56 protein-coding genes, 1 tRNA gene and 1 pseudogene (1 of these 58 running past the window's edge) are annotated in these 55991 nt (G+C 69.9%); 42 read left to right on the top strand and 16 right to left on the bottom strand.

Features of this window, described 5'->3' with window-relative positions; all coding sequences use genetic code 11:
* Both N1028_RS08225 and N1028_RS08220 read left to right on the top strand, forming a co-directional pair.
* Positions 1 to 242, top strand: the end of a protein-coding gene (locus N1028_RS08225) for an FAD binding domain-containing protein (RefSeq protein WP_259526471.1). It extends 886 nt beyond the left edge of the window; the window shows 242 of its 1128 coding nt (coding positions 887–1128); its start codon lies off the left edge, out of view; the stop codon is at positions 240 to 242.
* Positions 239 to 1432 carry an MFS transporter gene (locus tag N1028_RS08220; protein WP_259526470.1) on the top strand — a complete coding sequence of 398 codons (1194 nt, stop codon included), beginning with the start codon at positions 239 to 241 and terminating at the stop codon, positions 1430 to 1432. The genes N1028_RS08225 and N1028_RS08220 overlap by 4 nt, the downstream gene beginning before the upstream one ends.
* Before the next feature lie 49 nt (positions 1433 to 1481).
* On the opposite strand, the gene N1028_RS08215 is transcribed toward N1028_RS08220, so the two are convergent.
* On the bottom strand, positions 1482 to 1760 hold the full coding sequence (locus tag N1028_RS08215; RefSeq protein ID WP_259526469.1) for a hypothetical protein: 279 nt from the start codon (positions 1758 to 1760) through the stop codon (positions 1482 to 1484).
* 179 nt (positions 1761 to 1939) lie between these two features.
* Between N1028_RS08215 and N1028_RS08210 the strand changes: the two genes are divergently transcribed.
* Complete coding sequence (locus N1028_RS08210; protein WP_259526467.1) at positions 1940 to 3661, top strand: FAD-dependent oxidoreductase; 1722 nt, start codon at positions 1940 to 1942, stop codon at positions 3659 to 3661.
* Between the two features lie 2 nt (positions 3662 to 3663).
* On the opposite strand, the gene N1028_RS08205 is transcribed toward N1028_RS08210, so the two are convergent.
* Positions 3664 to 5358 (bottom strand): helix-turn-helix domain-containing protein, encoded by a 1695-nt coding sequence (locus tag N1028_RS08205; protein WP_259526466.1) that lies wholly within the window; start codon positions 5356 to 5358, stop codon positions 3664 to 3666.
* 155 nt (positions 5359 to 5513) lie between these two features.
* On the opposite strand from N1028_RS08205, the gene N1028_RS08200 reads away from it, so the two are divergent.
* The 7 genes and pseudogenes from N1028_RS08200 to N1028_RS19750 form a co-directional block, all read left to right on the top strand.
* On the top strand, positions 5514 to 6998 hold the full coding sequence (locus N1028_RS08200) for an aldehyde dehydrogenase (protein ID WP_259526465.1): 1485 nt from the start codon (positions 5514 to 5516) through the stop codon (positions 6996 to 6998).
* A gap of 35 nt (positions 6999 to 7033) precedes the next feature.
* Complete coding sequence (locus N1028_RS08195) at positions 7034 to 8455, top strand: MFS transporter (RefSeq protein ID WP_259526464.1); 1422 nt, start codon at positions 7034 to 7036, stop codon at positions 8453 to 8455.
* A gap of 2 nt (positions 8456 to 8457) precedes the next feature.
* Positions 8458 to 9711, top strand: a complete 1254-nt coding sequence (locus N1028_RS08190) for an FAD binding domain-containing protein (RefSeq protein ID WP_259526463.1) — start codon at positions 8458 to 8460, stop codon at positions 9709 to 9711.
* Positions 9712 to 9740: 29 nt separating this feature from the next.
* Positions 9741 to 10193, top strand: coding sequence for a cupin domain-containing protein (locus tag N1028_RS08185; RefSeq protein WP_259526461.1), 453 nt, complete (start codon positions 9741 to 9743; stop codon positions 10191 to 10193).
* Positions 10190 to 11197: an amidohydrolase family protein gene (locus tag N1028_RS08180; RefSeq protein ID WP_259526460.1), complete on the top strand. Its 1008-nt coding sequence runs from the start codon at positions 10190 to 10192 to the stop codon at positions 11195 to 11197. Before N1028_RS08185 ends, N1028_RS08180 begins: the two co-directional genes overlap by 4 nt.
* 36 nt (positions 11198 to 11233) lie before the next feature.
* Positions 11234 to 12088: a helix-turn-helix transcriptional regulator gene (locus N1028_RS08175; protein ID WP_259526459.1), complete on the top strand. Its 855-nt coding sequence runs from the start codon at positions 11234 to 11236 to the stop codon at positions 12086 to 12088.
* Between the two features lie 106 nt (positions 12089 to 12194).
* Positions 12195 to 13307, top strand: a pseudogene (locus N1028_RS19750) (helix-turn-helix domain-containing protein); the annotation flags it as partial.
* Between the two features lie 43 nt (positions 13308 to 13350).
* On the opposite strand, the gene N1028_RS08165 reads toward N1028_RS19750, so the two are convergent.
* The gene (locus N1028_RS08165) at positions 13351 to 13887 is read right to left on the bottom strand and encodes an MmyB family transcriptional regulator (protein ID WP_259526458.1); all 537 of its coding nucleotides are present in this window, start codon (positions 13885 to 13887) and stop codon (positions 13351 to 13353) included.
* Between the two features lie 110 nt (positions 13888 to 13997).
* On the opposite strand from N1028_RS08165, the gene N1028_RS08160 reads away from it, so the two are divergent.
* From N1028_RS08160 to N1028_RS08075, 18 genes are all read left to right on the top strand, one after another.
* On the top strand, positions 13998 to 14483 hold the full coding sequence (locus tag N1028_RS08160; RefSeq protein ID WP_259526457.1) for a PPOX class F420-dependent oxidoreductase: 486 nt from the start codon (positions 13998 to 14000) through the stop codon (positions 14481 to 14483).
* 9 nt (positions 14484 to 14492) lie between these two features.
* Complete coding sequence (locus tag N1028_RS08155) at positions 14493 to 14936, top strand: nitroreductase family deazaflavin-dependent oxidoreductase (RefSeq protein ID WP_259526456.1); 444 nt, start codon at positions 14493 to 14495, stop codon at positions 14934 to 14936.
* Positions 14936 to 15289 (top strand): nuclear transport factor 2 family protein, encoded by a 354-nt coding sequence (locus N1028_RS08150; RefSeq protein ID WP_259526455.1) that lies wholly within the window; start codon positions 14936 to 14938, stop codon positions 15287 to 15289. The genes N1028_RS08155 and N1028_RS08150 overlap by 1 nt, the downstream gene beginning before the upstream one ends.
* A gap of 61 nt (positions 15290 to 15350) precedes the next feature.
* Entirely contained in the window at positions 15351 to 15959 is a 609-nt protein-coding gene (locus N1028_RS08145; RefSeq protein WP_259526454.1) for a cupin domain-containing protein, read from the top strand.
* 152 nt (positions 15960 to 16111) lie between these two features.
* On the top strand, positions 16112 to 17713 hold the full coding sequence (locus N1028_RS08140) for an ABC transporter substrate-binding protein (RefSeq protein WP_259526453.1): 1602 nt from the start codon (positions 16112 to 16114) through the stop codon (positions 17711 to 17713).
* Between the two features lie 117 nt (positions 17714 to 17830).
* Positions 17831 to 18841, top strand: a complete 1011-nt coding sequence (locus N1028_RS08135; protein WP_259526452.1) for an ABC transporter permease — start codon at positions 17831 to 17833, stop codon at positions 18839 to 18841.
* Positions 18841 to 19722, top strand: a complete 882-nt coding sequence (locus tag N1028_RS08130) for an ABC transporter permease (protein WP_259526451.1) — start codon at positions 18841 to 18843, stop codon at positions 19720 to 19722. Before N1028_RS08135 ends, N1028_RS08130 begins: the two co-directional genes overlap by 1 nt.
* Positions 19719 to 21341, top strand: a complete 1623-nt coding sequence (locus N1028_RS08125; protein ID WP_259526450.1) for a dipeptide ABC transporter ATP-binding protein — start codon at positions 19719 to 19721, stop codon at positions 21339 to 21341. The genes N1028_RS08130 and N1028_RS08125 overlap by 4 nt, the downstream gene beginning before the upstream one ends.
* Before the next feature lie 14 nt (positions 21342 to 21355).
* Positions 21356 to 23407, top strand: a complete 2052-nt coding sequence (locus tag N1028_RS08120; protein WP_259526449.1) for a hydantoinase/oxoprolinase family protein — start codon at positions 21356 to 21358, stop codon at positions 23405 to 23407.
* Positions 23404 to 25089: a hydantoinase B/oxoprolinase family protein gene (locus tag N1028_RS08115; RefSeq protein WP_259526448.1), complete on the top strand. Its 1686-nt coding sequence runs from the start codon at positions 23404 to 23406 to the stop codon at positions 25087 to 25089. The genes N1028_RS08120 and N1028_RS08115 overlap by 4 nt, the downstream gene beginning before the upstream one ends.
* On the top strand, positions 25082 to 26767 hold the full coding sequence (locus tag N1028_RS08110; protein WP_259526447.1) for a hydantoinase B/oxoprolinase family protein: 1686 nt from the start codon (positions 25082 to 25084) through the stop codon (positions 26765 to 26767). Before N1028_RS08115 ends, N1028_RS08110 begins: the two co-directional genes overlap by 8 nt.
* Entirely contained in the window at positions 26757 to 28046 is a 1290-nt protein-coding gene (locus N1028_RS08105) for a metal-dependent hydrolase family protein (RefSeq protein ID WP_259526446.1), read from the top strand. Before N1028_RS08110 ends, N1028_RS08105 begins: the two co-directional genes overlap by 11 nt.
* Entirely contained in the window at positions 28043 to 28510 is a 468-nt protein-coding gene (locus N1028_RS08100) for a YybH family protein (protein ID WP_259526445.1), read from the top strand. Before N1028_RS08105 ends, N1028_RS08100 begins: the two co-directional genes overlap by 4 nt.
* Positions 28507 to 29541, top strand: a complete 1035-nt coding sequence (locus N1028_RS08095) for a zinc-binding dehydrogenase (RefSeq protein ID WP_259526444.1) — start codon at positions 28507 to 28509, stop codon at positions 29539 to 29541. Before N1028_RS08100 ends, N1028_RS08095 begins: the two co-directional genes overlap by 4 nt.
* Positions 29531 to 29887 (top strand): TIGR04076 family protein, encoded by a 357-nt coding sequence (locus N1028_RS08090; protein WP_259526443.1) that lies wholly within the window; start codon positions 29531 to 29533, stop codon positions 29885 to 29887. Before N1028_RS08095 ends, N1028_RS08090 begins: the two co-directional genes overlap by 11 nt.
* Positions 29884 to 30891 (top strand): LLM class flavin-dependent oxidoreductase, encoded by a 1008-nt coding sequence (locus N1028_RS08085; protein WP_259526442.1) that lies wholly within the window; start codon positions 29884 to 29886, stop codon positions 30889 to 30891. Before N1028_RS08090 ends, N1028_RS08085 begins: the two co-directional genes overlap by 4 nt.
* Positions 30888 to 32009, top strand: coding sequence for an alpha/beta hydrolase family protein (locus N1028_RS08080; protein ID WP_259526440.1), 1122 nt, complete (start codon positions 30888 to 30890; stop codon positions 32007 to 32009). The genes N1028_RS08085 and N1028_RS08080 overlap by 4 nt, the downstream gene beginning before the upstream one ends.
* 112 nt (positions 32010 to 32121) lie before the next feature.
* Positions 32122 to 32511, top strand: coding sequence for a hypothetical protein (locus tag N1028_RS08075; protein WP_259526439.1), 390 nt, complete (start codon positions 32122 to 32124; stop codon positions 32509 to 32511).
* An 11-nt stretch (positions 32512 to 32522) separates the two neighbouring features.
* Here the strand turns inward: N1028_RS08075 and N1028_RS08070 are convergent, their stop codons facing one another.
* From N1028_RS08070 to N1028_RS08060, 3 genes are all read right to left on the bottom strand, one after another.
* On the bottom strand, positions 32523 to 32933 hold the full coding sequence (locus tag N1028_RS08070; protein ID WP_259526578.1) for a type II toxin-antitoxin system VapC family toxin: 411 nt from the start codon (positions 32931 to 32933) through the stop codon (positions 32523 to 32525).
* Positions 32933 to 33169, bottom strand: coding sequence for a type II toxin-antitoxin system Phd/YefM family antitoxin (locus N1028_RS08065; RefSeq protein ID WP_259526438.1), 237 nt, complete (start codon positions 33167 to 33169; stop codon positions 32933 to 32935). The genes N1028_RS08070 and N1028_RS08065 overlap by 1 nt, the downstream gene beginning before the upstream one ends.
* A 167-nt stretch (positions 33170 to 33336) precedes the next feature.
* Positions 33337 to 34011, bottom strand: coding sequence for a DUF4304 domain-containing protein (locus N1028_RS08060; protein ID WP_259526437.1), 675 nt, complete (start codon positions 34009 to 34011; stop codon positions 33337 to 33339).
* Positions 34012 to 34740: 729 nt separating this feature from the next.
* Here N1028_RS08060 and N1028_RS08055 point away from each other — a divergent pair.
* The 3 genes from N1028_RS08055 (at position 34741) to N1028_RS08045 (ending at position 37446) form a co-directional block, all read left to right on the top strand.
* Complete coding sequence (locus N1028_RS08055) at positions 34741 to 35313, top strand: hypothetical protein (protein ID WP_259526435.1); 573 nt, start codon at positions 34741 to 34743, stop codon at positions 35311 to 35313.
* A gap of 486 nt (positions 35314 to 35799) precedes the next feature.
* Positions 35800 to 36303 carry a hypothetical protein gene (locus N1028_RS08050; protein WP_259526433.1) on the top strand — a complete coding sequence of 168 codons (504 nt, stop codon included), beginning with the start codon at positions 35800 to 35802 and terminating at the stop codon, positions 36301 to 36303.
* A gap of 765 nt (positions 36304 to 37068) precedes the next feature.
* Positions 37069 to 37446 carry a hypothetical protein gene (locus N1028_RS08045; RefSeq protein ID WP_259526432.1) on the top strand — a complete coding sequence of 126 codons (378 nt, stop codon included), beginning with the start codon at positions 37069 to 37071 and terminating at the stop codon, positions 37444 to 37446.
* Positions 37447 to 37584: 138 nt separating this feature from the next.
* Here N1028_RS08045 and N1028_RS08040 read toward each other — a convergent pair whose 3' ends face one another.
* The 4 genes from N1028_RS08040 to N1028_RS08025 all read right to left on the bottom strand — a co-directional run bounded on the left by N1028_RS08040 (position 37585) and on the right by N1028_RS08025 (position 40318).
* Positions 37585 to 38589, bottom strand: coding sequence for a hypothetical protein (locus N1028_RS08040; protein WP_259526431.1), 1005 nt, complete (start codon positions 38587 to 38589; stop codon positions 37585 to 37587).
* A gap of 388 nt (positions 38590 to 38977) precedes the next feature.
* A tRNA-Gln gene (locus tag N1028_RS08035) sits at positions 38978 to 39049 on the bottom strand.
* A gap of 102 nt (positions 39050 to 39151) precedes the next feature.
* Positions 39152 to 39691, bottom strand: a complete 540-nt coding sequence (locus N1028_RS08030; RefSeq protein WP_259526429.1) for an SRPBCC domain-containing protein — start codon at positions 39689 to 39691, stop codon at positions 39152 to 39154.
* Positions 39692 to 39799: 108 nt separating this feature from the next.
* Positions 39800 to 40318, bottom strand: coding sequence for an Lrp/AsnC family transcriptional regulator (locus N1028_RS08025; protein ID WP_259526428.1), 519 nt, complete (start codon positions 40316 to 40318; stop codon positions 39800 to 39802).
* A gap of 11 nt (positions 40319 to 40329) precedes the next feature.
* Between N1028_RS08025 and N1028_RS08020 the strand changes: the two genes are divergently transcribed.
* Positions 40330 to 40827 (top strand): DUF2000 domain-containing protein, encoded by a 498-nt coding sequence (locus N1028_RS08020; protein WP_259526427.1) that lies wholly within the window; start codon positions 40330 to 40332, stop codon positions 40825 to 40827.
* A gap of 7 nt (positions 40828 to 40834) precedes the next feature.
* Here the strand turns inward: N1028_RS08020 and N1028_RS08015 are convergent, their stop codons facing one another.
* Entirely contained in the window at positions 40835 to 41488 is a 654-nt protein-coding gene (locus tag N1028_RS08015) for a DedA family protein (RefSeq protein ID WP_259526426.1), read from the bottom strand.
* A gap of 61 nt (positions 41489 to 41549) precedes the next feature.
* On the opposite strand from N1028_RS08015, the gene N1028_RS08010 reads away from it, so the two are divergent.
* Entirely contained in the window at positions 41550 to 41777 is a 228-nt protein-coding gene (locus N1028_RS08010; protein ID WP_259526425.1) for a PLDc N-terminal domain-containing protein, read from the top strand.
* Here N1028_RS08010 and N1028_RS08005 read toward each other — a convergent pair.
* Complete coding sequence (locus N1028_RS08005; RefSeq protein ID WP_259526424.1) at positions 41774 to 42346, bottom strand: GrpB family protein; 573 nt, start codon at positions 42344 to 42346, stop codon at positions 41774 to 41776. The genes N1028_RS08010 and N1028_RS08005 overlap by 4 nt on opposite strands.
* A 76-nt stretch (positions 42347 to 42422) precedes the next feature.
* Between N1028_RS08005 and N1028_RS08000 the strand changes: the two genes are divergently transcribed.
* Positions 42423 to 43034, top strand: coding sequence for a hypothetical protein (locus N1028_RS08000; RefSeq protein ID WP_259526423.1), 612 nt, complete (start codon positions 42423 to 42425; stop codon positions 43032 to 43034).
* 48 nt (positions 43035 to 43082) lie between these two features.
* Here N1028_RS08000 and N1028_RS07995 read toward each other — a convergent pair whose 3' ends face one another.
* Positions 43083 to 44051: an NAD(P)/FAD-dependent oxidoreductase gene (locus N1028_RS07995; protein WP_259526422.1), complete on the bottom strand. Its 969-nt coding sequence runs from the start codon at positions 44049 to 44051 to the stop codon at positions 43083 to 43085.
* Positions 44048 to 45574 (bottom strand): glutamate--tRNA ligase, encoded by a 1527-nt coding sequence (gltX, locus tag N1028_RS07990; protein ID WP_259526421.1) that lies wholly within the window; start codon positions 45572 to 45574, stop codon positions 44048 to 44050. Before gltX ends, N1028_RS07995 begins: the two co-directional genes overlap by 4 nt.
* A gap of 38 nt (positions 45575 to 45612) precedes the next feature.
* Between gltX and N1028_RS07985 the strand changes: the two genes are divergently transcribed.
* Together N1028_RS07985 and N1028_RS07980 are read left to right on the top strand one after the other, a co-directional pair.
* Positions 45613 to 46440 (top strand): DUF1206 domain-containing protein, encoded by an 828-nt coding sequence (locus N1028_RS07985; protein WP_259526420.1) that lies wholly within the window; start codon positions 45613 to 45615, stop codon positions 46438 to 46440.
* Positions 46437 to 46811 (top strand): DUF1801 domain-containing protein, encoded by a 375-nt coding sequence (locus N1028_RS07980; RefSeq protein ID WP_259526419.1) that lies wholly within the window; start codon positions 46437 to 46439, stop codon positions 46809 to 46811. The genes N1028_RS07985 and N1028_RS07980 overlap by 4 nt, the downstream gene beginning before the upstream one ends.
* 18 nt (positions 46812 to 46829) lie before the next feature.
* Here the strand turns inward: N1028_RS07980 and N1028_RS07975 are convergent, their stop codons facing one another.
* Positions 46830 to 48407 (bottom strand): transporter, encoded by a 1578-nt coding sequence (locus N1028_RS07975; protein ID WP_259526418.1) that lies wholly within the window; start codon positions 48405 to 48407, stop codon positions 46830 to 46832.
* Positions 48389 to 49231 (bottom strand): ABC transporter ATP-binding protein, encoded by an 843-nt coding sequence (locus N1028_RS07970; RefSeq protein ID WP_375163442.1) that lies wholly within the window; start codon positions 49229 to 49231, stop codon positions 48389 to 48391. Before N1028_RS07970 ends, N1028_RS07975 begins: the two co-directional genes overlap by 19 nt.
* A gap of 142 nt (positions 49232 to 49373) precedes the next feature.
* Between N1028_RS07970 and N1028_RS07965 the strand changes: the two genes are divergently transcribed.
* From N1028_RS07965 to N1028_RS07940, 6 genes are all read left to right on the top strand, one after another.
* Complete coding sequence (locus tag N1028_RS07965) at positions 49374 to 49799, top strand: hypothetical protein (RefSeq protein ID WP_259526417.1); 426 nt, start codon at positions 49374 to 49376, stop codon at positions 49797 to 49799.
* 136 nt (positions 49800 to 49935) lie between these two features.
* Positions 49936 to 50604, top strand: coding sequence for a GntR family transcriptional regulator (locus N1028_RS07960; protein ID WP_259526416.1), 669 nt, complete (start codon positions 49936 to 49938; stop codon positions 50602 to 50604).
* 97 nt (positions 50605 to 50701) lie between these two features.
* A complete protein-coding gene (locus tag N1028_RS07955) occupies positions 50702 to 52093 on the top strand; it encodes an MFS transporter (protein WP_259526415.1) in 1392 nt (463 codons plus the stop codon).
* Positions 52090 to 53025 carry a dihydrodipicolinate synthase family protein gene (locus N1028_RS07950; protein ID WP_259526414.1) on the top strand — a complete coding sequence of 312 codons (936 nt, stop codon included), beginning with the start codon at positions 52090 to 52092 and terminating at the stop codon, positions 53023 to 53025. Before N1028_RS07955 ends, N1028_RS07950 begins: the two co-directional genes overlap by 4 nt.
* Positions 53022 to 54170: a mandelate racemase/muconate lactonizing enzyme family protein gene (locus tag N1028_RS07945; RefSeq protein ID WP_259526413.1), complete on the top strand. Its 1149-nt coding sequence runs from the start codon at positions 53022 to 53024 to the stop codon at positions 54168 to 54170. The genes N1028_RS07950 and N1028_RS07945 overlap by 4 nt, the downstream gene beginning before the upstream one ends.
* A gap of 70 nt (positions 54171 to 54240) precedes the next feature.
* Positions 54241 to 55746, top strand: coding sequence for an aldehyde dehydrogenase family protein (locus N1028_RS07940; protein WP_259526412.1), 1506 nt, complete (start codon positions 54241 to 54243; stop codon positions 55744 to 55746).
* Positions 55747 to 55991 lie beyond the last annotated feature (245 nt).

The raw sequence follows: 55991 nt of genomic DNA, 5'->3' as shown, positions 1-55991 counted from the left end.
TGCCGCCGCGGATGACCAGGGGGCGGCTCGCCCTGCTCGGCGACGCCGCGGTGATGGTGCGACCGCACACGGCCATGGGAGCCGCGAAGGCGGCGGGTGACGCCCTCCTCCTCGCCGACCTGCTCGACGAGTCGACGCTCGACGAGGCGCTGCGCCGCTACGACGCCGAACGGCTCCCGGTGGGCAGGGCCATCTCCGACTACGGCCGGCGCCTCGCGGCCTCGCTCCCCTTCGCCCGATGAGCGCGCCTCGCGTGCGGCACGCCGCCGGCTTCTGGATCATCGCGGTCACCTTCCTCCTGGTGATGGCGTACTCCACGGTGCCCACACCCCTCTACCCGCTCTACCAGCAGCGCGACGGCTTCCCCGCCTTCACCATCACGATCGTCTTCGCGGCCTACGCGATCGGCGTGATGATCAGCCTCTACCTCTTCGGGCACGTCAGCGACTGGGTGGGCCGGCGCCGGGTGCTGCTCGTGGCCGTGCTGCTCTCGGCCCTCAGCGCGCTGATGTTCGTGTTCTGGTCGGACGTGCCGGGGCTCATCGTGGCGCGCCTCGTGAACGGTGCGAGCATCGGCATCCTCACCGCCACGGCCACCGCGCACCTCGGCGAGCTCCGCTCGGTGGCCAGGCCCACGGAGAACAGCATCGTGGCCGCCTCGGTCTCGGGCGCCGCCAACCTCGGCGGGCTCGCTCTGGGCCCGCTCATCGGGGGCGTCTTCGCCGATCTCCTCCCTGATCCGCTCATGCTGCCGCACGTGGTGTTCCTCGTGATCCTCCTGCTCGCCGCCGTCACGCTGCAGCTCGTCCCCGAGACCGTCGACATCCCGGCCGACCCTCCCCGCTGGCGCCCGCAGCGCATCTCGATCCCGCCGCGATCGCGCCGCCGATTCGTGATCGCCGCCTTCGGGGCGTTCTCCGGCTTCGCCGTGTTCGGCCTCTTCACCTCGCTCGCGCCGACCTTCCTCGTGACCACCTTCCAGCAGGGCGATCACCTGCTGGCCGGCGCCACGACCTTCTCCGTGTTCGCGGCGGCCGCGCTCGGCCAGATCGTGCTGGCCGGGGTGCGGCTGCGCATCCAGCTGACCGTGGCGGTGATCGGATGCGCCGTGGGCCTCGTCGGGGTCGCGATCGGTGCGGTCACGCCCGCGCTCGCGCTCTTCCTCGTGGGCGGCGTGGTCGCGGGTCTCGGTGTGGGACTGCTGTTCAAGGGTGCGATCGGGACAGCGGTGGCGGTGGCCGATCCGGCGCGGAAGGGCGAGAGTCTCGCCCTCATGTTCCTCATCGCCTACGCCGGGCTGGCGCTTCCCGCACTCGTGATCGGGGCGGTGCTCCTGATCGAGCCACCGACACCCGTGCTGCTGTCGTTCGTGGCGGTCGTGCTGGCCACCACGGTGTCGGCGGGCCTGCTCATGCGGCGCGCGGCGCGCTGAGCGGCGCGCGGCGCGCTGAGCGGCGCATGCCGATCAGCGCTTCTGCCGGTCACTCCTTCTGCAGATAGCCCGCCTCGGTGAACAGGCGGCGGAGGTCGAGCACCATCTGCTCGTCGACGTCCTTGTGGCGCGGCTTCGTCAGCACGATGCGCTGCTCGCCGAGCTTCACCACGAACTTGCCGTCGTGCTCCTCGCGCACCTCCGCGACCTCCTCGAGCAGGGCGATCACGTCGTGCCACTCGAGGTTGTGCGTCGTGGGGTGCGTGGCGATGTGCTCGAGCGTCGTGCGGTGGTGCTGGCCCAGGTGCCCGTGGATCGATTCGGTCATGGCGAGTGGTCCTTCCGTCGCGAGCGGCCGGCCGAGTGCGAGGCCCGCTCGGGGCGAGGCTAGCGCTGCGGGCCGCCGCCCTCAAGGGACGGCCGTCGGAAGAACGCCCGTCCCGGTGTCGGACGACAGGGCGACAGCGGACGGATGAGCCATGAGTGCACCGTGGCTAGTATCGGCGCATGAGCGACGACCGACTGGACGACGACCGGCTCGCTGCGGCAGCCCATCCGGTGCTCGCCGACGACCTGCTCGAACGGCTGGCCGGCTACGGTTCGCCGAGGGACGTCGCTGCGGGAGAACTGGTGTTCGAGGCCGGAGACACCGCCCCCGACCTGATCGTGCTGCTCACCGCCACGGTCGACCTCGTGCGGGCCGCGACCCTCGACGCCGACTCCGAGGTGCTCGCCCGCTACGGCCGAGGCGAGTTCATCGGCGAGCTGAACCTCCTCACGGGTGAGCGCACCTTCGTCTCCGGCCGCGTCGCCGATGCCGGGCGGGTGGTGCACGTGTCGCCGGAGGCGTTCCGGCGGGTGATGTCGGACGAGCCCGACCTCTCCGACGCCCTGCTCCGCGCGTTCATGGCCAGGCGCAACCGGCTGCAGCTGCTCGGCGGGGCGCGGTCGATCCAGATCGTCGGCTCGCCGTTCTCCTCCACATCCCTCGCCCTTCGCACCTTCGCGGCGCGGCAGCAGCTCGCCCACACCTGGTTCGACGCCGACGACGTCGACGGTCGCTCGCTCCTGCGCGGAGCCGGGGTGAGCACCGGGGAGCTGCCCGCGGTCATCCTGCCCGATGCGGTGCTCCGACACGCGACACCAGCGCTGCTGGCCGAGCACGTCGGGCTCTCCGTGCCCCACGGATCCGACACGGTCGTCGATCTCGCGGTGATCGGCGCCGGGCCCGCGGGCCTCGCCGCGGCGATGTACGGCGCCTCCGAGGGGCTCGACACGGTGCTGCTCGAGGCGGTCGCCACCGGAGGGCAGGCCGCGTCGAGCTCGCGCATCGAGAACTACCTCGGATTCCCCTCGGGCCTCAGCGGCGCCGATCTCACCACCCGCGCCACCGTGCAGGCCGAGAAGTTCGGCGCCCGCGTCTACAGCCCGAGCCGGGTCGTGCGGCTCGACACCGGCTCGGCACCCCTCGGGCTGGTGCTCGACGACGGCACGGTCGTGCACAGCCGAGCCGTCATCGTCGCGTCGGGAGCGCACTACCGCACCCTGCCGCTGCCCGAGTGGGACCGGTTCGAGGGCGCCGGCATCTTCTACGCGGCCACCGACATCGAGGCCCGTTCGTGCGGCACCGAGCCGGTCGTGGTGATCGGCGGTGCGAACTCCTCCGGCCAGGCGGCCCTCTTCCTGGCCGAGCGGAACGCGACGGTCACGATCGCGGCCCGCCGCTCCGACCTCGCGTCGACCATGTCGTCCTACCTCCTCGACCGGCTGCGCGCGCACCCCCGGGTCACCATCCGCACCGGCACCGAGGTGACAGCGCTCCACGGCGACGCGTCCCTCCGGGCCGTCACGCTCACCGATCGCGTCGGCGGCGACTCGGTCGAGACACCGTGCAGCGGCCTGTTCTGCTTCATCGGGGCCGAGCCGGCCACCTCGTGGCTCCGGCCCGCGGCCGACGGGTCGGCGGCGTCCGCATCCGCACCCGCATCCGGTGACGTGCTCACCGATCGCGACGGCTTCATCCTGACCGACGTCTCGCTCGGCACCGATGCAGCCCTCGAGGGCCACCGGCTGCTCGGCCGCGCTCCCCTGCCGTTCGAGACGAGCGTTCCCGGGGTCTTCGCGGCGGGCGACGTGCGGCACGGCTCCATGAAGCGGGTGGCCGCCGCCGTCGGCGAAGGCGCGAGCGCGGTGCACAGCGTGCACGTGGCCCTCCGCGCGCACGGCTGAGCTCAGAGCGAGGCGACCTGCCACGCGGCGATCGCCGAGGCGAACGCCATGAGCTCCGACGGATGCCGCAGCTCGGCGCCGGTGAGCGACTCGATCCGGCGCAGTCGCTGCTGCACGGTGTTGGGGTGCACGTGCAGCGCGGTCGCGGTCGCGGTCCGGTCGGCGCCGCTGTCGAGGAACACGCGCAGCGTCTGCAGCAGGTCACTGCCGCGGCGGCGGTCGTAGTCGAGCACGGGGCCGAGGGTGCGCCGCGCGAACTCCAGGAGCGCACCCGGCCGGTCGACCTGGAGGAGCACGCCGAGGATGCCCGAGGCCGCCGGGGTGATCACGCCGTCGGATCGCCCCGACGCCCTGGCGAGCCCCAGGGCGCCCGCGGCCACCCGGTGGGCGTCGCCGAGATCCGATCGGCCGGTTCCGGACGATGCCACCAGCACCGGTTCTCCGGGGAACGCCGCGCGGAGGGCCGCGTGCACGCGAGTCGCCGCCAGCTCCTCCGCTCGCGAAGCGTCGCCCTCGCTCGCATCGACGGGCCACAGCGCCACGAGCAGCCCCTGATGCTCGGCGACGAGCGGCTTCACCCCGCGCCCCGAGCCCGCCGGAGCACGCACGGCCGACAGCGCCGACAGGCCGGCGAGCGCGCGCCGGTGCTCGGCACCCGGATCGCCCCCCGGCACCTCGGCGACGACCGCGAGCCGCAGAGCAGCCAGATCGTGACCGAGCGCCCGCGCGCGCCGCTCCGCCTGCTCGCTCACGCCGAACAGCAGCACGTCGCCGAGCAGCTCGCCCTGGATGCGGTACTCCGTCTCGAGCGCGGCGCGCAGTCGCAGCAGCTCCAGGGCGATCACCACGGCGGCGTGATCGACCGCTCTGGCGTCGATCGGATCGAGCGGCGCGAGACCGCCGATCGCGAGGCGACCGGCCACCTCGGCGCCCAGCCTGACCTCCCGGCCCGCGTCCTCCTGCTCGGGGCGCCCGATCTCGCGCGCGGCGGCCAGCACCTCACCGCGCGGGTCGAGCATCGTGACGGGCCGGTCGATGAGTTCGCTGAGCGTGTCGACCACGCCGTCGATCCCCCCGGACTCCAGGGACACCCGGAGCAGACGGCGGTGGATCTCCTCCGAGCGGGTCAGCAGGTCGCGCTGCACGACGAGCGAATCGTTCGCCTCGCGCAGCTCGTCGAGGAGGGAGGCGGAGTGCAGGGCCGAGGCGGCGTAGCCGGCCAGCAGGCTGAGCCGTTCCGTCTCGGCAGCCGAGTACTCCCGCGTCGCCGTGTGGTAGCCGTTCAGGGTGCCGAGCACCCGGCCCGCGGCCCGCAGGGGAACGCTGATCATCGAGTGATAACCCTGCTCGAGGGCCACTCCGCCCCACGGCTCGAAGCCGCTCTCGGTCTCGATGTCGGCGACCGCCACCGGCTCCCCGCTGAAGAAGGCCCTGCTGGAGGGCGCCGTGCCGCCGAGCACGACCGGACTCGAGGTGTTCACGCTGTCGACGTAGCTGCGCGACAGCCCGCTCCAGCCCGCGATCACGAGCGCTGTGGCATCGGCATCCGGGATGAGCACGCCGCAGAAGTCGAAGCCGAGCAGCTCCCGCGCAGTGCCGGCGACCAGTCGCAGAGACTCCTCGAGCGGCAGTCCGGCACCCGCGATCGAGCTCAACTCCCGCAGCCTGCCCAGCCACACCACGAGTTCGCTCTGCATGAAGTGATGTCACCATACACATCCTCTCGGCACAAGTGTGTCGCATGAAACATTGTCCGGGTCGACCGTGCTCGTCACACTGATCAGCACCGAGTGAGGCGACGAAGCCGCGTGATCCGACGGCACCTCATCATCCGATCCACGAGGAGAACCGCATGACGATCACCGACACCCGCGCTCCCGAGGCCCCTTCCGGCGCCGGCACCCGCGACATCGTGAACCCCTCCACCGGTCAGGTCATCCGCACCGTGCCCGAGCACGGTGCCGCGGAGGTCGACAGCGCCGTGGCCGCCGCGAAGCAGGCGTTCGAGAGCGCACCGTGGGCGAGCCTGCACCCGAGCGAGCGCTCGCGCATCCTGCTGAGGATCGCCGACGAGATCGAGGCGTCGACCGAGGAGCTCTACCGGCTCGAGGCCCTCAACAACGGGCGCCCCGTGACCGAGACCCGCGCCCAGCTCTCCCGGGTGCCCGAGTGGTTCCGCTACAACGCCGGTCTCCTCGCCGCCCAGCGCACCGCCGTGCTGCCGAGCGACGGCCCGTACCTCACCTACCAGCGCCGCGCACCGCTCGGCGTGTGCGGCATCATCACGCCGTTCAACCACCCCATGCTCATCCTCGCCCGCAGCCTCTCGGCCGCTCTGGCGAACGGCAACACCGTGGTCGTGAAGCCCTCGGAGCTCACACCGCTCACCACCCTGGCGCTCCTGCCGATCCTCGAGCGGGCGGGTGTGCCGGACGGCGTCGTGCAGGTCGTCACGGGTGCGGCGGAGGCGGGACGCCGACTCACCGAGCATCCCGACATCGCCAAGATCACGCTCACCGGCGGCACCGAGACCGGTCGGTCGGCCGCCGTCGCCACCGCTCGCCGGTTCGCCCGCATGACCGCCGAGCTCGGCGGCAAGACCCCCGTGATCGTGTTCGACGACGTCGACCCGCGGGAGGCCGCCGAGGGCGCCGCGTTCTCGGCCTTCGTGGCTGCGGGCCAGTCCTGCGTCGCCGGCTCCCGGTTCCTCGTGCAGCGCGACGTCTACGCCGCCTTCGTGGAGCACCTCACCGCCAGGGCCCTCGCGATCCGCGTCGGCGACCCCACAGATCCCGGCACGCAGATGGGTCCGCTCATCAGTGCGCGCCAGCGCGGCAAGGTGGCGGATCTCGTCGACTCCGGCCGGGCGGAGGGCGCCAGGATCACCGCGGGCGGATCGGTGCCCGACCTCGACGGCGACCTCGCCGAGGGGTTCTTCTACTCCCCCACCGTCATCGCCGACGCGACGATGCGGATGGGCGTGGCCCGCGAGGAGATCTTCGGCCCGGTGGCCGTCGTCATCCCCTTCGACACCGAGGAGGAGGCCGTCGCGATGGCGAACGACAACCCGTACGGCCTCGGCGCAGGCGTCTGGACCCATCGGCTCGACCGCGGCCACCGCGTCGCCGACAGCATCAGGGCCGGCATGGTGTGGATCAACGACCACCACCGGCTCGAGCCATCGCTGCCCTGGGGCGGCATCAAGGAGTCGGGCATCGGCAAGGACGCCGGGATCGAGTCGTTCGACGAGTTCTCCTGGCTGAAGACCGTGGTCGCCCGGATCGCCCCCGACTCCGTCGACTGGTACGGCGGCGCCGGCACCGAGCGACTCAACTGAGCACCCCTCCCCCGATTCAGAAAGAGAGAACGTCGATGGTGACCGGAACTCGCAACACGAAGAACGCCCTGCGCTCGGGCTGGCGGCAGGAGATCACGAAGGCCCAATGGCTCGTGCTCACCGGCACCATGCTCGGCTGGGGTCTGGACGGCTTCGCGGGCAGCCTCTACACGCTCGTGCTCGGTCCCGCGATGGCCGAGCTGCTTCCGCACAGCGGCATCGAGGTGGCCCCGGCCACGATCGGGCTCTACGGCGGCCTCACGATCGCCCTCTTCCTGGCCGGCTGGGCACTCGGCGGCATCGTCTTCGGCGTGCTGGCCGACTACTTCGGCCGCACCCGCATCCTCACCATCGGCATCCTCACCTACGCGGTCTTCACCGCGGCGGCGGCCTTCGCCGACACCTGGTGGCAGCTCGGCATCCTCCGCTTCATCGCGGGTCTCGGCTCCGGGGTGGAGGCTCCGGTGGGCGCCGCGCTCATCGCCGAGAGCTGGAAGAACCGCTATCGGGCCCGCGCCGGGGGCGTGATGATGTCCGGCTACGCCGCCGGCTTCTTCATCGCGGCCATCGTCTTCGCCCTCGCCGGCGGCATGGGTTGGCGGTTCATGATGGCGCTGGCCGTCATCCCCGCGATCCTCGTCTGGTTCATCCGCCGCTTCGTGAAAGAGCCGCCGGAGTCGGCCGACGCCATCCGAGAGCGGCGCGAGCGCAAGCACGCGGGCAAGCGGCTCGCGAAAGACGACTTCGTGCTGCGGCGGCTGTTCCGCCGGCCGCTGCTTCGCCCCACCCTCACCTGCACCGCCATCGCCACCGGGGCCCTCATCGCCTTCTGGAGCGTGAGCACCTGGTATCCGCAGATCATCCGCGAGATGGGGGCGGCGAAGGCGTGGTCACCGGACGAGATCGCCTCGCAGGTCGCCCTGGCCTCGATCCTCTTCAACGCGGGAGGCATCGTGGGCTACGCCGCCTGGGGCTTCATCGCCGACCGGATCGGCCGTCGGCCCACCTTCCTTCTCACCTTCGGCCTCGGCGCGATCGCGATCTTCTTCCTGTTCCCGTTCCAGCGCGACATCACGACCTACCTCGTCGTCATGCCGGTCCTCGGCTTCGCGCTCTTCGGATCGCTGTCGGGCGCGTTCATCTACAGCCCCGAGGTGTTCCCCACGAGCGTGCGGGCGTCGGCCATCGCGTTCTGCAACAGTGTGGGCCGGTTCTTCACGGCTGCGGGCCCCCTCGTGGCCGGCGTCATCGCAGGCTCCTGGTTCGGCGGCGACCTCGGCACCGCCACCGCCGTCATCGCCTCGATCGGCATCATCGGGCTCGTCGGCGTGCTCTTCGCGCGGGAGACCAGGGGCCACGCCCTCCCCTCCGAAGACGGCTCACCGCACCCCGAGAGCTCCCCCGCACCCGGGGTTCCCACCGCACCCGGCGCCGTCGCCGACACCCGAAAGGCCTGATCATGACCAGCGACACACTCTCCTCCGATCAGCCCTACCTCGCGCGGCGCGCCCTCGTCGTAGGCGGCTCCATCGGCGGGCTCACGACGGCCCTGCTGCTGAAGGACATCGGATTCGACGTCGACGTCTACGAGCGCACGGCCACTCCCCTGCACGGCCGAGGCAGCGGCATCGTGCTGCAGCCCGACACACTGCGCTGGTTCGAGGAGCGCAGCAGCATCGACTCCGCAGCCCTCAAGACCTCCACGGGCCGCGTGCAGTACCTCGACCGGGAGAACCGCGTCATCACCGACGAGGAGCGGCGCTGGGAGTACACCTCCTGGGGCACCTTCTACCGGGCCCTCCTCGCCGACTTCGGCACCGATCACTACCACCTCGGTGCCTACGCCTCCGGATTCGACGACGACGGCGACTCGGTCACGGTGCGCTTCGCCGACGGCCGGGTCGAGACGGCCGATCTCGTGGTGTTCGCCGACGGGATCAACTCGCCGGCCAGAGCCCACTTCGACGCGGATGCCGAGCCGACCTACTCGGGCTACGTCGGGTGGCGGGGCACCGTCCCGCTCCGCGAGCTGAGCGAGGCCACCCGCGTGCTCATGGGCGACGCCATCACCTACTCCGTGGTGCCGAACTCCCACATCACCCTCTACCCGATCCCGGGTGAGGACGGTGTGGCGGCCGAGGAGCAGCTGATGAACTACGTCTGGTACCGCAACGTACCGGCGGGCCCCGAGCTCACCGAGCTGCTCACAGGGATCAACGGCTTCGTGGGCGCGGTGTCGCTGCACCCCGGGCAGGTGCAGGAGCGGTTCGTGCGGGAGCTGCGCGAGACGGCGGCGGCTGTGCTGGCGCCCGCCGCCGCCGAGGTGGTGCTCGCCACGGCGGAGCCGTACCTGCAGGTCGTGCTCGATGTGCGGTCACGCCGCATGGCGCTCGGTCGCACCGCTCTCCTCGGCGACGCGGCCTGCAGCGCCCGCCCGCACGCCGCGGCGGGCACGGCGAAGGCCGCGGCCGATGCCTGGGCATTGCGCGACGCGCTGCTGGCGAGCGACGGCGACGTCGCGGGAGCTCTCGCCGCCTGGGAGCCGGCCCAGCTCGAGCTGAGCCGCGCGCTGCTGGACCGGGTCACCGAGATGGGAGACCGCTCGCAGTTCCACAACACCTGGATCCCCGGCGATCCGTCGTTGCGCTTCGGCCTCTACGGCCCCGGCGTGCTGCACCCCATCGACCGGCAGCCGCAGGCCGCGGCTTCCTGAGAACCCCCATCTGAGAACGGAGAACCATCATGTCGAGCTTCCTGGCCGACCTGCCCCTCGCGGGCACCCTCATCGCCACCGACTTCGAGGGCTGGAGCGACGAGCTCCGTGCCGAGTTCGCCGAGCGGGCCTTCGACGGCGAGGTCGGATCGCGCCTGCTGAGTGAGAACGACCGCGTGCGGGTCTGGGAGATCCGCCTCGAGCCCGGTGAGCGCTGGCACGCGCACCGGCACGTGCTGGACTACTTCTGGACCGCGGTGAACGCCGGCACGAGCCGCCAGCACACCTTCGACGGCACCACCCGCGACGTCGCGTACGACGCCGGGGAGACCCGGCACTTCCACTTCGCCGAGGGTGAGTACCTGCTGCACGACATCGAGAACGTCGGCCGCAGCACGCTCGTGTTCACGACCGTCGAGCACCTCGACTCCGACAACGCCGCGCTGCCGCTGCCCGCCCGCAACGGCGAGGGTCCGCGATGAGCTTCGCGCTCCGGCCCGGCCCGGTCGACGTGCACGCGCACTGGCTGCCGCGCGAGCTGTTCGGCCTGGCGCCCGGAGCCCCGTTCGGGGGCATCACCGACCGCGACGGCCGACTGTTCCTCGGCGAGGTGCCGCTCTCGATCGAGACCCGGTCGATGAGCGACGTGGGCCGGGTGCGCGCCGACATGGAGCGGGCCGGCGTGGGTTCGCGCGTGCTCTCGGCACCTCCCTTCGCCTTCGCCCTGGGCACCGATCGCGGAACGGACGAGTACGTCGAGGCGTTCAACGACGGCCTGGCGCGGGTCGTGGTCGACGGGGAGGGATGGTTCGCCGGTTTCGGCTGCGTCAGCCTCGCCGACACCGCGGCCTCCACACGTCAGCTCCGAGCCCTCGCGCGGATCCCGGGCATGCTCGGAGTCGCGCTCCCGCCCCTCGTGCACGGCTCGTCGCTCGACTCGGAACCGCTCGAGGGCGTGCTGCGCGAAGCCGCCGACCTCGGCCTCGCGGTGCTCGTGCACCCCATGCAGCTGCCGTCGCCGTCGCTGTCGAGGCACTACCTGGCCAACCTCATCGGCAACCCCGTGGAGACGGCCACCGCGATCGCTTCGCTCCTGCTCGGCGGCGTGCAGGAGCGGGTGCCGGCCTTGCGGATCTGCTTCGTGCACGGCGGCGGGTGCGCTCCGGATCTGCTCGGGCGGTGGACCCACGCGTGGCATGCCCGCCCCGACGTCCGGGCCTCGTCGTCCCGGCCGCCCGAGGAGGGGTTCCGCGCGCTGTTCCTCGACACCGTGACGCACGACGACGACGCCTTCGCCCTGCTCACCGCGAAAGCGGGCGACGGGAAGGTGCTCCTCGGCAGCGACTACCCGTTCGACATGGCCGATGGCGACCCGGTGCGGCACGCGGTGGCCCGTGGACTGACCGCCCACCAGCTGGAGCACGACGGCCGCGCCTTCCTCGGGCTGCCCGGTCCAGGAGACGATCCCGACCCCCTGGTGCGATAGCGTTCTCCCGATCACCCGGACGACGATGGGCAACCCGTGACCTCCCGAACACCGCTCCTCGCGCAGTTCCTCCGCAGTCGGCGGGCCCGGCTGGACCCCGCCTCGTTCGGATTCCCGCCCGATGACAGGCGCGTGCCGGGCCTGCGCCGCGAGGAGGTCGCAGAGCTCGCGGGCATCAGCCGCGACTACTACACCCGGCTCGAACAGGGCCAGGGGCACCAGATGTCCGATCAGGTGCTCAACAGCCTCGCCGACGCCCTGCGGCTCGACGGATCGGAGCGCATCTACCTCAACCGGATCGCTCGCGCGGCGACGACCACGCCGGGAAGGCCCTCGGAACCGGTTCCGGTCAGCGATCAGGTGCTGACCCTGCTGAAGAACTGGTCGCACGTTCCCGCCTACATCTTCGACAGCAACCAGGACGTCCTCGCCATCAACGAGATGGCCGACATCCTGAGTCCGGGCTACGCGACCTACGGGGACAACATCCTGCTGGGGGCCTTCGCCGTGCTGCGGGACTATCCCGACGTGGAGATCTACCCGGAGAGCGCGAGGAGCACCGTCGCGGCGCTCAGGTTCCACGGCGACCCCGCCAACCCGCGCTTCCGGGAGATCGTCGGCCAGCTCTCGGTGAGCGATCCGCTGTTCAGGCGGTTCTGGTCCGAGCACGATGCCCGGCCCCTCACCGAGGGAACGACGATGATCAGCGTCGAGGGAAGCGAGATGGTCGAGTTCCCGTGGCAGATCCTCGAGGTGCCCGGAGGATTCTTCATGGCGCTGTGGCCGGTGGAGGAGGGCACCAGGGCAGATGAGCTGCTGAGCCATCTGCGACACAACAGGCTGACGGGGCGCGGCATCCGGGGGCCCCTTCGGGGCTGGCCCGCCGTCTAGTCCCCGGCTCGCGGCGGAGTGATGCTCTGGGTGCGGATCGAGTGGGCTGGGTGGCAACGAGAGGGCCACGCGGCCCGGCGAACACGGACCTATCGTGGGCGTCGTGATGAACCTCCAGGACATCGTCGACGAGCTCGCCCTCGCTCTCGGCCGGGCGGTGCTCGTCAACGACCTCGAGCACCGCCCTCTCGCTGCGAGCGCCCAGGGCGACATCGTCGACCGCATCCGGGCCACGAGCCTGCTGCAGCGGCGCACCCCGCCGGAGGCTCGTGCCCTCGTGGAACGCCTCCGGATCGCCGAGGCACGCCAGCCCGTGCACGTCGACATGAGCGAGCTCGAGGCGCTCGACCGCCTGGCGATCCCCATCCGGGACGACAGCGGAGCCCTCGGCATCCTGTGGTTGATCACGGGCGGGCATCCGCCGCTCACCCCTGCGCACTACAGCGCGGTCGACGCGGCGGTGCTGCTGGTGCGGGAGGTGCTCTCCGGGCAGGCCGAGCCCGCGGGCGGCACGGCGCGCAGCGCGGTGATCCGCCGTCTCCTCGCCGACGACGGCGCCGTCGCCCGCAGAGCGTTCAGCGACGCGGTCGCGAACCTGTGGCTCGAGCGCGGGGCGGGCACGCTCGTGATCGCCGTCGCCTTCGGCTCCGAGGCGGGCGTGATCGAGCGCGTGGCCTTCAGCCGGCAGCTCGACGCGCGTCGCGCCCACGGCATCCTGTATCTCGGCGAGCGAGGCGGCCAAGAGCTCTTCGCGGTGCGGGCACCGGAGGCGCAGCCGGTGATAGAGCGGATCACGGCGGAGGCCGCCGACCGGTCGCTCGACATCCGCGCCATCGGCACGGCGCGGCACGACCGGCACGCCGACGACCTCCGCACCGCCGCCGACCACGCGGTCACCGCGGCCGGGACCGTGCTCCGGCTCCCCCACCTCACCGGTGTCGCCGACATCAGCGAGCTCGGCACCTGGCTGATGCTCGCCGCCATTCCCGAGGACCTGTCGCAGATCGCTCTGTTCTCGCCCGCCGCGCACGCCCTGTGCCAGGACGGCGACCCCGTGCAGCGCTCCACGGTCGAGACCTACCTCGACATGCGCTCGCAGGTGAAGGAGGCGTGCCAGCTGCTCCACATCCACCGCACCACGCTCTACTACCGGCTCGAGAACATGCCCCCCGTGGTGAAGGCGGCGCTCGACGACGGCGTGGCCCGCAGCACCCTGCACCTGTGCCTGAAGCTCGTGCGGCTGTGGGAGTCCCGGGCCGAGATCAGTCTGCGCTCAAGCGGAGCAGTCGCTCCAGGGATCGGGCCGAGCGCTGATCGGCCGCACCCCACACCAGGAGCGAGTCGTCCTCGTTCCCGGGTACCCGCAGCACCTGGTACCCCATCCGGATGAGGCCGACGGGGGTGTCGTGGAAGTCGATCACCCCGTTGGCCTTCGCCGACAGGCTGTCGTCGGCCCAGGCCCCTGCGAAGTCGATGCTCGTCACCGACAGGTCGCCCACGATGCCGCGGAACTGCGCGTCGCCCTCGTGCTGCTCGAGCGACTCCCTGAGCAGCGCGGCGACCTGGTGCGCCGCCGCGTCGTAGGCAGGGTGATCCCGGTCGATGTCGGCCTCCGCGAACGTGAAGCGGGCCAGGTTCACCCCGTCGGCGAACGCGGGCGAGAGGGCCCGCGCGGCGTCGTTGGCGCCCACGACCGTGAAGTGGCGATCGCAGAGCACGGCAGGGATCGCCGCCCAGGACGAGATCATGGCCTGGATCGGGCCGCGGGAGGCAGCGGCTTCAGCGTCATCGGTGCTCATGCGACCACGCTATTCGGGCCGCACCGCTCTCGTCCCTGCAGATCGTCGCAACCCGACTCGACAGCGGTCCAGGGTGTGCGGACGCACGCGACACGCCCTAGCGTGGAGGCATGCCCAGGACGATCTCGACCAACACCGCCGTCGACCGCGAGGGGATGCTGGCCTTCGTGCGGCCGCGGCACAGGATGCTCGTGGCCACGACGCGCGCCGACGGCCGCCCCCAGATGTCGCCCGTGAGCGGCGGCGTCGACCAGGAGGGGCGGATCGTGGTGTCCACCTACCCGGGCCGGGCCAAGACGCGGAACGCCGAGCGCCGGCCGGCCGCGTCGGTGCTCGTGCTCTCGGACGACTGGAACGACGCCTGGATCCAGGTCGACGGCGAGGCGGAGGTGCTGCACATGCCCGAGGCCGCCGACGGGCTCGTCGACTACTACCGCTCGATCGCCGGCGAGCACCCCGACTGGGAGGAGTACCGCGAGGCGATGGTGCTGCAGGACAAGTCGCTGCTGCGGATCACGCCGACTCGCTGGAGCCCCGTCTCGACGGGCGGCTTCCCGCCGGACGTGGCGGAGCGGCTCGACGCTCGCTCGCGCTAGCATCGACGCATGCCATTGATCGGGGAGTACGAGCCGGGAACCAGCGACTGGGCGCGCAAGCAGCTCGAGGTCTACGAGTCGTCGGGAGGCACGAAGGGCACCGAGCTGAACGGCATGCCCGTCGTCATCCTCACCACCGTCGGCGCCAAGTCCGGCAAGCTGCGCAAGACGCCGCTGATGCGGGTCGAGCACGACGGGGAGTACGCCGTCGTGGCGTCGCTGGGCGGTGCGCCGAAGCATCCGGTCTGGTACTTCAACATCGTCAAGGAGCCGCACGTCGAGCTCCAGGACCGCACCGAGAAGCACGACTACACGGCTCGCGAGGTCTTCGGCGCCGAGAAGGACGCCTGGTGGGAGCGAGCAGTCGCCGCCTACCCTCCCTACGCCGACTACCAGACCAAGACCGACCGCGAGATCCCGGTCTTCGTGCTCACCCGCCTCGAGGAGGACTGATGGCCACGGTCGCCGAGCTGCTCGCTTCGAACCTGCACGACGTCTTCGGCAACCGCGACCCCGGATCGCGCCGCACGGCGATCGAGGCGCTGTTCGCACCCGACGTGACCTTCATCGATCCCGAAGAGACCGTGACGGGGTGGGATGCGCTCGAGGCGAAGGCCGCGGGCCTCGTCGACGGCGCGCCCGCCGACTTCGTGTTCGCCGACGACGGTCTCGGCTACGTGAGTGCCGACACCGGCGTGCAGGCGTGGACCTTCGGCCCTGCGGGCTCGCCTGCCGCCCGGGGCGTCGACATCATCACGGTGCGGGGCGGCCGCATCACGGAGCTCCGCACCCTGCTGCACGAGTAGAGTCCCGATAGGGTGAGTTGTTTAGTGCGGGTAAACGCGCTGACCGAAGGGATGTCTCGCCGTGCACGCAGGAATCGGGGACCGGGAACACGACCTCACCAACGACGTCGATGTCGTCGGGCAGCGCATCCGCAGCTTCCGTGAGGAGCAGGGGTTGTCGCTGCGAAAGCTCGCCACGGGCAGCGGCCTGACCGTCGGGTTCCTCTCGCAGGTCGAGCGGGGACTGAGCTCTATCGCTCTGTCGAGCCTGAGGTCCGTTGCGGCCGCTCTCGGGCATCCGATGGCCGACTTCTTCGTGCAGCCGAGTTCCACCGTGGCAGAGCCGGAGGGAGTCGTGTTCACGCTCAACCGGGCGGCGGAGCACGTCGAGCGCGTCGTCTCCGGGGGCCGGCACTACGAGATGCTCTCCGCCAGGGTGCCGGGACTCGTGCTCGAGCCGATGCTCGTCTACATCGAGCCGGGCGGTGAGAAGGAGGAGTCGTCGCACCACGCGGGTGAGGAGTTCGCCTACGTCATCCAGGGCGAGCTCACCTACGAGGTGGCCGGCGTCACACACCGCCTCGGGGTGGGCGACAGCCTGCACTTGCGGTCGAACACGCCGCACTCTCTGCACAACGACACCGACGAGCTCACCATCGTCGTCTCGGTGGTCACTCCGCGCCTGTTCTGAGGCACGCGTTTTACGATCATGTTAAATGCTGGCGCCATGAGTGTTTAGTGCGGTAAAACATCTGAAGGCCCTACTCCGTCGCGAGGCCTGTTTCATCAGACGTTTACCGTGCATCAGGACACCGTGGAGGACCCGTGGATTTCCCATCGCAAGTGACATCGAAGTCGTTCCGCAGACTCGTCGTGGCGGGGGCCGTCCTCACCACGACGATCGTCGGCCTCACCGGCTGCGTGGCCGGCCAGACCGCACCGGACGAGTCGGCGACATCCGAGCTCCGCATCGCGGTGCCCTCCTACCCCGGGAGCTGGGACCAGGACTTCGTGGCGTTCGATCCGGTCGCGCTCGCGCTGTTCAAGAACGTCTACCCCTACCTCACCGACTACGGCGTGACCGACGTCGCCGGCGGCCAGATCCTCGACACCGAGAACATCCTGCCGGCGTGGGCCGAGTCGTTCACCTCGGAGGACGGCAAGCTCTGGACCCTCACCCTGCGCGAGGACGCGACGTTCCCGAGCGGCAACCCCATCACCGCCGACGACGTCAAGTGGTCGAAGGACAGGGCGTTCGCCGCCCAGGCCAACGTGGCGGGGGTCTACTCGCTGATCGGCCTCACCGACCCCGAGCAGATCCAGGTCGTCGACGAGCGCACCGTGACCTTCGACCAGGCGTACCCGAGCGCTCTGACCCCTCAGATCCAGGCCATCAGCCTCTTCGTCTACGACTCGGTGCTGATGAAGGAGCACGCCACGGCCGATGACCCGTGGGCGCAGGACTGGGCGGCGCAGAACCCCAGCGACGGTGGTCTCTACAACGTCGAGGAGTTCACCCCCGGCCAGGAGATCGTGCTCAAGGCGAACAAGGACTACCCGGCCGAAGACGGCCCCCTGACCGACACCATCAGGCTCACGGTCGTCTCCGACCCCGCCGCCGAGAGCGTGCTGCTGCAGAACGGCGACGTCGACATCGCTCTCGGCCTCGGCCGTCAGCAGATCGCCGACCTCGAGGGCACGGCGGGAGTGGAGATCATCTCCGCCCCCTCCAACGAGATGATCTACATCCCCCTCGACACGGCGGTCGCACCGTTCGACGACCCGCTCGTGCGCCAGGCGGTCGCGTACGCGATGCCCTACGACGAGATCATCTCGACCGTCTACGGCGGCGACGCCCGTCGGCCGCTCAGCATCGTGCCGATCGACATGCCGGGCTACAGCGAGGACGGCTTCCCCTACGACCAGGACGTCGACCAGGCGAAGGCGCTGCTCGCGCAGGCCGGAGTGAGCGACCTCTCGGTGGACCTCGCCTACCAGGCCGAGAGCGACGAGCAGGAGCAGATCGCGATCCTCGTGCAGGACGCCCTCGCCGAGGTGGGGATCACGGTCACCCCCACCCCGCTCGACCCCGCTGCGCTCGGCGCACGCCGCGACGCGAAGGATCTTGCCATGCAGATCGCCTCCGGCCAGCAGTGGGTCAACGACGTCGAGTACCTCATGAACGGCTGGACGACGGGCGCGTACCTCAATTACGCGAACTACTCCAACGCCACGGTCGATGCCGATGTCGAGGCCTCGCACACCCTCACCGACCCCGCCGAGCGCGAGGCGCTGTGGGCCGAGGTGCAGAAGCAGTTCGCCACCGACGTGCCGGTGATCCCGTTGGCGCAGCCGAACTACAACCTCCCGGTGCGCGACACCGTGTCGGGCTTCGTGCAGCCGGTCGACGGCCTGCTGCGCATGAAGTACCTCACGATCGACTGATCACGCGCCGGGCGGCCCTCCTCCGCGGCCGCCCGGCGCCCAGCCGCCCGGCATCGGCCGCCCGGCGCCCAGCCGCCCGCGCCCGAAGCCCCGCCCGCTCCACACCGAGAGAGAAGCATGCGAATCGCCCGGTACATCGCCATCAGGATCGCGCTCGTCGTGCCGGTGCTGCTCGGCGTGATCGTGCTGACCTTCCTCCTCGTGCGCGTGCTGCCCGGCGATCCGGTGCAGGCCTTCGTGGGGCCGAACACCACGGCGGAGGACCTCGAGGCCATCCGGCAGCGACTCGGGCTCGACCAGCCGCTCTGGAGCCAGTTCCTCGACTACCTCGGCGGCTTCTTCGTGGGCGACTTCGGCACCTCGATCCAGACCGGTGTGCCCGTCTCCACCGAGCTCGCCTTCCGCCTGGCGCCGACGCTCGAACTCGTCTTCCTCGGCGTCGGACTCGCCGTCGTGGTGTCGATCGTGATCGGCATCGTCTCGGCCCTCCGGGTCAACAGCCCCCTCGACCACACGAGCCGCATCACGTCGCTCGTCGGCACGGCGATGCCGGAGTTCTGGCTCGGACTGATCCTCATCGTCATCGGCTACCAGCAGCTCGGCTGGTTCCCCGGCCCGAGCGGCCGGATCGGCCGGGGGCTGAGCCCCACCCCCATCACGGGAGCGGAGGCGGTCGACGCACTCCTCACGGGCAACTGGCCCGCCCTCGGTTCCGCCCTGCTCTACCTCGTGCTGCCCGTGCTCACCATCGCGGTCGGAGTGACGGCGTCGCTGCTGCGCAGCGTGCGGTCGGCCGCCATCGACATCCGTGCCGCCGCGCCTTGGGCCACGGCGCGGGCGCACGGGATCAGCGGCCGCCCGCTCGTGACGGGCTACCTGCTGCGCGGCACCGTCTCCCGCATCCCCACTCTCGCGGCCCTCGTGCTCGGCAACGTGCTCGGCGGTGTCGTGCTCGTGGAGTACGTCTTCTCCTGGCAGGGCATGGGCCAGTGGCTGCTGCGCGGACTGCTCTACCGCGACTACCCCGTGGTGCAGGCCGGTGTGGTCATCATCGCCCTCGTCTACGCCATCGCCTACCTCGTGGCCGATGTCATCCATGCCGCCCTCGACCCGAGAGTGAGGCTCTGATGGTCAGCGTCGGACCGATCGGCGTGAACCGCCGGCTCCCCCGCAGCCGAACTCCCCGCGCCTCGCGCGGCTTCGGCGAGGGGATGATCTGGACGGGTGCGGCCCTCGTGGGCCTCGTCGTGCTCGCGAGCGTCTTCGCGCCGCTCCTGACCCCCTGGGGCCCGATCGAGATCGACTCCACCGCCATCCGTCAGGCACCGGGGCCGGATCACTGGCTCGGCACGGACGCGAACGGCATGGACGTGTTCAGCCGGCTGCTGCACGCCGGGAGGGTCGACCTCGGAGTGGCTGTGGTGTCGGTGGCGGTCGCCGTGGTGATCGGATCCCTCATCGGAGCCGTGTCCGGCTACGTCGGCGGGGCCCTCGACGCCATCGTGATGCGGCTGCTCGAGATCCTCCAGGCCTTCCCCACCTTCATCCTCGCCCTCGCGGTCGCCGCCCTGCTCGGCCCCGGCATCGTGAACCTCACGATCGTGGTGGCGATCGTCTCGGTCCCCTCCTACGCCCGACTCGTGCGTGCCGAGGTGCGCACCGTGCGGGAGCTCGCCTACGTCGACGCCGCGCGCACCTCGGGACTCGTGAGCGCCCGCGTGCTGCTGCGGCACGTCATCCCGAACAGCCTCGCGCCGGTGCGCATCGTGGCGCCGCTCAACGTGGGCTGGGCGATGCTCGCCCTCGCCGGGCTCTCGTTCCTCGGCCTCGGCGTGCCCGTGCCGCAGCCCGAGTGGGGCGCGATGATCAGCCAGGGGACGAGCGACATCGTCGCCGGCCGGCTCTGGACCTCGGTGCCGCCCGGCCTCGCACTCGTCGTGTGCGTGCTGGGGTTCAGCCTCCTGGGTGAGGGCCTCCAGGAACGCGAGACCCGCAGGAGGACCCGATGAACGTGCTGCTCGACGTGCGCGGCCTGACCGTGTCGATCCCCACCACCGGAGCGGCAGTCGAGGCGCTTCGCGGCGTGGACCTCACCGTGCGGGCCGGCGAGGTGGTGGGCCTCGTGGGTGAGAGCGGCGGCGGAAAGAGCATGCTGGCCCGCGCCACGATCGGGATGCTGCCCGCCCGCGCCCAGACCGGCGGCGACGTGCTCTTCCGCGACCAGGACGTGCTCGGGATGTCGGAGGCGCAGCTGCTGGAGCATCGCGGCCACGGAGTCGCCCTGTGCTTCCAGAACCCCCGCGCGGCGCTCGAACCGCTGCGCACCGTGCAGAAGCAGCTCGCCGACCGGCTGAGACTGCATCAGGGCTCCACCGGCCAGGAGGCGACCGCGGAGTCGGTACGGCTGCTCGAGGCCGTGGGCATCACCGACACGCGCCGCGTGCTCGGCTCCTACCCGCACGAGCTCTCAGGCGGCATGGCGCAGCGCGTGATGATCGCGCTCTGCCTCGCCTGCGATCCCGGGCTCCTGCTCGCCGACGAGCCGACCACGGGGCTCGACGTCACCCTCACCCGCGACGCGCTCGCGCTGCTGCGCTCGCTCGCCGTCGAGCAGGGCCGCGGAGTGCTGCTGATCTCGCACGACATCGCGGCCGCGGTGGAGGTGTGCGACCGCATCGTGGTGCTGCGCGCCGGAGAGGTGGTCGAGGAGGGGACGACCGCCCAGGTGCTCGAGAGCCCGCGCTCGGAGTACACCCGCACTCTTCTCGCCGCCGTGCCCGACATCGACCGCCCGCTCACGCGCCGTGCCGCCGGCCCGGTCAGGCCTGAGGACGGGCCCGGCGGCGTCGTGGCCGAGGTGCGCGACGCCCATGTGCGCTACCGCGGCCGCATCGGCAGCGGTGGGCACCACGCGCTGCGCGGTGTCGACCTCACCGTCCACCGCGGCGAGACCGTCGGCATCGTGGGCGAGAGCGGCTCGGGCAAGACGACTCTGGCGCGGATGCTCGTGGGGCTCGTGAAGCCCTCCAGCGGCCGGGTCGAGGTGGCCGGGCACGACCTCGCCGCGCTGCGGGGTTCCCGACGGCGGGCGCTCCGCCGTTCCGTGCAGATGGTGTTCCAGGATCCGCTCGGTGCCCTCGACCCCCGGCGCACCGTGCTCGACGCGGTCACCGAGACGCTGCTCGCCCAGGGTGTCGACCGGCCCCGGCGCGAGCAGCGCGCCACCGAGGTGCTCCGGCGCACAGGGCTCGACGAGACCTTCCTCACCCGGCTGCCGCACGAGCTGTCCGGCGGGCAGGCGCAGCGGGTGGGCATCGCCAGAGCCCTCGTCTGCGAACCCGAGCTGATCGTGTTCGACGAGCCGACATCCGCTCTCGACGTGACCGTGCAGGCGCAGATCCTCGACCTCATCACCGAGCTCGGCGCCGACGGCGAGCGCGGTCAGCTCTTCGTCTCGCACGATCTCGCGACCGTGCGCTCCTTCTGCGACCGCGTGGTCGTGATCTACCGCGGCGAGGTGGTGGAGGAGGGCCCCACCGCCGAGGTGTTCGACTCCCCTCAGCATCCGTACACCCGCCGGCTCCTCGCCGCGGCGCCCCGCCTCGGCGGCCGAGCCGTCACCCCGTGAAAGGACGATCCTCCGTGTCCCCTGCCCCACTCCGTCTCGCCGTCGACATCGGCGGCACGTTCGTCGACGCCATGGAACTGGACACCCGCACCGGGGTCGTGCGCTTCCGCAAGGCCTCCACCACGCCGGCCCGCCCCTGGGAGGGCGTGCTGGCGGCGGTCGAGGCCCTCGGCACCGACCTCGGCGAGGTCGAGCTGTTCATCCACGGCACCACGCTCGGCCTCAACGCCGTGCTCGAGCGGCGCGGGGGCGCGACCGGGATCATCACCAACTACGGCCTGCGCGACATCTTCCTGCTCGGCCGGGGGAACGTGCCGGACGACCGGATGTACGACTTCCAGTACGAGCGCCCCGAGAGCCTCGTCAAGCGCCGGCACACCGCCGGGGTGCGCGGCCGCCTGAACCACAGGGGCGAAGAGCTCGAACCCCTCGACGAGGTGGGCCTCCGCGAGGTGGCCAGGCAGCTCGTGGAGGACGAGGGCGTCATCTCGCTCGCGGTCTGCTACCTGCACTCCTACCTCGACCCCTCCCACGAGCAGCGCACGGCCGAGCTGCTGCGGGAGTGGTACCCGCAGGTGACCGTCTCGGTCTCGACCGACATCGTGCGGGAGCATCGGGAGTACGAGCGCACGTCGACGACCGTGCTCGAGGCCTACATCCGGCCCATCTTCGAGCGCTACGTCGACGAACTGGAGAAGGGCCTCGCGGCGAAGGGCTTCGACGGGCGGTTCCTCATCATGCGTTCGGGCGGAGGGTCGATGACCTCGGCCACGGCCAAGCAGTCGCCCACCCACACCGTGCTCTCCGGGCCGGCGGGCGGGATCGTGGGCGGCGGCTACCTCGCCGACGTGCTCGAGCGGCCGAACGTGCTGACCTTCGACATCGGCGGCACCTCGCTCGACGCCTGCGTGATCGAGGACGGCACGGCGGTCGTGACCCACGAGGCCGAGCTCGAGCACTTCCCGCTCCTCATGCCCTCCTACGACATCCGCACCATCGGAGCGGGCGGCGGATCGATCGCCTGGATCGACCGAGGCCTGCTGAAGGTGGGGCCCGAGAGTGCGAGCGCCGTGCCCGGGCCGGTGTGCTACGGCCGGGGCGGCACCCGCCCCACGGTCACGGATGCGTCGGTCTGCCTCGGCTACGTGGATCCCGAGAGCTTCCTCGCCGGATCGATGCCCCTCCAGGCCGAGGCCGCCGTCGAGGCGGTGCGCGCCACGATCGCCGAGCCGCTCGGGCTGAGCGTCGAGGCGGCCGCCGCCGGCATCTTCGACGTGATGCTCGCCAAGACCGTCGGGGCCGTGCGGCAGATCACGGTCGAGCGCGGTCACGACCCCCGGGTGTTCTCGCTGCTCGCCTTCGGCGGAGCCGGCCCCCTCGTGGCTCCCCTCCTCGCCCGCGAGATGGGCGTGCGCGAGGTGATCGTGCCGTTCGCCCCCTCGGGGTTCTCGGCCTGGGGCATGCTGAGCGCCGACATCGTGAACGACTTCGCGCGCACCAGGATGGAGGTGCTCGACGAGGTCGATCTCGACGACCTCCGGCGCGAGCTCGACGAGATCGGTGGGGAAGCACTCGGATCGCTCCGCGAGCAGGGTGTGGCCGACGACGTGGCCCACCTCGAGAACCAGCTCGAGCTGCGCTACCTGGGGCAGGAGCACACGCTCACGGTGCCGATCGGGGAAGACCTGGACCCGGAGGCGATCCGGCGGTCGTTCAACGAGCTGCACGAAGCCCGCTACGGCCACTCCATGGAGAGCAGGGTGCAGATCCTGACGGCCAGGGTGCGCGGCATCGGCCGCACGGTGCGACCAGGGCTCCCGGTGCTCCCCGAGGGCGACGGCGATCCCGCCCGTGCCCTCACGGGCCGTCGGACTGCGTTCGACTTCGGCACCCGGAGCGCCGCGGAGTTCGCCGTCTACGATCGCAGTCGCCTCTCGCCCGGCGACCGGTTCGACGGGCCCGCGCTCGTCGACGAGGGCACCTCCACGACGGTCGTGCACAGCGGCCAGCACGTCGAGGTCGACGAGCACGGCTACCTGCTGATCACTCTGGAGGAGGCGGCATGACCCTCGACGGCGCCACCATCGAGGTCGTGCGGAGCTACCTGCTCGCGGCGGCAGAGGAGATGCGCACGACCCTCATCCGCACCGCCTTCAACCCGGTGATCTACGAGGTGCTCGACTTCGGGATCTCGCTCTACGACGAGAAGCTCGAGCTCATCGCCGAGGCGCCCGGACTCACCTTCTTCCTGGGCGCGAACGACTTCTCCCTGCAGAAGGGCGTGGAGTACGTGGGGGCCGAGAACCTGTTCCCGGGCGACATCGTCATGCTGAACTACCCCTACTGGAACGCGGCCCACGCCTACGACGCGACGCTGTTCGCCCCGGTCTTCCTGCCCGACGAGGCGCATCCGGATGCCGACGGCACCCTGGTGGGCTACGTCTGCGTGCGGGCCCACTGGATGGACCTCGGCGCCAAGGATCCCGGCTATGTGCTCGACTCCACCGACGTGCACCAGGAGGGCATGCTCTTCCCAGGCACGAAGGTGTTCTCGCGCGGGAAGGCCGTGCACGACATCCACGAGCTGATCCGCTTCAACTCGCGCATGCCCGACGTCGTTCTCGGCGACCTGCACGCCCAGGTCTCGGCCATCCGCACGGGCGAGCGCCGCCTGATCGAGATCATGCAGAAGTTCGGCAAGCCCGCCGTCGACGAGGCCGTGACCGTCATCAAGGCGCACAGCGAGCAGAGCACGATCGATGCCCTGGCCGCGCTGCCGCAGGGCTCGTGGACAGCGGTCGACTGGATGGACGACGACGGCATCAGCGACGACCCCATCCGCATGCAGGTGACGGTCACGATCGCCGACGGCACGTTCACCGTCGACTTCGCCGGATCGTCGCCTGCCACGAAGGGGCCCGTGAACATGCCCCTCGGTGCGACCATCGCCCTGTGCAAGGTCGTGCTGAAGAACCTCACCTCGCCCGAGCAGCCGAGCAACGCCGGAACCACCGTGCCGCTCCGGGTGCTCGCCGAGCCCGGCACCCTCTTCCACGCGGTGTACCCCGCCCCGACGTTCACGCTCTGGACGGGGATCGTGGCGCTCGAGCTCGTGTACAAAGCCCTCGCGCAGGGCATGCCCGACCGTCTCGCTGCCTCATCCGGAGGTGACGTCCCCGGCTTCATGATGGTGGGCGACCACCCTGACACCGGAGAGTTCTTCGCGATCAGCAACAACGATCCTGTCGGCTGGGGCGGCACACCGGAGCACGACGGGCTCGACGCCACCATCCACCTCTCCGAGAGCACGGTGCGGAGCACCCCGCTCGAGGTGCTCGAGGCCAGGAGCGGGATGATCTTCGAGCGGCTCGAGATCCGCACCGATTCCGGCGGAGCGGGGAGGCACCGCGGCGGCGCGGGCCTGCAGCGCGACATCCGCTTCGTCTCACCAGGCGAGTTCCTGTCGGTCATCAAGAAGACGAAGACCGCACCGTGGGCGCTCGAGGGCGGGCTCGAGCCGAAGCCCAATCAGGTCGTCGTCTTCCCCGGCACCGAGCGCGAGGCCAGAGTCAGCACGAAGCGTGTTCCGGTGCAGCCGGGCGATCTCATCCGGCTGCTCACCGCGGGCGGCGGCGGGCACGGCGATCCAGCCGACCGCGACCCCGCACTCGTGCGGCGGGACGTGTCGGAGGGCTACGTGTCGCGCGAGGCCGCGGCGTCGGTCTACGGGGTCGAGATCGATGAGTGAGGGCCTGCCCGCCGTCGACGGCGCCACCGTCGAGGTCGTGCGGAGCTACCTCGCCGCGGCCGCCGACGAGATGCGCAGCACCCTCATCCGCACGGCGTTCAATCCCGTGATCTACGAGGTGCTCGACTTCGGCATCTCGATCTACGACGAGAGGGCGCGACTCGTGGCCGAGGCGCCGGGCCTCACCCGCTTCCTGGGTGCGAACGACCACTCCCTGAAGAAGGGACTCGAGTACGTCGGGGTGGAGAACCTCGAGGCCGGCGACGTCGTGCTGCTCAACTACCCCTACTGGAACGCGGCGCACTCCTACGACGCGACCCTCTTCTCTCCCGTCTTCCTGCCCGACGAGGAGACGCTCGTGGGCTTCGTGTGCGTGCGGGCGCACTGGATGGACCTCGGCGCGAAGGATCCGGGCTACGTGCTCGACTCCACCGACATGCACCAGGAGGGACTCATCTTCCCGGGCACCAAGGTCTTCTCCCGCGGTGAGCCCGTGCACGACGTGCACGAGCTCATCCGCTTCAACTCGCGCATGCCGGACGTGGTGCTGGGCGACCTGCACGCGCAGGTGTCGTGCCTGCGCACCGGCCAGCGGCGCATCGTCGACGTCATCGCCAAATTCGGCCTCGGCACCGTGCAGGCGAGCATCGAGCGCTTCATGCAGCTCGGCGAACAGGCGTCGCTCGACGCGATCGCGGCTCTGCCGCAGGGCAGCTGGACGGCTGTCGACTGGATGGACGACGACGGCATCACCGACGAACCGGTACGGCTGGAGGTCACCGTCACGGTGGCCGACGGCACCTTCACCGTCGACTTCGCGGGTTCGTCGCCGATGGTGCGCGGGCCCGTCAACCTTCCCTTCGGTGCCACGATCGCCTGCGCCAGGGTGGCCTTCAAGGCGCTCACCACGCCGTTCGAGCAGACGAACGCGGGCCACATGGCTCCGCTCCGTGTGAAGGCCGAACCCGGATCGCTCTTCCACGCGGTGTACCCCGCGGCCACCTTCACGCAGTGGACGGGGAACCTGGCCGTCGAGCTCATCTACAAGGCGCTCGCCCAGGGCATGCCGGATCGGCTCGGGGCGTCCTCAGGCGGCGACGTGCCCGGATTCATGATGGTGGGCGCGCATCCGGACACCGGAGCGTTCTTCGCCATCAGCAACAACGACCCGATCGGCTGGGGCGGCACCCCGCACCACGACGGGGCCGGACCGATCAACCACCTGTGCCAGACCGTGGCCAGGAGCACGCCCATCGAGGTGCTCGAGGCCAAGAGCGGGATGCTCTTCGAACGCCTCGAGGTGCGCGCGGATTCGGCCGGGGCGGGAAAGCACCGCGGGGGCCCGGGCATCAGGCGCGACATCCGCTTCGTCTCGAACGGCGAGTTCCTCTCGGTGGTCAAGAAGACCCGCACCAGGCCGTGGTCGCTCGACGGCGGCCAGGAGAGCGAACCGACGCAGGTGATCGCCTTCCCCGGCACCGCCCGCGAGCGACGGCTCAGCACCCGTCGGATCGCGGTGTCGGCAGGAGACCGCGTGACCCTGCTCACGGCGGGAGGAGCGGGGCACGGTCCCGTCTCGGAACGCGATCCGGAACTCGTCCGCCGGGACGTGGCGGAGGGCATCGTCTCCGCCGCCGCGGCATCCGACACCTATGGAGTTGATCTCGATGACCGATGACATCGCTTCCACCGCGTTCCGCGGAACGGGGCCGAGTCCGACGAGCGTGCTGCTGCACTCGCTGTCGATCGTGGACGCCGTCGCCGAGACGGCCACGCCCGGTGCGGTGTGGGTGCGCGACGGCGTGATCGCGGCGGTCGGCGCCGAGGACGACGTGCGCCGCGCCGCAGCGGTCTCGGCGGGCACGGGGGCGGTTGCGCCCGTCGAGGTGGATCTCGGCGGCGCCTATCTGGCACCCGGCCTGATGAACATGCACACCCACTTCTCCCTCGCGCTCCCCGGCGAGCGCGGCGCCGCCGTGAGCGCGCTCGACGACGCGGGGATCGCGCTCTACATGGCCGACGGGGCGCGCCGCGCACTGCACTCCGGCATCACGACCGTGCGCTGCGTCGCCGAGCGCGACCACGTCGACTTCGCGCTCCGCGACGCGATCGCGCGAGGCCTCGTGCCCGGGCCCGACATCCGCACCGCCGGCCGGGCCCTCGTGTGCACCGGCGGCCACGGGCACGAGAACGGCGACACACTCGAGTGCGACGGAGCCGTGGGCTTCGCGCAGGGGGTGCGCAGCCAGATCAAGGCGGGAGCCGACCTGATCAAGGTGATGATCTCCGGCGGCATCGCGGGTCGCCACGAAGGCATGGACACCCCGCAGCTCACCCGCGAGGAGATGTCGGCGGTCATCTCGACCGCTCACGCCTGGGGGCGCAAGGTCACGGCGCACGCCGGCCCTGCGCCGATCATCGCCGAGGCCGTGGCGCTGGGGCTCGACTGCGTGGAGCACGGCTACGAGCTCACCCCCGAGGTGGCCGCGGCGATGGCGGCCGCGGGCACCGCTCTGGTGCCGACCCTCGTGGTGACCCGATGCGGATCGTTCTTCGACGAGCTCGGTGTTCCGGCGTGGATGCAGGAGCGGTCCCTGTCGGCGGGGCCTCGGCACCTCGAGTCGTTCCGGATGGCGATGGAGGCCGGGGTCACCATCATGGTCGGCAGCGACATGCCGCCCTTCTGGCCGTTCGAGGGCACCACGGCGATCGTGCGCGAGATGGAGCACATGAGCGAGAACGGACTCGGCGCACCCGCCACTCTCCGGGCCGGCACCGTCAACTGCGCGCGCTGGCTCGGGATCGACGACGCCGTCGGCACGATCGAGGTGGGCAAGCGCGCCGATCTGATCGCGGTCGACGCGGATCCGCTCGAGGACATCTCCGCGCTCCGCACCCTGCGGTGGGTCATGCAGGCGGGCGATGTGGTGCGCGACGACAGACTGGTGATCGCATGAGTGCCCCCACCACGGCGGAGAGCGTCGTGCTCGACGAGATCCGGGACATGTACGACGCGTTCATGGCACGGGATCGTGAGCGGTTCGACCGACATCTCGCACCGGACGTCACGACCTGGGAGACACCTCTCCCGCGCCTGATCAGCCGGGACGAGCTCGACGCCTACCGCGACGAACGGCCGCCGTCGGTCGTGGCTCAGGTGGCGTCGCTCCGGGTGGAGGCCGAGCGCGTGGACGTGTGGGGCGATCACGCGGTGGCCAGGTACCTGCTCGTCGCGTCGAAGACGGGGGTCGACGGCGACGAGGTCTCGCGGGTGACCGACGTGCTGCTGCGGGATCCGGAGAACGGCTGGCGCATCGTGCACCACCACTCCGAGCTGTGGGCGCGGCCCTCGCAGGTCGCCGAGACGGCCGATCCGGAACCCGGTCCGGAGTCGGGCCCGGGGTCGGGAGAGCGGGTGTGAGCCGGTACCGCTCCGCCGTCGTCGTGGAGTTCGGCGAGCCGGGCGACGTGCTCCGCGTGTCGGAACGGACGCGCGGAACTCTCGAGCGAGGGCAGATCCGGCTCGGCTCCGAGGCGGTCGGGCTCAACTTCCTCGACGTCATGATGTGCCGGGGCGACTACCCCGGTGTCCCCGTTCCGCCGTTCGTGCCCGGCGTCGAGGTGGCCGGCACGGTGATCGAGGCGGCCGAGGGCTCGGTGCACGCGGTGGGCACGAGAGTCCTGGCCTGCCCCGCGCTGCCGGAGGGAGCCCTCGGCGACGAAGTCGTCATCGCCTCGTCGCTCGCCGTGGAGCGACCCCCGACCGTCGACGCTGTGACGGCCGCCGCGCTGCCGGTGACCTACCAGACGGCGTGGTTCGCCCTCGAGCGGGCTCGGCTCGAGCCCGGCGAGACCGTGCTGGTCAACGCCGGAGCGGGTGGGGTGGGGATCGCCACCATCCAGCTCGCGCGCTCGCGTGGGCTCCGCGTCATCGCGACGGCGGGCGGGCCGGAGAAGACGGCCGTCTGCCTCGCCCAGGGCGCCGATCTGGCCATCGACTACCGGGACGCCGACGTCGTCGACCTCGTGCGCGCGGCCACCGGGGGTGCGGGCGTGGCCGCCGTGATCGACCCGGTCGGCGGGCCGATGACCGCGGTTTCGCTCGATTGCCTGGCGTTCGAGGGCCGTCTCGTGGCCGTCGGCACGGCCGGGGGCTCGTCGCAGGTCGACCCCGCTTCGCTGATGGCGCGCAACGTCGATCTGGTGGGCCTGTCCTGGGGTTCACGCTATCCGTGGGAGCGGCCGGCGGAGGTGAGCGAGGTCTACGCCGCACTCTTCGCCCTCGTCACGGCCGGAAGCGTGCGCCCGCTCGTCGATCGCGTCGTCGGCCTCGACGACGCAGGCGCCGCACTCGACGACCTCGCGGCCCGCCGCACCCGGGGCAAGACCATCGTGGTACTCGATCGCGGAGGCGCATCCGTCGCCGCAGAAGGAGCAGATCATGACCGATGAGACCGTTGGGGACGCCGACTCGCGTGAAGCCGACGCCGGCGACGACATGGAGCTGTACGACATCACCGTCGTCGTCGACCGCATCGAGGGCCGATCGGTCTGCGGCATGCACGTGGGCGACTCGTTCGACGTGGTGAACTCGAGTCAGCTGACGATTCCGGGGCATTTCTGCCTCTACGCGCTGCAGGCCGTGCTGCCGATGATCCCGGCCAAGCAGCGCAAGCTGCCGGACGGCGACTGGCTCGAACGGGATTCCCTGGTCGCCTGTCCAGACCCGGAGGAGCGTCTGATCATGCGGATCGAACGCGGTGCGCTCTGCCCGATGCGCTCGGGAGACCTCACGTGAGCCGCGCGGAGATCGGGCTCGGCATCCAGTCGGACAAGGCGCCCGGAGCCTACGGCCCGCTCGCCGCCGGCGCCGAGAGGCACGGGATCGATGTCGTGAGCGTGTTCAGCGACCTGCTGTTCCAGCCGCCCATCGCCGCGCTCCTCGAGATGGCGGCGGCGACATCCCGGGTCAGGCTGGGCGCCGCCTGCTGGAACCCGTACTCCCTGCATCCGTACGAGATCGCCGGGCAGGTCGCCGCGCTCGACGCAGCGAGCGACGGCCGGGCGTACCTGGGACTTGCCAAGGGGACCTGGCTCGACGCGATCGGACTCCGCCAGACCAAGCCCGTCGCGCACCTGCGAGAAGCAGCCGGACACATCTACGCTCTGCTCTCGGGTGAAGGGGCCGGGTTCGAGGGAGAGATCTATCCGCTCGCTCCGGGCGTGGCCCTGCGGTACCCCGTGAGGCGAGCGCGGCCACCCCTGCTGATCGGCGCCTGGGGGCCGCTCGGAGCCGCCCTCGCAGGGCGGATCGCGGACGAGCTCAAGGTCGGCGGCACGGCGAACCCGGCGATGGTCCCTGTGATGCGCGAGCGGATCGGGGTGGGCGCGCAGAAGGCGGGTCGGAGCGCCCAGGATGTGAAGCTCGTGCTCGGGGCGGTCACCGTGGTCGATCGCGACGGGCGTGCCGCCCGATCAGCGGCCCGCCGCGAGGTCGCGATGTACCTGGCCGCCGTGGCCGACCTCGATCCGACCGTCGAGCTCCCGGACGACCTGCTCGAGTCGGTGCGCCGCCTCGTGGGCGAGGGAGATGATCAGGCGGCCGGCGATCGGATCCCGGATGACGTGCTCGACCTCTTCGCCTTCTCCGGCACCCCCGAGCACGTCGCCGAGCAGGCGCAGTCGCTGATCGATGCGGGGGCCGACCGCGTGGACTTCGGGACACCCCAAGGGCTCACCGACGCCGGCGGGATCGACCTGATCGGCACCGCCGTGATGCCGCTGCTGAAGCTCGACCGATGAACCGTCTTCTCACCGCGATCGTGTCGAGCGGGCTCGACGTCGACGAGGCACGCCTGGAACAGGTGCTCGCCGAGGCCACCGCCTCGCGCGGGTGGGGGTTCAGGATGGTCACGCTGCTGCCGGATGAGACCCCCGCCGACGTGCTGCGTCGTGCCGCCGCGCCCACCTCCGAGGCGTCTGCCGTGCTCGTCCTGCCCGGCGAGGGGGTCGATCTCGAGCTGGAGGCGGATTCGTTCTCGACGGATCAGGGACGAACCCGGCCTCCGATCATCCGGTTCGATCTGGGCGCGCGCGACCGCGACCCCTCGACCGCGCTCCTGCACCACGTGCGCGGTCTGGGACTGGATGGGCTCCCCTTCGTGGTGAACTCGGCCGTCGCTGCCGCCCTGCACCCGGCCCGGCGCGTGCATTACGGGCCCGATGCCGAACAGTACGGCGAGTGGCGTGAACCGGTGAACGCCGCCGGATCCGGGGCACCGCCTCTCGCGGTCCTCATTCACGGCGGGTTCTACCGCTCGAGGTGGCAGGCCGGGCTGATGGACGAGCTCGCCGTCGATGTCGCCCGGCGCGGCTGGCGCAGCTGGAACCTCGAGTACCGGCGGCCGGACCTCCACGGGTGGGCGGCCACCCTCGACGACCTGCGTTCCGGATCGGCCCGGGCGCGCGAGCTGGCGGGCCCCTCCGGCGGGCCCGTCGTGCTCGTCGGGCACTCGGCGGGAGGCCAGCTGGCGCTGCAGCTCGCGGAGGAGGCCGCTCCGGAGACCGTGCAGCTCACGGTCTCGCTCGCCGGCGTGGTCGACCTCGTCGCCGCCCACGAGCGGTTTCTCGGCGAAGGCGCCGTCGGGATCGCTCTGGGCGGTTCACCCTCCGAGATCCCGGAGCTCTACGCCCGTGCGTCGCCGCGGGAGTTCCGCGAGCGGTCGACCCCGTGGCTGCTCGTGCAGGGCGCCGACGACTCGGCCGACCTGGTGGAGATGAACCGGCGCCTCTCCCGGTCGGTCGCCCTCGGCCAGCCCGAACTCCTTGAGGCCCCGGGCCACCACTTCAGCGTGATCGATCCCCGTGCGCCGATCTGGGAGGCCACCTGGGCGAGAGTGCTGGACCTCGTCGAGGCCTGAGCTGCAGGGACGTGATTCGTGCGCCCTCATGCAGAGCCGCACCGGTCGTCGTGGACGCGCAGAGCCCACGGGTCGGATAGGGTCAGCGGGACGACCGGACGGGGTGGATGCGATGAGGACACGGGCTCCACGACAGATCCTGACGGTGGCGGTGGTGGCCGCGACGGTCCTCGGCCTGGCGGGGTGCGCGAGCGAAGAGCTCCCGGACGACGAGTGGGCGTGCCCGCACTTCGCGGCGATCACCCAGAAGCTGAGCATCAACCGTCTCGACCCGTCCGCCGAGGCGACGACCTCGTGGGATGAGGCCCGAGCGAGCCTTGCGGACACCGAGGAGATGGCGGGGGACGACCTCACACCTCTCATCGCCGAGGCTCGGACCGCCCTGCCCGGATCGCCGTTCGGTGACGTCACCGAGTTCAACCGGGTCGTTCGCGAGATCGACGCGGCCTGCGAGCTGCCGGCCGAGGGCTTCCAGATCCTCGAACTCGAGCTGACGGACTGAGCAGCGCCTCGTCAGTGACGAACCTGAACCTCGACCACGGTCAAGTCGGGGATGCCTGCGAAGTCCCTCGGGTTCGCGGTCACCACCGGCAGGTCGTTCGCGAGGGCGATCGCGGCGATCAGCGCGTCGTACGCGCGCGCCGCCGGCTTGCGGCCTGCGCGTCGGAGCGCCGCTGCCACCTGTCCGAAAGCGCGCGCGGACGCACCGTCGAAGGGCAGCGGCTCGAAGTCGGCCTCAGCCTGCTGCAGGTGTGCCTGCCGCGCCGCACGAACGCTGTCGTCGGAGGCCACCAGCGGCCCCACACTGAGTTCGGCGATCGTCACGGTGCTGATCAGCAGCTCATCGGGCAGCGCGTCGGGATCGTCGATCCGCCCGAGCAGGATCACGGTGGAGGTGTCGAGCAGACCCCGCGGCGGCACCATCACAGCGACGAGTCCAGGAGCTCGTCGAGATCGGCGCGGAGGGCCTCGGGATCGACGAGGGGAAGGTGGAGGCGCCTCTCGATCAGCTGCCGCGTGGACAGGGATTGTCGGGGCAGCGGCCGCAGCTCGGCGACCTCGGCCCCGTCGTTCGTCACGACGAGCGCTTCCCCGCGCGCCACGCGCGCCAGGACGTCTCCTCCACGGTTGCGGAGGTCTCTCACACTGACCGACGACATGCCCTGAGTGTATCACCGGTGATACACCCGCACGAAGGGGCCCGAGGCAGCAAAAAAGGCATCCCGCGGGAGGCCTTGTCCGAGCGCTGGAAGATTGCATTGTTGCAGCTGCCCGTTAGCCGATCCCTATACGAACGCTTGACTAAGACTGTTCCGCTTTTCACAAGCTAAGAGCTGGGCGGGCTCGATTGGACCAGTGCTGATAGGTCATGGAAGCCACGGTCTTCGAGATGCTTCACCAGGTAATCGACGTGATGTGAGTTGTGGCTTTTTCGAGCATAGGAATTGAGTACTCGTCGGGCATCTTCGGGGTGCCCGTGCGCGCTGTAGAGATCGGCAATATCGAGAGCGCCGGCCCGAGACATTCCGATCGATTCCGACCCCTCGGCTTCGAATGCAGACCATATGCTCTCGCTCGACTGAAACCGATCCAACCACGGCACTCCGACATCGATGACCGCACGGATCGCGTCCACCCCTGCGTCGGGATGATCAAGATGCCACCAGACATCGTCCTGCTCAGGAAGCAGGAAACCGAGCCGCTTTCGCAGTTGACAATTGTATTCGTTGATCCAAGTGAGCTGTCGATATCGCTGGCGCGGCATCGACGGAGAGTGAACTCCAACGTTCACCGTGAACCGTCCCTGCAAGTTGGGGCGCAGGCCTGGAATCTCGACCGTGCCCGGCGGGTTCGAAGACCCCATCTGAAAGTTCAAGACGTGGGTGATTCCATCACCTACTGAGCGGTTGAACGAATGTCGCCGCTTTCTGAATCCTAAAGCCTTCAGTTGCGGAGCGGCGAGGTCAACGATCTGACGCATCGGGTCAATCAGGCTGGTCACGAGTGTTGGCCCCTCGCTGTCATCGCGGATTCGGGCGAGATAGCCTCGCGAACGCCGGCTCCGTGGCTGACATCGCCAGTAGTCGAACGCACGATGCGAGCCAATTGAACCGGTTCTTGCCGCTTTCAAGCTCCTTGAGGATGATTTCGATATCCGTTATTCCAGCCAGCGAGTATTGACTAAGCAGCTCAAGGAGCGATTGCAACGCTTGAACTTCGCTAAGCCCGTCCTTCGGCCCCGAATCAAGCCAATCGGGCCAAAGGCTTACCGCGCTGTTTCGCACCTCAACGTCCACGTGGCCGCCATCTGGAACGCGAATGCGGTACAACCCCCACAAACTAGACGGATCTTTAGGGGGATCAAACGTCGCGCCTTGAGCAAGAAATAGCTGATCGACCCAGTCCATCCAGAGGGCCGGATCTACGAGTTCCGCGGTCTCTCGGAACTCTAGATTGGTAAGCAGGAAGTACAAGTCGGGCCCCCGCTCACAATGGTCCCTAATCAGGCCAATGGACGCTCGCCAGACTTCGGATTGGGTGTGCCGCCGAAACATCGTCCTACTGTCTCCTTTGTCCTGGTGCCTTGTAACCACCATTCGTAATCTTGGTGCCTTTAGGCCCGCTTCGTACCTGAACCCACCGCTCTGTCGTCGCCGTCTCGCATGAGTTTGAGTCGAAACTGGCCCGCGCACGCCCGTGGAACCGAGCGCAATATGTACGCATTCAGGCCGTGCATCTCGTGCGCCAGGACGAAGAAGCCACGCGCGTTGCGGGGCAGGAACTCTTCAAGCGGGTAATTGCTGACTACAGCGGCGATCGGCTGCAGGTGCTCTCAGCAACCGAGCAACTCGGGATCACCTTCGCGGATGCTGGCGATCCGGACCAGGCGGCGAATTACCTCCGACAAGTTCTACAGCTCATCGCAGAGAGCGTGACGGGGCGTTCGGGAACCACGGGAATGACCGAGGTGCTGCTGGCAGGGATCCTGATCGCCAAAGGCCATCGGGCCGACATGCAGGAGGCGAAGACTCTCCTCGATGCGGTGAAGCCAGAAATATCTCGGATGAGAATGTTCCGGGATTCGGTGCTCAGGTATCTGGTCGCGCAGGCCCGAGTAGCCGAAGCCCTCGGAGACGTCGGCGCAGAGTCTTTTGCCTCGGACTCCTTGGCCGTCGCTGCGGAGTTGGAACCATCGATCCCACTGCACCCGGACCTAGGTAGGCCAATCGCGTCCCCCAAGGTGCGCGAGGAGATGCGCCGAATCGCCGGCGTCAGTTCGGTCGAGAGCCCTCAGCGGAAATAGATGCGTCGCATGATGGCGTTCAAGCCAGCGGAGATGTCGGCCAGCCGTAACTTTTCCGGCCGCGACGCGGAGAGCCGCCGCACCACGAGCGCGTCGTAGACCAGCGGTCCAGCAGCCCAGTTCGGACCCCTCATGCTTTGCCAACACAGCGCCTGGCGCGAGTGCCAATCTGACCAACCATCAGTGGGAACCGTTATCCGGTTCCATCAAAGTGCCCACCCGTCGCTGCTCAGCGCTTCACGAAGGCACCGCGGCGGAGTGGACGCGTTGCGGTGACCGATAGACAGGGCAGCAATTTCCGAGATTACGCGCCCCGGTGGTAACGCGGGCCCCTGCTCGATCGAGACCTCGAAGCCCCACTGGGGATCGATCAACGTGCACGAATACGCCGCCCCGCGGGGAGGGACGAGGAACGCGGCGCATTTTCGACCGGGGATTGGCCTAACGTTTTCGTAGGGAACCGATGACGGGGCCGAGGGGGACTATGTGAGTACCGATGACCAGGTGCCTTCTTCGCCGCGAAGCTACGAGCTGCGCGACCTCCTCGCGGTATATCGAGACTCACTCATAGCGCTGGGGCCGATTGTCGAGCGCGCCGGTCTCAGCTGGCACGACGAAGATGCCCACGACGGTTGGGAAGCAATCGCCGAAGCGCTCTTCTCTAACGTTGTGACGAATGCAGTCTCGGCAGATCCGAGATTCGCCAAAGCACTCCCTTTTCCTAAGTTCGACTTCGACGTGGATGACTACCCAGGAAATAGCTGGATCGAGCTCGAACAGGCAGACGCATCAAGACGAATGATCTTCGTACGACTCTTTTCTGAGGTGGATCCTTACGACGCTGCGGTTTTTGCAGACGCCGAAGCTGGAACTCTTCACCGGCGGACGAGTGTGGTCGTACCGTGGCGCGAGGCTCAGCGCGTACTCGTGCGTGGTCGATTCAGTAGGGATCCCGACGTGCTCGCGGACCGGATTTGGCCGGTCGAATGAAGCCGGCATGAGAAGCGCCCGCTGAGGGATGGTCTCGCGAGACGGAGGATGATCGCTCAGTTGGCACCTATCGGTCAGCGGGAAAGTCGTGCTGCTGACCACTCTCAGTGGCGCTTCTCTCGAAGTCCAGCCGGGGTCCTTCGTCGCCGTCGAGCTTGTAGTAAAGGTTCCACGCCGATTGGTCGCGCTCCAGACTCAGCAACATGGTCGTCTCTTCCTCCACCGCCGGGGAGAACCGGAACGATAAGTACCGGTAGGCATTGTTTGCCTGGGCACTCCAAGTTCCGTCCCGGTCAACGACGTCGGCCCAGTCAAGTGGCTCACCTGAATGAACAGATAACCTCCCGAGCACCATTTGAACTGGTATGCCCGTGAAGCTCGCCGAGCGGTCGGCGCGTAATTCGAGTGTGGCCTCTTGTCCATTGGGCCCAGTTGCGACCCACGTGCCCGTCAGAACAGATGGTGTGTGTATCGGATCCGAAGCGCTTTCTCTGGTGCAGCCGCTGAGCAGGAGTGCAAGGACAGCTGCGACGGCCAGAAATCTCCTTGACGCCAATTTCGCTCCTAACTGAAGTATGAGGATGCACCCAGGCTCTCAGACCGCGTCACACATCGTGACACCGAGCTGGTCGTCGTGAGCGAAGGATGATCGCTATTCGAGCGCTCCGGCCGGCCGTAATACCAAGGCCATCTCGCTGGGAGAGGATACGTGCGGTTCAAGCGTTCTCTGTCTCACTCCTGATTGGTCATCGCTAGTCTCGACGTGTGCCTGACTACACAACGCTGCCTGCTCTGCAGCACTACGTTCTGGAGTACAGCTGCGTGCTTGGTATTGTCGCCAAGCCGAACATCCTCCAGGTAGAAATCGACCTCTCATTCGCAAGGGATCATCCAAACCTGCGCCCACCACGGGAGGGAGAAGTCACTTACTATCGCCGCGGTGTCATCGAATTCAGAGGGGTCACTTCGCTGACCTGGAACGGTCAAGGCGTTCCACCGGCAATAAATGCCGACGGCGAGCACGATTGGGGTGCGATGGACGAGTTCACTTTTCAGGACGACAATTATCGCCTTGCGGGAGACTTCGGAGACATTCAGGTTGTCGCCTCGAGCGTCGGCGTGCGATTCATCGGACCTGTCTAACTACTTCTGCCGGTCAGCCACGTCAGCACCATGTGCCCGCTGAGGGATCGATGTCGGGGCCGCCAGGACGGAGGTTCCTGCCTGCTGAAGCGGCAAGCCGCAGCAGGTGGTTATCGGCACGCTATGCGTGACAACCTGTCAGCTGACAACCAAGGCGTCACAGAGGGCTGTGGCCTGCTCGATGGCAATTCGGGCGTCCCGCTCGGACACAACTACTCGCTGCCCGAGTTTCAGTGACGAAGTTGGGACAGATCGCAGGTACTTGGCGTCTACACGACCGTCTGCATGGACATGCGCGTGGCGGGCTGCCCAAAGTCGATGTAGTGCCGCCCAGTCGACTTCGGGTAACGAGCGTGGATCGACGCCCAAATGGTCGGCAAAAACTTGCGCGAGGTCGTCCAGGCGCTGGAACACGTTGCCCCGCCCCCGCACGATCGTGTCGGCACCCTGTGCCCGACTGGCGAACTCCGCTGATGCGAGCGCTTCCACGATTCCGACGACCCGACCAAGAGTGTCGACTGCAATGCGATCGAAGACACCCTGCTCGCGAAGTACTGCTCTTTGGGCATCCGGGATGTCGCTGAGAGCGGTTAGTTTCGCGGTCTCCGCGGCCAGGGCATCGCGAGCAATCTCAGCTGCATCAAGTGCTCCACTTACCGGACAGAAGCGGTGCTCGCCGAAGATCGCGTAGCGCACACCGCAAGCGGTGCAGGTCCGTTCTCGGACGAGCCTCTCCTCATTGATGCCAGGCAGGGGTTGCGGATAGAACGGCTTCGACCGGTATGAGACCTTGACGAAATGATTGTTCCTGGTTGAACGCGCCATCGAACGGAAGCTCTTGTCGAGCATGTCGGACACGAGTTGCATGGCCGCGTCCTGGGCAACCTGCAAAGCCCGGTCCCGTTGCTGAGCCGTCATGAACTCGCTGTGCTCTTCGTCGTGCCCGCAGTAGGGGCAGATCAGCACAAGGTCATCTGGAAGCGCGTCGTAATCCTCGCCGTTCATCCGGAACACCTGATGGCAGGCGGGGCACTCACGGCCAAAAAAGCCGTGCTCGTCGTATGGGATAGACACACTGAATTTCTCATTGCCCAATGCGTCGCGACCCTCATAGCTGGCACCGTCTGCCGTCCTATAGCTCATGGACGCATTCTCCCTCCTCGCTCAGACACTAGGAGGAGCGGCACGCTGGGGCGGATGTACGAGTAGCTCGGCTTTCCGCTAACGCCCGCAAGCCGGTCGAGAAACGAGCGGCGGTTGGTGTCGTTTACTGCACCGGCCCCGCCGTTACTGGGATGCCCGTTTACCCCGCCCGCATTCTTTGCCCGCACGGGTGCCCTGAACGGGCGGGATGTTGCGTCTCGCAACCCAAGCGTTTTGAAACGTCTCACCACGATCGACTAGAAAGCCTCATTTGCGACACGATCCAACTGAGAGTCTCTCCCCGAAATAGATCGAGCGTTTACCTAGACCACGTCGCTACAGCCTGCTGCTGGAAATGCAAATGGCCCGGAAATCCGGGCCTTGCTCGCTGGGGTACCTGGACTCGAACCAAGAACAACTGAACCAGAATCAGCCGTGTTGCCAATTACACCATACCCCACCGTCTCAACCACTGGCCGAGCCGACTGTTTACTTTAGCGCATCCGCCGCGCCGATTCCAAAACGGCGGCACCGTGTGTGTGGACTGCAGGAGAACACCTGATCAGGAGAACATCGCTCGGTAGTGCTCGCTCTGGCCGGGGTGGTAGTGCTCGAAGCGGACCGCCTCCACATCTGCACCGCGGAGGACCGCGGCGAGGCGGTCGAGGTAGTACTCCCAGCCCGGGGCGATGTCGCCGACGCCGGAGGGGTCGGTCAGGAGCTGGGCGAAGGTGAGGGTGGTGCCCACGGGGCCGGTGCCCGCGTCGTGCGCGGCGAGGTCGATTTCGAGGCGCCAGGGGTCGGCTGCGCCGTCGCCGACACCGAGCTGCAGCGCCAGGCGCTCCCGAGGCGCGCAGTCGGTGATCGTGACGGGCTCCTCCGGCACGTCCTCACCCTCGGCCGTCATGCGGAACACGACGGTGCCCGCCAGCGGATCACCGCTCAACGTGCCGATCCAGCGCTCGAGCAGGGCCGGCTCCGTGAGGGCCGCCCAGACCTCGGCGGGAGTGGCGGCGAAGTCACGATTGAAGACGAGTGCCGTGTCGAGGCCACGGGTCTCACGACGACCCGTGGGAGGCAGGGTGGGGGTGGCATCCGTCATGTTGCTCCTCTGGTGGTGGGTGGGTGGGTGCTTGCGTCGTCGCAGCGGTGCCCATCGTCGCATCCGGAGCGCAACGCGACCAGGGAATCCGGCACCGCGCGCCGCACCTCAGACCGGGCGGATGCGCGGGTTCCGAAGGTGCTCGTAGACCACGGAGGTGCGCACGTCGGCCACCTCCGGCCGCTCGGTCAGGCGGTCGATGACGAAGGCGTAGAGGCTCTCGTTGTCGGGCACTGCGACGTGGATGAGGAAGTCCTCCGTGCCGCTCGTCACGAAGACGCCGAGGGTGTCGGGCAGCGCGCTCACCCAGTTGCGGAACCCCTCGATGTTGCGGCGCGACGGCGGGCGGATGCGCACGGCGATCATCGCCTGCACCGGGCGCCCGATGGCAGCCAGGTCGAGATCCAGCGCGGCACCGCGGATGACTCCCCGCTCACGGAGGCCCCGCGTGCGGTCGAGAGCTGTGGTCGGTGAAACGCCGACCGCCGCGGCGATGTCGCGGTTGGTGCGGCGCGCATCCGCCTGCAGTTCGCGCACGATGGCCGTATCTAGTTCGTCGAGCACGCCGCTCACCTCCCGTTCCCGGATTAAGTACGGATCGATTGTAGACCGATCGAACTCCTGCATAGCATCACGGTGTGAATTCGAACACCGCATCAGCAGCATCCGTTCCCGCTTACTCCCCCGACGAGATCGTCACGGGCGAGTCGACCCGCGCCTCCCGCCTCAAGTGGGTGATCGTGGTCGACAGCGACCTCCCGGCCGGTCGCGCCGCCAACGCCGTCGCGTGCGTGGCGGCGGCGACCGGATCGGTCGTGGCCGGGCTGCAGGGTCCGGATGCGGTCGACGCCGACGGGGTCGCGCATCCGGGGCTCGCCTGGGCCGGGTGCACCGTGCTGGGCGCCTCGGCCGAACGGCTCGCGAACACCCGGGCCAAGGTGGTGCAGTCGATCGCGGAGGATTCCGGCGTGTGGCTGGCCGACATGCCGCTCGCTGGACAGACGACGCGCGTCTACGACGAGTACCTGAGCGAACTCGCAATGACCCCCGGAGCCGGGCTCGAGTGCCTCGCGCTCAGCATCGTGGGGCCGCGCGCCACAGTGGACTCCCTCGTGAAGAAGCTGCGACTGCTGTAGCCAGACCTCAGGCCGAGGTCACCTTCTCGCGGCGGGCCCGAGCACGCTGCCGCAGGAAGGCGATGAGCGCCGATCCGACCGTGAGCACGACGATGCCGATGAGCACCCACTCCATGTACTGCTGCACGACCTCGGCGACCTCGGGGATGGAGCCGAGGGCGTAGCCGACACCGATCAGCGCCGCCGACCAGATGGCGGCCCCGAGGGCGTTGAAGCCCACGAAGTGCGAGTACTTCATGCGGCCGACGCCGGCGGCCACCGGAGCGAAGGTGCGCACGACGCCGACGAAGCGGGCGATCGTGACGGCCCAGCCGCCGAAGCGGTCGAAGAAGGCCTGGGTGCGGTCGACGTTCTTGCGGCTGAAGAAACCGGAATCGCGGCGCTCGAAGATGGCCGGGCCCGCCCGGCGGCCGATGACGAAGCCGAGTTGGTCGCCGAGGAAGGCGGCGGCGAAGACGGCCAGGATGACCACGGCGAGCGGGAGCGGGATGGCGCCCGTGTAGGTGAGCAGCCCGGTGAAGAACAGGAGCGTGTCACCCGGGAGGAAGAAGCCGATGAGCAGGCCCGTCTCGGCGAAGATGATGACGCACACGATGGCGAGACCCCAGAGGCCTGCGCCTTCGACGGTGTCCTGCAGGTTGAAGAGGTCGGCCGGTGCCATAGTGCGACCCTAGCGGGCGCGGGGTGCCCCCGATGGCCCCTGATCGGGGCATGATGGGGTGATGTTCGCCTCATTCGAGCCCTGGCACGTCGTCCTCCTGCTGATCTGGCTCGCCGCCGTCGTGCTGTTCATCGCGGCACTGGTCAGCATCGTCCGCGCCCCGCGGGCGTCGACCGGCGAGCGCGTGACCTGGGTGCTGGTCGTGCTGATCCTGCCGCTCCTGGGCTCGATCGTCTGGTTCGCCGTCGGCCGCCGCTACGCCACGGCCGGAGATCCGCCCCGGGCCTAGCCTGCCTGCCGGGCTCGTGCGCGCACCTTGATCTGCCGGATGACGGCGGTCTTGGCCTCCGCGTAGGCGTTCGTGTCGTCCCAGCGGCGCTCGAGGAGCGCGCGCTTCGTGTTCTCGTAGAGGGCGCGGTCGGCGGCATCCGCACGCAGCTGATCGCGGAGGAGCAGGTAGTCGGCCACCGCCGGGTGCTCGTGCTCGTAGAGGTGCACGTGCACGTCGCGCGCCGGGGTGCGCACGAGCCGGTGACCGGGCTCCCGCACCCTCAGCTCGTAGCCGGCGGCGATCAGCTGGCCGAGGTAGTCCTCCTCGGCCGTGATGTCGGGCACCGTGACCACGATGTCGACGATGGGCTTGGCCGCCAGTCCCGGCACCGCGGTCGAGCCGATGTGCTCGATGCCGAACTCCTCGCCCAGGTCGGCGAGGGCCTCCCTGATGCGCTGCCGGTGCTCGACGTAGGCCTCGGCCCAGCGCTCGTCGGCGTCGTGCAGCGAGACCTCGAGTGCTTCGATGCCGCCGACCATCTCGGTCTGCGTGACATCCGGTCGGCGGGGCCTGCTGTTCTCGTTCACTCCCCTATTCTCGCAACCGGTCGCCACGGCGGGTCGTGACCCCCTGGTCGCCTGGCCCGGATGCCAGACTGGAGGCATGCAGGCAGGGCCCCGACACCTCACTCCGGACGAGTTCTGGAATCGGGTGGATGAGACGGATGAGCGCCTGCGAGCGTCGTTCGAGCCCGCCGGCGCCTTCGGGCTCGTGGAGTGGCCGGGGTTCGCGATGGTGACCGATTGGGACTACTCGGGGCACACGCGCGTGCTGTCGTTCGCACACGAGCTGCCGCCGAAGGACTCTCCGGAGGAGCGCGACCCCGACCGGGCCCCTCCTGTGGGCACCGGCCGGGGTGAGGACGCCTTCGAGGTGCACGTGCACTGGCGCGAGGGCGACAGCCGCTCGGTGGTGGAACGGCTCCGGCGTCGCGCGGAGCGGGTGGACGGCGGATCGCAGTACCGCGTTCTCTCTCCCGCCGAAGGCCTCCCCGACTCGATCGTGCCGCTCGCGCTCGGCGGCCTCGAGCACCCGTTCGAGCTGTGGGAGCGCGGCGACCGCTGGTGGGCCGCCACCACCGTCGGCGGGCGCACGCTCGCGGTCGAGGCCCGCGGCGTCTCGCCCGACGCCATCGCGCTCGACCGCGTCACCGACGTGGAGCCTTTCCTCCAGGGCCGCCGTGCCTGGCTCCGCCGCGTGCGCTCCGACTCCTGACCCTCCGCCGCCCGTCCGCCCGAACCGGCGGCGGTTGGGTGGGGCCGGCTAGAGGGGTCCGAGGAGGTGGCGGTTGACGGCGGCGGCCGTGCGGGCTCCGGCACCGGCCGCCACGATGAGCTGCTGGGGGCCGGGGGCCGTGAGGTCGCCGATCGCGTAGACGCCGGGCACCGAGGTGGCGCCGCGATCGGCCACGAGGATGTGTCCGTCGGGGTCGCGGTCGAGCCCCAGGGAGGCGGCGAAGTCGAGCGGCACCGACCAGTGGGGGCGCACGAAGCCACCCGTGCGCGGCACGAGGGTGCCGTCGTCGAGCTGCACGCCCGTGAGGCCCGAGCGATCGCCCACCACGTCGGCGATGGGGCGGCGCTCCACCGCGATGCCGCGCCGTGCGAGCGCGGCCTCCTCCTCGGCGGTGACCGCCGCGGAGCCGTTGGTGAACACGATCAGGTCGTCGGTGACCTGGGAGACGAGCAGTGCGCGCTCGGCGAGATCGTCGGTGTCGCCGATGAGCGCCAGCGCGCCGTCGCTCTTCTCGAAGCCGTCGCACTCGATGCAGCTGTGCAGGCTCGTGCCGTAGTAGGCGCGCATGCTCGGCAGCGCGGGCAGCGTCTCGGCGAGGCCCGAGGCCAGGATGACGACGGATGCGGTGACGTCGCGATCCGCCGACCCGCGCACACCGCGCGAGGTGACGGAGAAGACGACCTCCTCGCCCTCGACCCGGGTGACCGCGGAGACGAGGCCCTGGTGGAACTCGGCGTCGGGGTAGCCCGCGAACTCCTCGCGCCCGAGCGAGCGAAGCTCGAGCGGCGAGACGCCGTCTCGAGTGACGAAACCATGGGAGACGAGGGTGGCGGAGTGGCGGGGGCGGTTGCTGTCGAGGATGAGCACCCGACGGCGCGCCCGCACGAGGTTGAGCCCGGCGGAGAGTCCCGCGGGCCCTCCGCCGATGATCACGACGTCGTAGTGCCCGCCGACCGGTCCGGCCGGAGCGGCAGGCGCGCCCGCCGCCGTGCTCACAGCGCCTTCACCAGCGCGTCGAGCCGTGCGACGGTCTCGGCCTTGCCGAGGATCTCCATCGACTCGAACAGCGGCGGCGAGATCCGCCGGCCCGAGAGGGCCACGCGGAGCGGTCCGTAGGCCACGCGGGGCTTCAGCCCCAGGCCCTCGATGAGGGCCGACTGCAGTGCCGCCTGGATGGACTCGGCGTTCCACGACGGCTCGGGCACGAGCTCGAGCCCGCCGATGGCGGCCACGAGCACGAGACCGGCGTTCTCGGGGAGCGAGGCGAGGGCATCCGGAGCGTAGGTGAGCGAGGAGGCCGCCACGAAGAACGACGCCAGGAGCTCCGGCGCCTCGCCGAGCAGCGCCATGCGCGTCTGCACGAGCGGCGCGACGGCCGCCAGCGTGGCCGACTCGGCCGCAGACAGCGGCGTGCTCACGACACCGGCGGCCTCGAGGTAGGGCACGAGCCGCTCCGCGAAGTCCTCCACGGCCAGCATCCGGATGTGGTCGCCATCGATCGACTCGGCCTTCTTGAGGTCGAAGCGGGCCGGGTTCGGCAGCACGTCCTCCACGTCGAACGCCGCCACCATCTCGTCGAGCGTGAAGACGTCGCGATCGGCCGCGAGCGACCAGCCGAGCAGCGCCAGGTAGTTCACGAGACCCTCGGGGATGAAGCCGCGGTCGCGGTGGTGGAAGAGATTCGACTCCGGGTCGCGCTTCGAGAGCTTCTTGTTGCCCTCGCCCATCACGTAGGGCAGGTGCCCGAAGCGCGGCACGAACGTGGTCACACCGATGTCGATGAGCGCGTGGTAGAGCGCGATCTGCCGCGGGGTCGACGACAGCAGGTCTTCTCCGCGCAGCACGTGGGTGATGCCCATGAGCGCATCGTCGACCGGGTTGACCAGGGTGTAGAGCGGATGCCCATTGGGCCGCACGATCACGAAGTCGGTGAACGAGCCTGCCGGGAAGGTGATCTCGCCGCGCACCAGGTCGTCGAACGAGAGGTCGGTGTCCGGCACGCGCAGCCGGAGCGCCGGCTGCCGGCCCTCGGCACGGAAGGCCTCCTTCTGCTCGTCGGTCAGAGTGCGGTCGAAGTTGTCGTAGCCGAGCTGCTTCGCGCGCCCCGCCGCCTCGTTGCGCGCGTCGATCTCCTCGGCATTGGAGAAGCTCTCGTAGACGTGCCCCGACTCGAGCAGGCGCTCGACGATGCCGCGGTAGATGTCGAAGCGCTCCGACTGGCGGTAGGGGGCGTGGGGGCCGCCCACGTTGATCCCCTCGTCCCAGTCGAGGCCGAGCCAGGTGAGCGCCTCGATGATGAGCTCGTAGCTCTCCTCCGAGTCGCGGTTCGCATCCGTGTCCTCGATGCGGAACACGAGCTTGCCGCCGGTGTGCCGCGCGTAGGCCCAGTTGAACAGCGCGGTGCGCACGAGGCCCACGTGGGGCGTTCCTGTGGGACTCGGGCAGAAGCGGACGCGCACGTCGGCTCCCGTGGCGGTGGAGAACGGATGCGGGGCGAGGTGCGAAGAAGGTGCGCTCATGTCGCCCCGATTCTATCGGGGCGTGACACGGTAGTGAGATGACTCAGACCGCCAAGGGCGCCGTGCGCGACGCCAGCACCAGCCGCGTGTTCCGCACCGTCGCCCGCTCGGGCTTCGCCGTGAACGGACTCCTGCACATCCTCATCGGCGGCATCGCCATCGGTGTGGCCTTCAGCGGCGGGGGCACAGGCGGATCGGGCGGGGAGGCCGACCAGTCGGGCGCCCTCCGCCAGATCTCCTCGTCGCCCGGCGGCCTGATCGTGCTGTGGATCGCCGTGGTGGGCCTGTTCGCGCTCGGCCTCTGGCAGCTCGTGCAGGTGGTGCTGCTGCAGGATCAGGATGCCAAGAAGAAGTGGGGCAAGCGCGCTTCGGAGCTCGGCAAGGGCGTGGTGTACTTCGCCATCGGCGGCACCGCGCTGACCTTCGCCCTCGGTGGCGGATCGTCGTCGAGCGACAGCTCGCAGAGCATGAGCGCCCAGCTGCTCGCCACTCCGGGCGGGGTGTTCCTGCTCGTGGCGATCGGCCTCGCGGTGTTCGGGGCCGGTGTCGGTTTCGTGGTGATCGGCATCCGCCGCACGTTCCGCAAGAACATCCGGGTGCCCGCGGGATCCGCCGGGCGAGGGGTCGTGATCCTCGGAGTGGTCGGCTACGTCGCCAAGGGCATCGCCCTCGCGGTGGTGGGGGTGCTCTTCGTGGTGGCGGCCGTGAACTCCAACGCCTCGCAGGCCTCGGGGCTCGACGGAGCGCTCAAGTCCCTGGCCGACCTGCCGTTCGGCATCGCCATCCTCGTCGCGGTCGGCGTGGGCCTGATCGCGTACGGCGTGTTCCTGATCGCCCGCGCGCGCCTCGCGAAACTCGACAAGTGAGCGACGTCGACGACTACGTGGCGGCGCTGGATCCGGGGCCGCGGGAGACCGTCGAGGCGCTCCGTGCGCTCATCCTCGCCGCCGACCCCGCCATCCGCGAGGGCATCAAGTGGAACGCACCGAGCTTCGCGGTGCGGGACTGGTTCGCCACGCTGAACCTCCGCCCGGCCGCGCCCGTGCGCGTGGTGCTGCACACGGGCGCGAAGGCCGTGCCTGGGCATCCGGATCTCGCGGTGGACGACCCCGAGGGCCTGCTGGCCTGGCAGGGCAAGGACCGCGCGCTCGTGGCGTTCGCCGACGCCGCCGATGTGGAGGCGAAACGCGCGGCCTTCACGAGCATCCTGGAGCAGTGGGTGCCCCAGCTGCCCTGAGCGCCCCGGGCTCGAGCCCTAGGCGCTGCGCATCCGCTTGAGCCGCGCGAGCAGATCAGGCCCGCGCCGGTCGAGCTGGGCGGCACCCATCCGCAGCCCGATCACGAACGCGATCGCGCCGACCACCAGGCCCGCCGCGAGTGTCAGCCAGCCGTAGAGCACCGAGTCGAACACGACGCTCAGGATGGCGAGCACGATCGCGGGCAGGCACAGCGCCATGGTGACGCCCCAAGTGGCGAAGCCGGAGAGCATGGTCGAGAACCCGGCCCCCGGCGCCGACTTGAACGGGTTGTCGCCCGCCTGCGGCACGGGGATGACGATGCGCGACGACGAGACGGCCGAGACGCCGAGACCGGTGAGGTACACCGCGACCGCGAGCCCGAGCAGCATGGGCAGACTCGCCCACGAGTCGGTGATCGCCACGGGGATGAAGGTGCCGAGCAGGATCACGGGCACGGCGATGACCGAGAGGGCCCAGAGGCGTCCGAGGCGATCGTCGATGCCCCGCACGCCGTCGGCCAGGTGCGTGGCGAAGGCCGTTCCGTCGTAGGAGATGTCGGTGTAGAGCGCGAGAGCGAGCACGAAGGCGATGAGCGGGCCGGTGAGGTTGAGCAGCACGAGCGAGCCCATGTTGCCCGAGTAGATGGCGAGGAAGACGGGCACGAGCGGCACGATGATCAACTGGCGGGCGTAGCGGGGGTCGCGCCGCCAGTAGGTGAGGCAGCGGGCGGCGATCGCACCGGCCGGGGTGGCCGGGAGGATGCCGAACAGGCCCGTCTTGCCCTTCGCCACGCGCTTGGCCGAGGAGGCCGGCGGGGTCACGAGGGCTACCGCGAGGCTGCGGCGCCAGATCAGCACGAGCACCGCCACCGTGGCGAGTGAGATGCCGAGCTTCGCGGCGGCGGGGCCCCAGTCGCCGATGGCGACATCGGCGGCCACCGACCAGGGTGCTCCGAGCGGCGACCAGCTGAGTGCCCGCGCGAGCTGCGGCAGCGCATCCGCCGAGGTGGCGACGCCCTGCGAGACCCAGGTGATGATGGGCCCGAGCAGGATGAGCGGGATGAAGATCAGGATGCCGCCGAGCTCCCGGAACCGGCGGTTGGACTGCAGGCTCGTCGAGAGCGCGGCGACCGTGCGCGATCCGATCACGCAGATGAGCACTCCGACCGCGCCGCCGATCACCGCGGCCACGGCGGCGAGCGGCTCGCGGAGCCAGGTGGCGAAGGTCGCGAGCACGGCGATCGAGGTGACGATGCCGGGCACGCCGAGGATGCCGGTGACGGTGAGGCCCACGAGCAGCTGCTTCATCGACAGCGGGAACACCACGAGCCGCGCGGGCTCGAGCGTCTGCTCCACGCCGAAGGCGATCAGCGGGACGAGGATCCAGCCCACGACGAGCACGGAACCGCCGAGGATGAGCGCGGTCGAGGCGAGCTCCACGGGCGCGAAGCCGAGCCCGATGAGCGCGGCCACGACGAGCCCCAGGATGCCGAGGCCGTAGATGGCGCCGATCACGACGGCGACGAGCTGCCAGGTGCTCCGCTTGAGCGAGTTGCGGAGGACGAGGAAGCGCAGCCTTACGAGCGTCGCAACCATTCCGGCCCCTCTGCGTGGGTGCGGCCGCCGACGAGGTCGACGAAGCGGTCCTCGAGCGTCGATCCGTCGCGCACCTCGTCGACCGTGCCTGCCACGAGGACCCTGCCGTTCGCGACCACCGCGACGTGGTCGCACATGCGCTGCACGAGATCCATCACGTGGCTCGAGACGATGACCGTGCCGCCGTTCTGCACGTAGCCGGTGAGGATGTCGCGGATGTTCGCCGCCGAGACCGGGTCGACCGACTCGAACGGCTCGTCGAGCACGAGCAGCCGCGGGGCGTGCACGAGGGCGCAGGCCAGGGCGATCTTCTTGGTCATGCCGGCCGAGTAGTCCACCACGAGCGTGCCGGCGGCCGACTCGAGATCGAGCAGCTTCAGCAGGTCGGCCACGCGCTCGGCCACCTCGTCGCGGTCGAGGCCGAAGAGCAGCCCGTTGTAGGTCACGAGCTGCTCGCCGGTGAGGCGGTCGAAGAGCTTGACGCCGTCGGAGAGGTTGCCGATGAGGGCCTTGGCCTTGAGCGGTTCGGCCCAGAGGTCGACGCCGTGGATGAGGGACTGCCCGGCATCGGGGTGCAGCAGGCCCGTGGCCATCGAGAGCGTGGTGGTCTTGCCGGCGCCGTTCGGGCCGACCATGCCGTAGAACGAGCCGACCGGCACCGTGAGACTGAGGTCGTCGACGGCCACCTTGTCGCCGAAGCGCTTGCTCAAGCGATTGAGCTGCATGGCGGGGTGATCGCTCGGAGCGTGCGCCGCCGGTGCGGGGACCGCAGGAGCCGGGGCCGGGGCCGGGGCGGAGGCCGAGGGGGGCGTGGGGTCAGACATGGCTCCACTCTGTCGGCATCGACGGGTGTCGACAACGTCACCCGCCGTGATCGCGGAAATCCCCGTGAGCGCCGAACCGGTAGAGTTGAGCGACAGACGCGCCCACCGGTTCGCCGGGCGCCGTGATGAAGGAGCACTCGAGATGTCCACGGTCCACGCGCCCGCACCCACCTCGCACGACGATCACGGCTCCGTGGCGTCGATCGGTCCCGAGCACACCGGCAAGCCGTTCCCCAAGAAGCTCGCCGGCGCCGTGTTCGTGCTGTTCTGGCTCGCGGCCCTCGCGCTCTGGATCATCGCGCCGCACATCGCCGACCCGAGGTGGGGCGCCTTCGTGATCGACACCGGCATCCTGCTCGCCTCGGTGGGCTTCGCGGCCCCCGGCATCACCCGCATCAAGAGCTTCGGTGTGACCCTCGGCTTCGCCGCGATCGCCTGGGGGCTGTTCGCGCTCGGCGACTTCGGCGACATCGTCGTGCTGAGCTACTTCCTGCGCATGTTCGTGCCGCTGCTGGCGCTGCTCGGCTCGCTCTACGGCCTCATCGGCAAGCTCAAGGTCTGGTACTGATCACTCCTTCCTGACAGAGGGGCGTCGCCTTCGGGCGGCGCCCCTCTCTCGTGCGCGCGGCGTGTTGCGGCGGGCCGTGATTTGCGCTTCCCGTGCTCTCATATACGATGTACGAGAGCCGATGGAGGAGATCGAGATGACAGTGACGTCGCCGCTGGGCCAGGTCGCCACGACCTCGCGCACCACCCACGTGCTCGAGATCGTGAAGAACGCCATCCTGAACGGGCAGCTCGCGCCCGGCCAGGCGCTCGTGGAATCCGAACTCGCCAGCCGTCTCGGCGTCTCGAAGACCCCGGTGCGTGAGGCGCTCAAGACGCTCGAGGGAACGGGGCTCGTGGTCATCCGCCCCTACACCGGCGCCACCGTGCGCGTGTTCAGCGACGACGACGCCGTGGCGATCTACGACATGCGGCTGCTGCTCGAACCCGAGGCGGTGCGGCGCAGCATCGCCGCCGGCGCCGACCTCGACGAGGCGGCCGGTGCGCTCGAGCGAGCCCGCGCTGCCGGTGACGGATCGGGCCGCAGCATCGCCAACCGCGAGTTCCACCGCGCCCTCTACCGCCACTCCGGCAACCCCCTGCTGCTGCAGACCCTCGACGGCCTGCGCGACCAGATCGCGCTGATCTCCGCCGGATCCTGGGCCCGCAGCGCCTCCTGGGAGCAGGAGGCCGGCGAGCACGACCGCATCCTGGCGGCAGCCAGGGACGGCGACGCCGAGGGCACCGCCCGGCTCGTGCGCGAGCACATCGGAGACTTCGCGCGGCGGCACATCATCGCGCCGCCCGCGAGAGAGGGAGGCGCCTAACCGAAACAAGACGGCTCGTTCACCGCCAAGATCCCGAGCCGCCCCGCCGTTCAACGCTCCGCGAGGAGCGGTCACCGTCGCTTACGAAGGAGCAACGATGCTTCACAATGATACAAAACCAGAACGATCGACCACCTCCCCCACCTCGGGAGCCCGCGGGCGCCGCTCGCAGATGCGCTGGACGATCGTGGGCTTCTCGGCCCTCGGCCTCACCATCGCCTACCTCGACCGCGCCGCGCTCGCGGTGGCGCTGCCGTTCATGTCGGAGGAGTTCGACATCGGTCCCGCCATCCAGGGCGTGCTGCTCTCCTCCTTCTTCTGGACCTATGCGCTGTTCCAGATCCCCTCGGGCTGGCTGCTCGACAGGTTCGGCCCGCGCGTGATCTACCCGATCGCGGTCGGCTGGTGGTCGATCTGGACCGCCCTCACCGCGCTCTCCACCGGTGTCGCCTCCACGATCGTGTTCCGCCTCGGACTCGGCATCGGCGAGGCTCCCGTGCAGCCCGCGAACGTGAAGGTGGTCTCGCGCTGGTTTCCCCGCCGCGAGCGCGCCTTCGCCTCGAGCCTGTTCGACATGGGCCAGCAGATCGGCACCGCCCTCTCCATCCCGGTCGTGACCGCCCTCGCCGTGTTCGCCGGCTGGCGCTTCGCCTTCCTCCTGATCGGCGCGGTCGGCGTGCTCTGGGTGATCGGCTGGCTCGCGGTCTACCGCGCCCCCGAGAAGCACAAGCGGGTGAACGCGGAAGAGCTCGAGTACATCAACTCCGACCAGGGCGAGATGGTGGCCGCTGCGGCGACCGCCGAGAAGAAGCCCTGGCGCCGGTTGCTGCGCAACAACCAGGTCTGGGCGCTCATGTTCGGCTACGTGTTCCGCTCGCTCGCCGGCGCCTTCTTCCTCACCTGGTACCCGAGCTACCTGCTGAACGACCGCGGCATGTCGAAGGAGGAGTTCGGCCTCGTCGGCGCGATCCCGGCCGTCATCGCCATCGGCTCCACCATTCTGGGTGGCATCGTCTCGGACCGGCTGCTCGCCTCCGGCAAGGTCTCCGCGGGTGCCGCTCGCAAGATCCCCATCATCGCCGGCCTGGTGCTGAGCGCGTGCATCGGCTTCAGCCCCTTCGTGGAGTCGAACCTGCTCGTCATGGTCGTGCTCACGGTCTCCAGCGCCGCGCACTCGTTCGCGGGCGCCGCCATCCTGAGTCTCCCGGCCGAGGTCGCCGAGTCGCGCGACACCGTCGGCTCGGTCGCCGGCTTCCAGAACTTCGGATCGCAGCTGGGCAACCTGATCAGCCCCATCGCGATCGGCCTGTTCCTCACCTTCAGCAACAACTCCTACGTGGGCCCGCTCGTGTTCGCCGCCCTCAGCTGCCTCATCAGCGCCTCGATCTACGCCTTCTGGGTGCGCATCAAGCCCGTGGTCGCCCTGGCCGACGTCGAGCCCACCCTTCCCGGCTCCGCACCGTCTCCCTCCGAAAGGAACCCGTCATGAACCGCGACTCCCTGATCGAGCGTCTCTCGACCGTGGTCGGCATCCCCGTGGTGCCCTACGACGAGACCGGGGCGATCGACCACCCGCTGCTCGCCGACCTCATCCGCCGGCTGGTCGCCTCGGGCGTCACCGCGCTCACGCCCAACGGCAACACGGGTGAGTTCTACGCCCTCTCGCCCGACGAACGGCGCGCGGTCCTCCGCACGGTGACGAATGCAGCGACGGAGGCGCCCGCCGGCTCCGCCGTGGTCATCGGTGGTGTGGGACTCGACCTCGAGACGGCGATCGCGGATGCGCGCTTCGCCCGGGATGCCGGCGCCGACGCCATCATGATCCACCAGCCGGTGCTGCCCTATCTCTCGCCCGAGGGCTGGGCCGACTACAACCTCGCCGTGGCGCGCGCCGTGCCCGAGATCGGTGTGGTGCCCTACCTCAGCACGCCGCTCGTGGGCGGCGCACAGATCGCTCGGCTGATCTCGGCTGCACCCAACGTGGTGGCGCTGAAGTACTCGGTGCCCGACCCCGTGGTGTTCGCCACCGTGCGCTCCGAGGTGGCGGCGGGCACCTCCTCCGAGGTGCTGTGGATCGCAGGGCTCGCCGAGTCCTACGCCCCCGCCTACTGGCAGGGCGGCGCGCGCGCCTTCACCTCCGGGCTCGTGAACGTGGTGCCCGAGGTCTCACTTCGCCTGCTGGAGGCCCTGCGGCGCGGCGACTCGGCGAGCGTCGACACGTTGTGGCGCGGCATCCGTCAATTCGAGCACCTCCGCGCACGCAACCGCTCGGCCGACAACGTGTCGGTGGTCAAGGAGGCGATGAACCAGCTCGGGCTCTGCCGGAGCTCGGTGCGCCCGCCGAGCGCTCCTCTCGACGAGGCGGCCCGCGCCGAGGTGCGCGAGTCGATCGCGGCCTGGGACGTGGCGGTGGCGGCGTGACGCGGATCGAGCGCCTCGACACCTACCTGCAGCGAGTGGGCGACCGACCGCGCGTGCTCGTGAAGATCACGACAGACGACGGCATCGCGGGCTGGGCCGAGGTGTACAACCACGGCCCCGACCTCGCCTTCCCGCCGCTGCTGGAGTACCTCTTCGAGCAGATCAAGGGGATCGATGCGCGTCGCACCTCCTTCGTCTCCCAGCTGCTGCTGCAGTCGTCGCGGTTCCCGCCGGGCGCCCTGGGGCTCGCGGCGCTGGCCGCGATCGACCACGCTCTCTGGGACATCGCGGGCAAAGCCGCGGGGCTGCCGGTCTACCAACTCCTCGGCGGAGCGGTGCGCGACCGCGTGCGAGTCTACGCGGGGCTCTACTCGGCTCCGGATGTGCCGGAGCTGCTCGAGCGCACGACCACGCTCCACGAGACCCACGGGTTCACCGCGTTCAAGCTGAGCCCGTATCGCAGCGATCTGCACCGGCACCGCTTCGGGGTGGTCGCGCGGGAGCTCGGCGAGTACTTCGGCGCGGTGCGCGACGCGCATCCGGATGACTGGGAGTTCGCGTTCGACGCCCACGCCTGCCTCTGGTCGCCGCAGCAGGCCGTGGCGCTCGGTGCAGCACTCGCGCCCTTCGATCCGCTGTTCCTCGAGGAGCCGATCCGGCCGGAGCACCTGCCCGCGTGGGCGCGCATCCGCTCGGAGCTCTCGGCGCTCTCGGTGCCGCTGGCCACCGGGGAGTCGCTCTACTCGCCGAACGAGTTCCTGGGGCTGCTCTCGGTGCAGGGGGCCGATATCATCCAGCCCGACATCTGCGTGGTCGGCGGGCTCACCCAGATGGTCAAGATCGCGCACCTCGCCGAGGCGCATTACGTGCCCGTGGCTCCGCACAACCCCCTTGGGCCGCTCGCCACGGCGGCGAACGTGCACTTCGCGGCCGCCACCACCAACTTCTCCATCCTGGAGTACAAGCCCGACCCCGTGGCCTGGTGCCACGATCCCTACGAGCCCGTCGACGGCCACCTCGAGCTGCGGCCGACCCGGCCGGGCTGGGGCATCACCATCGACGAGGAGGCGCTCGCGCACGACGACTGGGTGCACTGGGAGCGCCGGGTGCCCGTGCGACCGGACGGATCGACCGCCTGGATGTAGCGCTTTCGGCAGCCCCGCACAACGCCCGCGGCCCGCGACAGAGACCCGACCCGTGAGAGAGAAGAGAACGATGACCTCCGTGATCAGCACCGACCCCGCCACCGGCCTCGCCCGGCCGCTCGGCTTCGACGAGACGGATGCCGCCGGTCTGGCCGACGCCGTCGCCGCCGCCGAGCGGGCCGGTGAGCGCCTCGTCTCCCTCGGCCGGTTCGGCCGCGCCGCCCTGCTCGAGACGATCGCCGACGCCCTCGAGGCGCGCCGCGACGAGATCGTGGGCGCCGCCGACTCCGAGACGGCCCTCGGCCCCGTGCGACTGAACGGCGAGCTCACCCGCACGGCCTACCAGCTGCGCTTCTTCGCCGAGGTGCTGCGGGAGGGCTCGTACCTCGAGGCCGTGATCGATCATGCCGGCGACACCCCCATGGGCCCGCGTCCGGATCTCCGGCGGATGCTCGTGCCGATCGGGCCCGTCGCGGTCTACGCCGCCAGCAACTTCCCGCTCGCGTTCTCGGTGCCGGGCGGCGACACCGCGGCGGCCCTCGCGGCCGGATGCGGCGTGGTCGTGAAGGCGCACCCCGCGCATCCGGCCACCAGCGCGCTCGTCGGGTCGACCATCGCGGACGCCACGGAACCCCTCGTGGGGCGGGCCGTCTCCGTCGTCTTCGGCTACGAGGCGGGCATCGGGCTCGTCGAGGCTCCCGCCATCAGGGCCGCGAGCTTCACCGGTTCACCAGGCGGCGGTCGCGCCCTCGCCGAGCTCGCCGCTGCCCGGCCCGAGCCCATCCCGTTCTACGGCGAGCTCGGCAGCATCAACCCCGTGCTCGTCTCACCCGCCGCAGCCGCCGCGCGGGCCTCCTCGCTGGCCGCGGGCCTGGCGGGCTCGATCGCCCTGGGCGGCGGACAGTTCTGCACGAAGCCCGGTCTGGCCTTCGTGCCCGCCGGCCCGGACGGCGACGAGCTCGTCGCCGAGCTGGCGGCACAGCTCACGAGCGTGGTGCCGAAGCCCGCGCTCACGACGGGCATGGCGGCGGCCTACGCCTCCGGACTCGAGTCGCTCGGCGCCGTGTCGGGCGCGCGCGTGCTCTCGGGCCGCACAGACGCCCCCGCCCCGGGCACGACCGCTCCCTCCCTCGTCGAGTTCGAGGGCGACGACCTGCCGCCCCGCCTCGCCGAGGAGTGCTTCGGCCCCGTGGCCGTGGTCGCCCGCTACCGCGACGACGAGCACGCCGCGCGCCTCGTCGGCTCCGTGCCCGGGAGCCTCACCGCCTCGCTCTTCCTCGAACCGGGTGACTCCGGGGTGCCCGCGGCGCGCGCGGCGATCTCGGCGAGGGTCGGCCGCATCCTCTACGACCAGTACCCCACTGGCGTGGCGGTGGCCTGGGCGCAGAACCACGGCGGCCCCTGGCCCTCCACCGATTCGGTGCACACCTCGGTGGGCGCGACCTCGATCCGGCGCTACCTGCGTCCCGTCGCCTGGCAGAACGCTCCGGCCTCCGAGCTCCCGGCCGAGCTCCGCGACGGTCCCGTCGACCTGCCGCGCCGGGTCGACGGGGTGCTGGTGCTCCCCGGCTCCTGACCCGCAGACGGGAAACAGAGTTGTTCTGTGCGCGAAACACGCCCGTCACACACGGTCGGTACGGTCGAGACATGACGATGGTGGACGGATCGAAGGGCTTCAGCCCCTGGTTCTGCCTGCGCCGCCGGAGCGGCCGCCACAACACCTCCGTGTTCTCCTTCAACTCGTGACCGCGCCCCGCACCTGGGGAGAAGTGCGCCTTCTGCGCCTTCCCCGGTGAGCGAAGACGCACTTCACCCCTGATG

Source organism: Herbiconiux oxytropis (genome assembly GCF_024979315.1).
Classification (GTDB): Bacteria; Actinomycetota; Actinomycetes; order Actinomycetales; family Microbacteriaceae; genus Herbiconiux; species Herbiconiux oxytropis.
The sequence above is the reverse complement of the archived record's forward strand: the minus strand, read 5'-3'. Positions and strand labels throughout refer to the sequence as shown.

Excerpts from the sequence above, each read along its gene's own strand:
- N1028_RS08220 (WP_259526470.1), top strand. The coding sequence starts at position 239 with ATGAGCGCGCCTCGCGTGCGGCACGCCGCCGGCTTCTGGATCATCGCG.
- N1028_RS08215 (WP_259526469.1), bottom strand. The coding sequence starts at position 1,760 with ATGACCGAATCGATCCACGGGCACCTGGGCCAGCACCACCGCACGACG.
- N1028_RS08210 (WP_259526467.1), top strand. The coding sequence starts at position 1,940 with ATGAGCGACGACCGACTGGACGACGACCGGCTCGCTGCGGCAGCCCAT.
- N1028_RS08205 (WP_259526466.1), bottom strand. The coding sequence starts at position 5,358 with ATGCAGAGCGAACTCGTGGTGTGGCTGGGCAGGCTGCGGGAGTTGAGC.
- N1028_RS08200 (WP_259526465.1), top strand. The coding sequence starts at position 5,514 with ATGACGATCACCGACACCCGCGCTCCCGAGGCCCCTTCCGGCGCCGGC.
- N1028_RS08195 (WP_259526464.1), top strand. The coding sequence starts at position 7,034 with ATGGTGACCGGAACTCGCAACACGAAGAACGCCCTGCGCTCGGGCTGG.
- N1028_RS08190 (WP_259526463.1), top strand. The coding sequence starts at position 8,458 with ATGACCAGCGACACACTCTCCTCCGATCAGCCCTACCTCGCGCGGCGC.
- N1028_RS08185 (WP_259526461.1), top strand. The coding sequence starts at position 9,741 with ATGTCGAGCTTCCTGGCCGACCTGCCCCTCGCGGGCACCCTCATCGCC.
- N1028_RS08180 (WP_259526460.1), top strand. The coding sequence starts at position 10,190 with ATGAGCTTCGCGCTCCGGCCCGGCCCGGTCGACGTGCACGCGCACTGG.
- N1028_RS08165 (WP_259526458.1), bottom strand. The coding sequence starts at position 13,887 with ATGAGCACCGATGACGCTGAAGCCGCTGCCTCCCGCGGCCCGATCCAG.
- N1028_RS08160 (WP_259526457.1), top strand. The coding sequence starts at position 13,998 with ATGCCCAGGACGATCTCGACCAACACCGCCGTCGACCGCGAGGGGATG.
- N1028_RS08155 (WP_259526456.1), top strand. The coding sequence starts at position 14,493 with ATGCCATTGATCGGGGAGTACGAGCCGGGAACCAGCGACTGGGCGCGC.
- N1028_RS08150 (WP_259526455.1), top strand. The coding sequence starts at position 14,936 with ATGGCCACGGTCGCCGAGCTGCTCGCTTCGAACCTGCACGACGTCTTC.
- N1028_RS08135 (WP_259526452.1), top strand. The coding sequence starts at position 17,831 with ATGCGAATCGCCCGGTACATCGCCATCAGGATCGCGCTCGTCGTGCCG.
- N1028_RS08130 (WP_259526451.1), top strand. The coding sequence starts at position 18,841 with ATGGTCAGCGTCGGACCGATCGGCGTGAACCGCCGGCTCCCCCGCAGC.
- N1028_RS08125 (WP_259526450.1), top strand. The coding sequence starts at position 19,719 with ATGAACGTGCTGCTCGACGTGCGCGGCCTGACCGTGTCGATCCCCACC.
- N1028_RS08115 (WP_259526448.1), top strand. The coding sequence starts at position 23,404 with ATGACCCTCGACGGCGCCACCATCGAGGTCGTGCGGAGCTACCTGCTC.
- N1028_RS08110 (WP_259526447.1), top strand. The coding sequence starts at position 25,082 with ATGAGTGAGGGCCTGCCCGCCGTCGACGGCGCCACCGTCGAGGTCGTG.
- N1028_RS08105 (WP_259526446.1), top strand. The coding sequence starts at position 26,757 with ATGACCGATGACATCGCTTCCACCGCGTTCCGCGGAACGGGGCCGAGT.
- N1028_RS08100 (WP_259526445.1), top strand. The coding sequence starts at position 28,043 with ATGAGTGCCCCCACCACGGCGGAGAGCGTCGTGCTCGACGAGATCCGG.
- N1028_RS08090 (WP_259526443.1), top strand. The coding sequence starts at position 29,531 with ATGACCGATGAGACCGTTGGGGACGCCGACTCGCGTGAAGCCGACGCC.
- N1028_RS08080 (WP_259526440.1), top strand. The coding sequence starts at position 30,888 with ATGAACCGTCTTCTCACCGCGATCGTGTCGAGCGGGCTCGACGTCGAC.
- N1028_RS08075 (WP_259526439.1), top strand. The coding sequence starts at position 32,122 with ATGAGGACACGGGCTCCACGACAGATCCTGACGGTGGCGGTGGTGGCC.
- N1028_RS08070 (WP_259526578.1), bottom strand. The coding sequence starts at position 32,933 with ATGGTGCCGCCGCGGGGTCTGCTCGACACCTCCACCGTGATCCTGCTC.
- N1028_RS08065 (WP_259526438.1), bottom strand. The coding sequence starts at position 33,169 with ATGTCGTCGGTCAGTGTGAGAGACCTCCGCAACCGTGGAGGAGACGTC.
- N1028_RS08040 (WP_259526431.1), bottom strand. The coding sequence starts at position 38,589 with ATGAGCTATAGGACGGCAGACGGTGCCAGCTATGAGGGTCGCGACGCA.
- N1028_RS08030 (WP_259526429.1), bottom strand. The coding sequence starts at position 39,691 with ATGACGGATGCCACCCCCACCCTGCCTCCCACGGGTCGTCGTGAGACC.
- N1028_RS08025 (WP_259526428.1), bottom strand. The coding sequence starts at position 40,318 with ATGCAGGAGTTCGATCGGTCTACAATCGATCCGTACTTAATCCGGGAA.
- N1028_RS08015 (WP_259526426.1), bottom strand. The coding sequence starts at position 41,488 with ATGGCACCGGCCGACCTCTTCAACCTGCAGGACACCGTCGAAGGCGCA.
- N1028_RS08010 (WP_259526425.1), top strand. The coding sequence starts at position 41,550 with ATGTTCGCCTCATTCGAGCCCTGGCACGTCGTCCTCCTGCTGATCTGG.
- N1028_RS08000 (WP_259526423.1), top strand. The coding sequence starts at position 42,423 with ATGCAGGCAGGGCCCCGACACCTCACTCCGGACGAGTTCTGGAATCGG.
- gltX (WP_259526421.1), bottom strand. The coding sequence starts at position 45,574 with ATGAGCGCACCTTCTTCGCACCTCGCCCCGCATCCGTTCTCCACCGCC.
- N1028_RS07985 (WP_259526420.1), top strand. The coding sequence starts at position 45,613 with ATGACTCAGACCGCCAAGGGCGCCGTGCGCGACGCCAGCACCAGCCGC.
- N1028_RS07975 (WP_259526418.1), bottom strand. The coding sequence starts at position 48,407 with ATGGTTGCGACGCTCGTAAGGCTGCGCTTCCTCGTCCTCCGCAACTCG.
- N1028_RS07970 (WP_375163442.1), bottom strand. The coding sequence starts at position 49,231 with ATGTCTGACCCCACGCCCCCCTCGGCCTCCGCCCCGGCCCCGGCCCCG.
- N1028_RS07965 (WP_259526417.1), top strand. The coding sequence starts at position 49,374 with ATGTCCACGGTCCACGCGCCCGCACCCACCTCGCACGACGATCACGGC.
- N1028_RS07960 (WP_259526416.1), top strand. The coding sequence starts at position 49,936 with ATGACAGTGACGTCGCCGCTGGGCCAGGTCGCCACGACCTCGCGCACC.
- N1028_RS07955 (WP_259526415.1), top strand. The coding sequence starts at position 50,702 with ATGCTTCACAATGATACAAAACCAGAACGATCGACCACCTCCCCCACC.
- N1028_RS07950 (WP_259526414.1), top strand. The coding sequence starts at position 52,090 with ATGAACCGCGACTCCCTGATCGAGCGTCTCTCGACCGTGGTCGGCATC.
- N1028_RS07940 (WP_259526412.1), top strand. The coding sequence starts at position 54,241 with ATGACCTCCGTGATCAGCACCGACCCCGCCACCGGCCTCGCCCGGCCG.